The sequence below is a fragment of the Aureivirga marina genome (genome assembly GCF_015767265.1).
In the GTDB taxonomy this organism is placed as follows: Bacteria; Bacteroidota; Bacteroidia; order Flavobacteriales; family Flavobacteriaceae; genus Aureivirga; species Aureivirga marina.
Genome location: NZ_JADPIB010000005.1, coordinates 346,029 through 403,699 on the forward strand (window position 1 = coordinate 346,029; position 57,671 = coordinate 403,699).

Genomic DNA, 57,671 nt, shown 5'->3' on the forward strand with positions numbered 1-57,671 from the left:
AAAAACAGATGTGCATTGGATTAAAAATTGGAAACCTGCAACATTGGTAAATTATGAAAAATACAAATGGTATAACTTTTCCTATTTAACAAAAAAATGAACTGGAGATTCCCATATTTTAACGCAGAAAATAATTATGTCGATTGGCAAGAAATAGAAAATGTATATTCTTGGTTTTCAGACATGAAAAATATTCCTCAAGATCCAATTTGGCACGGAGAAGGAAATGTGATGATTCACACAAAAATGGTAATAAATGCTCTTTTGTCATTACAAGAATTTAAGCAATTAAATATCACTGAAAAACATATTTTATTTACAGCAGCTTTGATGCATGATATTGAAAAACGTTCAACCACCACAACGGAAATTTTGGATGGAAAAGAACGGATTATTTCTCCAAATCATGCAAAAAAAGGAGAATTTACAACTAGAATTATTTTATATAAAAATTTTGATATTCCATTTTCTACCAGAGAAGAAATTGCAAAATTAGTTCGTTATCACGGATTTCCAATTTGGGCAATTGAAAAAGAAAATGTACAAAAATCATTGATTAAAATAAGTCTGGAAGTGAATACAAAATATTTAGAAATCATTGCAAAAGCAGATGTTTTAGGTCGAATTTGTCCCGATAAAGAAGATTTACTTCTAAAAATTGATTTATTTAAAGAATTATGTTTAGAAAATGATTGTTACGGAAAATCAAAAAAATTTAAAACTGATTATTCTAGATATTTTTATTTAAATAAAGAAAATAGTTTTTTAGATTTTGTTCCATTTGAAACTTCAGAATTTGAAGTTATTATTCTTTCTGCTCTTCCAGGTAGTGGAAAAGATTTTTTTATAACTAATAATTTTAAGGAAATTCCAATGCTTTCTTTAGATGAAATTAGACGAAAACATAAAGTTTCTCCAACAGATAAAAAGAAAAATGGTTGGGTAATTCAAGAAGGAAAAGAGCAAGCAAAACAATTTTTAAGAAAGAAAAAAACTTTTGTGTTTAACGCAACGAACTTAACAAAAGAAATGCGTGGAAAATGGATTTCTTTATGTAAAGATTACAATGCTAAAGTTCGAATTATTTATATCGAAGTTCCTTATAAAAAACTTTTAAATCAAAATAAAAATAGAGAATTTCCAATTCCTGAAAATGTTTTAGAAAAATTGATTTCCAAAGTTGAAATTCCAAGTTTTGAAGAAGCAGACACTATAGAATTTCAGATTAATTATTAAAAATAAAGAGTAAGGAAATTAAACCTTACTCTTTTTTATTTTATTCAGCTGGCTGTTGTTGCGTCACACAGTGAATCATTCCTCCATTTGCATAAACATCTCTAAAATCAATTCCAACTACTTCCCTATTTGGATACAAATTTTGCAATTTTTGAATCGCAACAGCATCATTTGGATCATTATAAATTGGAACTAAAACTTTAGTATTTGCGATATAATAGTTACAATAGGAACCTTTATATCCTAAATCTAAATTATAAGTAGTTTTTACATTATTTTGTGTAAGAGGTAATTTTACAAAATTATATGCAATTCCATTTTTATTTTTTGCGGCGTATAATTTATCAATATCTGACTGTAAAACATCAAATTCCAATAAATCATTATTATTCATGGTTACAATAGTTGTCGAATTTCCAAAACGAGCAAAACCATCAATATGTTGATCTGTAATTTCCAAACCTGCTTGACCTTCTAACCAAACAAAATTCGTAGCTCCTAAATATTTTGTAAAAATTTCTTCTGCTTTCTCTAAATTTAAATTCAGATTTCTATTCACATTTAAAATCGAACTTTTACAAGCCATCAATGTTCCATTTCCATCCAATTCAACGCTTCCACCTTCATTAATCATTAAATCTTCAAGATTAATTACAGTTCTATTCTGGTCATTTCCAATTTTTTGTGGAATTTGATTACATTTTGAAAATTCAGCTTTATTTCCCCAACCATTAAATCCCCAATTTTGAATTATTAAATTTCCATTTTTATCGTGAACATAAATTGGTCCATTATCACGAATCCAAAAATCATCCGTTGGATAAACTTTAAAATCAACATTTGTCAAGTTTATTGAATTTACATTTAATAAGTCAATTATTCTATTTTTTTCAATTTCATTGTAAGCAATAATATGAACATTTTCACTAGAAACTAATTCTTTTGTCATTGCAATCCATGCAGGATCTAAAAAATCTCGAAACTCTTCTCCGTATTGAAATTGATGTGGCCATTGTAACCAAGTTCCTTCATGAAGTTCACTTTCTTCAGGAAAAGTATAAAGTATTTCGGTAGTATCATTTTGTTGATTTTGATTTGTAGGTTCTTGATTATCATCATCTTTACTACAAGAACTTATTAATGTTAAAAGAAATAGAAAAACTGTAAAATTCATTTTTTCATACTAAATATTTAAGGTTTTTATAATCTAATTATTGTTTTTTTAAATATTATAAAATAATCATATTAAATAATTAACTGAAAAAATTGTAATTTCTTTTATTTGAAAAAAAAGCTGTTCCAAATTGAAACAGCTTTTTAAAAAGTCTTATTTGATTATCATTTTTTTATTTTTAATTCCTTTATCAGTCAGAACTTTAACTATATAATTTCCTGTTGGAAAATCACTGACATCTATTTGATTTTCTATCGTTTTAAATTCTTTCATTTTTTGCCCTAAAGAATTATAAATTTCAACACTTTTAATCTTATTTTTATTAGAATCAAAATTTAAAGAAATAAAATTATCAGCTGGATTAGGAAGAATTTTTATTTCATCTAAAATGTTTTCTTCAATTCCGATTGATTCATCATTTTTAGTAAAAGTAACAAGTGTGTTATTTGGAATCAAAGATTCAAAAGATAAAATATCTGGATTTTGCGTGATATTATGTACATCTGGATTATCAATATCACCATAAACATTAATAACATTTATAGTCTCATTAACAAGATTAACAGTTCCTAACATAATTGCATCACCAGTAATAGGAACATTAAAATTATTATAAAGTAATTCTGGATATGAAACATTTACATCACCATAATATAATTGAATATTTCCAGAATTTTCATGAATCCAAAGCTGAAAATTGATATAACTATCAGCCAAATCTGGCAATTGAAAACCAGCATTTTTCCATTGCATTTTAAAAATTCTATTTCCAACTGCACCATTTAAAACATAAGAAATTGGTGATTCAGAAACGTTATTAGAGCCTCTATCAACTAAATCAAATAATGATATTCCTATAATAACTTCATCATTATTTCCTTGGTTTTTTAGAAATACCTGCCCCCCTGAACCATAATTGGTCAAATGAACTGATGTATATTCTTCATCGTTAATTGTAATTGGAAATCCTATAGGAATTTCATATTCCAAATTGTCCCAAATTTCTCCATTATTAACTGAAATCGGATTATGAATAAAAGCATAATCATAAAATTCAACACTTTCAAACGTATAATCAACTTGTGCTTGTAATAAATTGAAAGTAAATAATAAACATAATGTAAGAGTAATTTTTTTAATCATATTATTTAATTTTAAGATTTGTATTCAATTTACATAATTTAATACAGATTAAAATGCATTATTTATATTTTTTTAACACATAATCAATTGAATACATTAAAAACAAAAAAGCTGCTTCCTCTTGGAAACAGCTTTAACCTATAAAATAAGGGAAAAAACAAACTGAATTTTTTATTCAAATTTCAAAAGCTCTACACTTTCAATTTGACTTAAATATTTTTCTAAAAACGATACATGAGAAGCTCCGATAATTACTAAAATTTTCTCACCAGAATAAAAAGTACTCATTCGCATTATATTTGCAACAATTTGTAGGTTTCTCATTTCCCAAAGTGCAAATCTTGCTTTGTCTGATTTTGATTTAAAATTCGTTTTCAACCAAAATTTCCATTGAACTTCGTAATCATTTTTTTTGAATTCATCACTATTTAAATATGTATATAGATTATATAAATCACCTTTTTCAACTCCTTCTTTCTCCATTTCAAAAACCTTTTTAAAATGAGGATTCGCCATTAATTCTTTTGCTAAATGTTCATTTTCTTTCAGCTCTTGACTAAAAATTGGAAAGTGTTTATATAATAAAGTTTCATCTTGAAAATTGTCAATTTTCTCTAGTTTTTGCAAATTTTCCAATTTAGCAATTTCCATTCCTAGCGAATAAAATTCATTTTTCTTATTGTACGTTTTTGTGATTTTATCAACTATTTCTTTTGGAAGTTTACTTTTTAAAAGCTGTTTATTTTGTAAATAATTATATTGTAATATCGCTGAAACTAAATCTGCTTTGGCAATTAAATTTTGAATTAATTCTACTCTTTCTAAATCAGATAAATTTTGTTTTTGAGTAAGAGTAAAACATTTTTCAGAAGCTATATTAAAAGAAATATCTAATTTTTCTTGCATCATTTTGGCAAATTTAAGTCGAATATTTCCTCTTGTAAACTCAAATAATGCATCAAAATGAGGATCTTTTCTTGATTTTAAATCATTCAAAAGTTCTCCTGACATCATTTCAAGTGCAATTGCAGAAAAATTATATGTATCTAATTTGTCGATGACATTTTTCAGCATGAATGTTTCAAAGCCATTTATATTACTTAAATGCTGTGTTCCTAAAATTAAAATTTGTGTTTTTTTATTTTCTTGAGCTTGATTTTTAAATGAAATTAAAAATAAAACGCTTAATATAAAATATTTTATTTTCATCTTCTTTTATTAGTATTTTGGTTAATAAACAAATGGAAATCTAAAATTGTATTTCCTTATTTACTCAGAAGATTTGAATAAATAAACCGACAATTTAAAACTTGTATAGCTATTTAAGTAGATTTATATAGAAGACTATTTAAGTTAAAAATTGTAACACTAAAAAAATAAAAAAGAGAAAAAAAATCTTAAAATATTAATTTTCAAAACTTTCAGGAAGATAATATTTTTTAATAATTTCTTGAACTTCTGGTTTTCCTGAAACCTGCCAACCATTATTATGCCCACTTACAAGTTCTGTAAATGAAACTTCCCATTCCCAGAAAAATCCGCCAGCAACCCAATCTTCATCCCAAAATGATTGATAAAAACCTTCATAACCATTATTTTGTGCTTGATGATTTACATTATTTCTACCAATAGGTTCTAATTCCCAAGCTTTCCAAGCAGCAAAATCGATACTTCTATATCCATATTCTGTGAATAAAATTGGTTTATTATAGCTACAAGAAAATGTTTTTAAATTATTTTTAATTGGTTCAAAAGCTTCGACAATTTCTTCCACTTCTGGCGTTTTTTTATTTACAAGAGGAAAATAAGAATTCACACCAATATAATCTAATTCATCCCAGAAAGTAATTCCTTCATATTCATCCCAATTTGCTGCATATGTTAGTTTCAAATTTGGGTAATTTTCACGAAAATAAACAATTAGAGATTTAAAAAATTCTGGTCTTCTTTTGGCGAATTCACGTAATTCATTTCCAATAGAAAGCATTTTAACTTGTGGAAAATCCAAAGAAATTTTAGCCATTTCTTTGTATAATTCAAAATATGTTACCTCAATTTCAAGCCATTCTTCTTCAGTTTCTACATAAAAATCTCCCCAAAAATCGTTTATATTATTAGAAAAATCTGTCAGAGGTTTTAATAAAATATAATCAATATTACTATTTAAAATCACAGGAATTGAAGCTCGAATAGTTTCAACATGATTTTCAATTGGAAATTCATATGGTCGAACAAGTTCTAAATTATAATCAAATTTCACTCTTATCAAAGGAGAAATGGAAATCCATTTTGCACCGGTTTTTTTCCCCATGTAAGTCATATCATTTGTTCCATTATACAAATAGCGAAATTGAAGAATTGAACCTCCATTTATTTTATTTTCAGTAGATTCTACAGAACAAATTTCTTCTTGAAGAATAGATGAATCTTCATCTTTTTTGCATGAAATTAATACAAAAAGAGCAATTAAAAGATAGCTAGCTTTTGACATATTTTGAATTGTTAACATCCATTTTGACGAAAAGAAATGTAATTATTTACAAAAAAATTCCAGAGAATTAAGAACTCTCTGGAATTTGAATATTAAAAAAAATTCACTCTATAATTTCAATTATCTAATTACTAATTTTTCTCTATACTGTCCACCTTTTCTTGTGATAAATTGAACTGTATAAACACCTTTTGCAAGATTAGAAACTTGTAATTTTTGAATATCTTCTTTTGTTTCTTTATGAACTACTTTCCCAGTAACATCAAAAATAACAACCTGATCTACAATTGTATTTGTATTAATTGTTACCTCATCAATAGCAGGGTTTGGATATAATTCAAAATAAGATTTGTAATCGAAATCTGAAACATCTAAATCATCCACAACTTGAACGATAAATTGACAAGAACTTGCATTTCCATAAGCATCAACAACCTCAACAGTAACTGCATGATATCCTAATCCGAAAACAGTTCCAGCAGCTGGAGTTTGAGTTTTCGTAACACCTTCACAGTTGTCTAAAATTTCAACACTTTCCGTTAAATCAATTAAAGTATATGTAACACCATCTTCAGCTAAGATATTTTGTGTCTCAGGACAAACGATATTTGGTGCAACTGTATCTGTAATTTCAACATTAAAACTACAAGTTGAAACATTATCATTAATATCTGTAACAGTTAAAGTTACTTGTGTATTTTCAGAAATAACTGTTCCAGCTATTGGCTCTTGAACAATTGTAAAATCTGAATTACAATTATCTACGATATCAAAATTATGAATTGTAGTATAATCAGGAATTGTGTAGTCACATTCGTTTTCTAAATCAATTACTTGATCTGTCATACAATTTTGAATTATTGGAGCTTCTGTATCTTCAATAATTACTGTTTGAATTGCTGTACTTGAATTCCCATTAGAATCTACAAAAGTCCATTCGATTTCATGTGTTCCAGGAGTATTGAAAGTCAAGCTTTCTTGATCATGAGTTACAGTTACTAATCCACCACATAAATCTGGTGCATAAGGAATTTGAGTAACAGTAAATTCACATTGTGCATTTGTAACAGGAATAACAGGAATCATAGGACCTTCTGTATCTTCAATAATAATTGTTTGGTCAACAGAAGTTGTATTTCCATTTTCATCTTCAAAAGTCCAAGTTATTATATATGTACCAACTTCTGAAATATCTAAATCATCTGTTGTAGTTCCTTCTACTTCACCAGAACAATTATCCATTGCTACAGGAGTTTCAATATTCACTCCACAACTAATATTTTGAGGCTCTAAGTCTGAAATTTGAGGTGCTTCATTATCATCTACAAGATTCACCGTTTGAACTGCTTCCACACTATTTCCACTAGCATCAGTAAAAGTCCATGTAATTTGATATTCTCCATTTCCTGTGAAAGTTAAATCATCTGAAGTTTCTCCTGTAATCACACCAGAACAATTATCAGTTGTAGTTGGTGCATTTTCCATTGTATAAGAACAAGAAGTAGTGATCGGTTCTAAAGTAGGAATAATTGGAGCTTCATTATCAGTAATTGTAATTGTTTGAGTAGATTGTACTACTGCTCCACTTACATCTGTGAAATTCCAAACAACTTCATACGTTCCAACACTTGTAAATTCCGTATCATCTGTTGTTGTTCCAGTAACAGTTCCATCACAACCTTCAGTTGTTGGGTTTGTTGTAAATGTATAAGAACAATTTGCATTAATAGGAGCTAATGTTGGAGCCGTTAAAGGCGTTCCTGTAATTATAATTGTTTGTACAGATTGATATTCGTTTCCATCTCCGATATCAAAATACCAAGTTATTGTATATTCTCCTGGAGAATGGAAATCAGTTGTATCATCTGGTGTAACACCTGTTATTGTTCCAACACATCCATCTTCAACAACTGGAGCTTCTACTGCATCTAAAAAGCAATTTGCTTCTATTGTTTCTAAAGTTGGAGCAGTAAATTCTTCCACAGTAATAATAACTGTTTGAACAGACTCTACAATATTTCCATTTCCATCATCAAATGTCCATGTGATTGTATGAGTTCCTGCTGTATCAAAAGATGTCGCATCAGAAGTTTCTCCTGTAATATCTCCTGCACAAGAACCAACAATTACTGGTGCTTCTTCTACTGTATATGAACAATTTGCATTAATAGTTTCTAAAACTGGAGCAACAAAATCACCTTCACCATTAATTGTAATTTCTTGAATTACTTCTTTTGTATTTCCATTTCCATCATCAAATGTCCAAGTGATAGAATAATCTCCAACTTCTGTAAAAGATAAATCATCTGTTGTTGTTCCTGTAATTTCACCAGCACATTCATCAATAGCAATTGGCATTTCTGTAATTGTTAAAGAACAATTTGCAACAATTGGATCTAAATCTTGTTCTTCTGGAGCTTCAGTATCTTGAATAATAATTAATTGTACAGCTTGAACAGAATTACCAATTCCATCTTCGAATGTCCATGTTACTTCATGAGCTCCAAGATCTGTAAAAGAAGTTTCATCTGTTGTTGTTCCTGTAATATCTCCTGCACATCCATCTACAACTACTGGAAATTCTTCAAACTCATAAGAACATTCCGCTGTAATTGGTGCTAAAGTTGGCGCAGTTAAATCTCCTGTTCCATTTTCAATTGTAACAGTTTGTGTTTGTTGTACACTGTTTCCATTTCCATCATCAAATGTCCAAGTAATAGTGTGTTCTCCAACAATATTATATGTTAAAGGATTTGTTGTTGTTCCTGTAATTTCTCCAGCACAGTTATCTGTCGTTGTTGGCATTTCAGTAAATGTATAAGAACAACTTGCTGTTATTGGTGCTAAAGTTGGAATTACTGGATCTGTTGTATCTTGAATTACAATTGTTTGTGATTGTTCAACAGAATTTCCATTTCCATCATCAAAAATCCAAGTAATATAATATGTTCCAGCTGTGTTGAAAGTAGTATTATCAGTAGTTTCTCCTGTAATTGTTCCAGCACAATTATCTGTTGTAGTTGGATTTGTTACAACTGTATATTCACATTCCGCAGTAATTATTTCTAGAGAAGGAATTGTAGGATTTGTATTATCTTCAATAATAATTTCTTGAACTACAGAAAAAGTTGTTCCAGAAGTTTCTTCAAAATTCCAAGTAATTTGATGTGTTCCTGCACTTGTAAAGTTCGTATTATCTGTAGTTGTCCCTGTTACTGTTTCTCCTCCAACTGTTGTAATTGTTGGTGGAGTAGTATAATTATACGAACATTCAGCTGTAATTGGATCTAAAGAATAATTTGGAATTGCAGTTTCAACATCTGTAATATTTTTATAAACATCCGTATATGGCGTTGTAACACTATTAGCATACGTACTTCCTACAATAATTAAATCATTTAATCCATTTCCATCAATATCTTCAACAACTAATTTACTAGTATTTACTTCGTTTAAAATAGAACTTGATACATAATAAAATTTACCATCAATATTAGCATAAAGCTTCGTAAATGTAATATTTGAACTATTTCCCGTACTTGCATATCCTGTGATGATTAAATCTAAATCACCATCATTATCAAAATCTTTTAAAGCAGAATCACCTCTTGAAGCATTTACAACATGCGCTTGCTCATCTTCTACTAAAGTTCCTGTTCCATTATTTTTTAAAACAATCGTTTTACTTAAATAAGCAGAAGGGACATAACCGAAAACAATTACATCTAAATCATTATCATTATCAATATCTCCTACAGAAATATTTGATCTAAACATTCCTTCCCAAGATTCAGCTTCCGTAAATACTTCTGAACCATTATTTTTATAAAGCTTTGTAACTTTAATTGTCGCTCCATTTAAATCTTGATTAGTCTCTCCAGAAATTACAGCATCCATATCATTATCTCCATCAACATCTAAAAATGCAATTTCACCAAACCCTACATTAGGTAAATTTGTATTTTCGATTAAAGTAAATTCTCCTGAACCGTTATTTCTATATAATCCAGTAAAGTTTGTATTTGCAAATTGATTGTATTTTCCTGTTAAAACAATGTCTAAATCATTATCTCCATCAATATCAACTAACTCTGTACTTCCTTCAAAAACATTTACAAATTCTGGTTGTGTTGCAGCTTCACTAAATGTTCCTGCTCCATCATTTAAGTAAAGTTTTGCGGTTAAAATTCCATTTGAAATTCCTGAAACAACCAAATCTAAATCGTTATCTCCATCAACATCTCCAAAATCTGCTGTTCCTCTTCGAAAAGCAGGAATATTATTTGAAGTATCTTCTGTAAATGTTCCAACTCCATTATTTTTATAAATCTTAGAAACAGTTGTTTCATTTGCTAATCTTCCTGCAACAAATAAATCAATATCTCCATCTCCATCAATATCTCCACTTGTAATTAATCCTTGAGAAACATCCACAATACCAGAAGCCATTTCTTCTAAAATAATTGGTGTAGGTGTTTCTACATCATCCGAAATATTATCTACGTCTAAAGTTGCTAATCCGTTTGTTGCTTCCCAAAAATTATAGTTTCCTGCAATTCCATTATCTCCATTTCTTCCAAATCTTTCTACATGTCCATCATAAACATCCCATTCTTCGTCTGTCAATGGCGTATCTGTTAAGACTATGGTAAGCAATTTAAACTCTTTTTGAGAAGTCTGATAATCAGGAACTCTAGCTCCATGTTCTGCTACAATTGTTGCTCCATTATGCGTTACTCTAGTAGCAGCTGTAAACGTATCTGTTCCATTTGGATTATACTGTAAATTTGTAATTCCTGTAAAAGCATCGAAATCTTCTACATCAGAAGCTGGAATTAATCCCATTAAATAAAGTTCTAAATCAGTAAATGGAACCGAATTTCCACCATTTGCATTCAAACCAAAACTTCCTACAGTATAGCTGTTATTTCCATTTTCAACTAGTGTGCTTTGTTTAAAACCTCCTAATTGTCCTTTTCCACTTCCTCCAGTATATCCCCAGTGACCTGGAACATCTGTTGTAAGAATATAATTTCCCCAATTATGCATCAATTCGTGTAAAGCAGGTCCATTTTGAATACTACTTTTTGAACTTAATTGCATAATTGCTTGTAATTTTCCGTTTGATCCATGATTTCCTGAATTATCATAGATATTAGAGCCAATTCCTTGAATGTCGTTTGAAACTCCAATTAATTTTCCATAGTAATTTAATGTAGAGGGTACATTATCTTCGTTTAAAACGTAAAAAATAAAATCAAAGTCATCTCCAAATTTTTGATATAAATCTTGGGTTAAAGCATATCTTTTGGTGTTATCTCCAAAATCATCATTTGCTTTCCAACTTTGGTATTCTTCTGGGGTCATTTGTAGTGAAGCAACACGATTATTCGGATGCACCACAATAGTATGCGTTTGCGCTACTGCTACGTAGACAAATAGCATAAAAAAAACGAGGGTAATTTTTTTCATAAAAAATTTAGAAATAATTATAATTTTAAGTTAAAATGACAAAATAAATAAATTTTAAATAAAAATATGCACATTACAATTTTATTTTATCAAAATTCAAATATCTTTTATTAAAGTATTTAGAATCCCTCTTCAAAATTCTAGGTGAATTCTGTTAAAAATCCTTAAAATTTTATTTTTATATAAAAAGTTGATTATTAAATTTCATATTATTATGATTATTCCAATTCTTCTTACAGTTATTTAGTCTTAATAAAAATCATACCTTTTTATTTATTTTAAAAATAAAACATCAAAAAAGGCTGAATTCTCTCAAATTCAACCTTTACATTACTAAAACAGCTTGCCATTTCAATAAATCAAACCTCCTTTATATATTTTCCTACCTGAAAATTCTCTTGTTTTATCAATCGAAAATATTGCAATGTTTTCAAAATTAATTTCAATGATTTTTTCACTTTATTTCCTGCTTTTTTAAAATTCTCTTCAGAATCCCAAATAAAAAATAACACATTTTTATCCTGATGCATCGCTTTAAATTCCTGATCTAAAATATATCCTTGATGATTTCTAAACGTAGAAAGAAATTCATTTTTCTTCTGAGGAAATATTTTTCTTTTCGAAGCTTTAATTGTTCTTACAGCAAATTCTATAACATATTTTTCTTGTTGTAAACTTTTAAAATCAAAAAGAGCATCATTTTCTGGATGAATTAAATAGGAACCTAAAACGGAAAAACTTGAAGTATAATTTTGAAAAATTGGTGAAAATTGTAATTGACTTTCTAATTTCTTTTTTTCTTCCAAACTTTTCCAAGTAATTACTTCTACATATACATTTTTCGATTGCTTTTTAGGAAAAGAAAAAAACGATTTAAATAAACTAAAATTCAATGCTTCATACAATTCTTTTCTTTCTTCCATAAAATGTTTTCTCTTCTTTAAAAAACTTGATGAATCTTCTTTTAATTTGATAAATTTTAACTCAATTAGTTGCATCACTTTACCTTTTTATAATCCATTTTCTTTTCAAAAACATAACTAATCAACATCAAAACTAACATCAAAATAGGTCCAAATGTTTCTCCATCATTTTTCATAAAATGCGCTAAAGCTGAGAGTAACAAATTAAATGTAAATCCAGCATACGCCCATTCTTTAAGCAAAGGAAACTTCTTTTGTAAAATCGCAATAATTCCTAAAAACTTCGCAATCGCCAACGGATAAACTAAATAAGCAGGAAAACCTAAACTCTCGAAAGACAATGTAATTTCAGTATAATTCATAAAATACATTGCTACAGCACTTAAAATTCCTAAAGAAAATAATCCAGTAAAAACCCAATAAATAATTTTATTTCTTTTCATGATTTATGATTTTAGTTTACACAAAACTTTTGTTATTTCTACTGTTTTCCCAACCATAAATCCACCTTTTGGTCCAACTCCAAAGTCTGTTCTTTTTATAGAAAAATTTCCTATTATTTCATTTGATTCTGAATTAAAAGTGAAAGGAATTTCTACTTCTTTTTTTCTATTTTTAATCTGTAATATTCCTTTTGCAATAAATTTTCCATTAAATTTTTCAATAGTTTTAGATGTAAAACAAATATTTGGAAAGTTTTCAATATCAAAAAAATCTTCCTTCTTTAAATGCTTATCTCTTCCTTTGTTTTTGGTTTGAATCGTTGCGACTTCAAGACAAATATTAATTCTCGAATTTTCAATGTTTTTTTCATCTAAAAAAACTTCTCCTGTCATTCCAGAAATTGTTCCTTTTACAGAATTAATTCCCATATTAGAAATTTTAAATTCAACTAAAGACTCTTCTGTAACAACATTCTGTGAAAACAGAAAATTAGGAATCGTTAAAAACAATGTTAATAGATATATTAATCTCATAAATGGTTATTTTTTAATTTACATTTGCAAAGATAAACCATGGACTATAGTCAATAGTCAAATGATTTTTCAACTTTTTTTAATCTTTTTTAAAATTTAACATTTATGAAAATTGGACAACTTGCAAAAATCACAGGCGTATCAAGGGATACAGTGAGATTGTATGAGAAAATGGGATTGGTTAAAAATGTTTCTCAACCTTATGAATACAATAATTATAAAGAATATGGAGATGAAAATGTAGAACGAATTAAATTAGTTTTAGACATGAAAAAACATGGATTAAAACTTTCTGAATGTAAAGAAATTCTTGATAATCTGGAAAATCATGAAAACGATACAGAATTTCGTAAAAAATTTCTTACACAAAAAATTGAAGAATTAGATAAAAAAATCAAAGAATTAAATGCTTTAAAAAAGACGTTTGAAACTTTTTTAGAAAACGATGGAGAATGTGATAAACAAGAAGAAATTATGAAAGTAAAAATCACAACAAAAGAAGAAAAATAAAAGGATACAATTTGCATCCTTTCTATATTTTTCAACACATTATTTCGCTCAAAAGTACTTCATCATTATCTAAAAATGCAAAAAGTTTTTTTCGAAAAGCGCCTTTTTTATTTAATAATGTTTTCGCCATTTTATCTATTGAAATGATTGTTAAAATTGTTTGAATATAGGCTTCAATCAAATCGTCAATTCCTAAACCAAGCGAATTAAAATCTTTTTGATCCATCAATAATAAACGTGAAGTATCCGAATCCCATTTATTTTCATCTAATTTTATCGAAAGATTCGTTCCCAAAACTTTCCAACTATCTTCTGGCAAATCTTTTTCCAAAGGAGTTCTCGCTCTTCTCGCATATAAAGCACCTGGGGCAAATCCTTTCGGAGAAGAATAAACCATCATTCTTAAATCTGCAATAAAAATATTTCCTTTCTTATTTGGCATTGTTCCAATATGAAAAAATTTTCCATGTTGGCTTGTCGAACTCCAATTATAATGTCCAATTAAACTTTGTACAATAAATTGATCATAAGAATGCTCTAAATCCATGAAATTTTGCAATTCCTTTTCACTTGTAATCGTATAAACTCCTTGTCCTGCATTGGAATATGGATTTTTAATTACAGCTTTTCCACCAAATTTCTGAATCCAAAGAGGAATTTCTAGTTTATTAACATCTTTAATTGTCTCTGGCACATTTATTTTTAAACCCGATTCTGCAATTTCAGCATTAAAAATTTCGTATGCCTTATTTGCTAAAAGTTTATTTCTTCCACCAGCCAAACAAACCAAAGTAGAATTATAAATAAATGTTTTAGAAGTTGTCGGAATTCGATTCCAAGGTTTTTGTGTTACATAACGAAAAGCTGCTCTAATTGGAATTTTCTCATCATTTTGTTCTAAAATCATCACTTTATTTTCAAAAGTGATATAACTTTCTTCCTTATTAAAATGTGGAATTAAATAAACTTTTTCTCCAGTTAAATCAGCAATTGTCGAAGCATAACCAGTAACTTCCATATAGTTTTTATCATAAATTACCGCCAATGCTCCTTTTGGTAATCTTTTATTTTTTAAAGCTGGAAGAAATGATTTCTTAATCAAAGCTTTATATCCACGATGTTCATTAGATTCATTACTATTTGGCATTGATTTTTGACCAGAAGGACACGAATTTGTTTCTAAAACAACCATTTTTCGATTTCCCATTTCGGTCGTTACATAAAACAAATCTGAACCTCCCCAAAAGAAATGTTTACACTGATATTTTAATAATTCTAGAAGTTTTTCTTTGCTAACTTGCGGATTCAAATGACAAAATCGTTCTGCAATTCTATCATGTTCCATATTGAAAAAATGCCCAATCATTCGATGCAATTGCGCATTTAAAGCTTTTGGATAAAAATGGTTTTCAGCTTCAAAGCTATTTGGTTCTATAATCTCTATTTTCCTAGTCATTTTACACTCTATCTAAAGTGATGAAACAATTAATTGATTTAAAATGCTTTTTTTAACCTTTTGAAGATAAATCCAAATATTTAAATTTCAGTTATTTATTTTATAATTTTTCATGTAGAAACTGTTATTTTTTTGAAGTAAAAAAGTGAATTTCTTTAGTATTTAAGAAAAAGTGGAAATTTCTATAATTAAAATAAGTTTTGGTTATTTATTAATATATAATACAGGAATTAAAAATTAAAAAAACATATTGGATTTTATATTTATAAAAAGCGTCTTTTACTCTTAATTATTATTGTATCTTTGAGAAGAATTCATAACATTTTAAAATTATCATGAAAAAAATAGCATTCCTATTTCTGATTTCTATTGCTTTTTTTAGTTGTACAAACTCAAAAGAATATGCTTCAGAAACTTTAAAAATTCAGCCACTTTCTGAGAATATTTTCACACATATATCTTATTTACAAACAGAAGATTTTGGAAATGTTCCTTGTAATGGAATGATTTATATTGAAAATGACGAAGCAATAATTTTTGATACTCCTACAAATAATAAAGCTTCGGAAGAATTAATTAATTGGGTTGAAAAACAAAATAAAACTGTTAAAGCAATTGTTGTAACACATTTTCACGAAGATTGTTTAGGAGGTTTAGAACAATTTCATCAGAAAAACATTGCTTCTTATGGAAGTGAAAAGACAATTAATTTAGCAAATGAAAAAAATATTAAAATAGTACCAAATCATGTTTTTTCAGAAAAAATCGAACTTGAAATTGGAAAAAATTCTGTGATTACAGAATATTTCGGAGAAGGTCACACAAAAGACAATGTGGTTGGATATATTCCAAATGAAAATGCTTTATTTGGAGGATGTTTGGTTAAAAGAGTTGGTGCTGGAAAAGGTTTTACAGGAGACGCAAATATAAATGCTTGGTCAAATACGGTATTAAAGATTAAAAATAAATATCCAAATTTAGAAATTGTTGTTCCAGGACATGGAAAATCTGGAGGAACAGAACTTTTGGATTTTACAATTGAACTTTTTAAAAATTAATTTATTTTAAAACTTTATAATATGCTTTTTTAGCATTTTCAATTGGAGAACTATTTCCATGAATTTGACTTAAAATAATAGCTCCTTCAATTAAAATCATAATCTCTTTGGAAAGTTCTTCACTTATAATTTTATAGGGAGAATTTTCCAATTCTTTTAAAATCCAATTTTCTAAAAAAGATTTATGAAAAATTACTTCTTCTTTGATAGAATTTTCCTCTGGTTTTAAATTTGTGACAATATTTTGAAACGCACATCCAATATAATTCATTTCTTCCAACCAAGATTTTAAAAAATCAAAAATCTTCGCCAATTTCTGTTTTACATCTTTTTCTTCCTCTCCTACAAACTGTATCATATTTTCCATCCAAAAAAGATGACGATATTGTAAAAAAGCAACCGCAATTTCTTCTTTCGAACGAAAATGTTGATACATGCTTGCTTTTGCAACTTCTGCCTCTTTGATAATTTGATTTATCCCAGTATTTGTATAACCTTGTTTATAAAATAAATCAGAAGCTGTCTTAATAATTCTTTCTTTTACAGATTGCTTTTTACCCATTTTACAAAGATAAAAATTGCGTAAAAAACATACAAGTCTGTTTCAAACTTCATTTTAACATTAAGAATAGAATTTCAATTTTATTTTAGGTTAATTTTTTAGAAATATTTTAGTTAAAAAACAGATAGTTAACTCATTTATTTACAAAATTTTAAATTGACTTCAACTGATTTTTTCCCTATATTATTACTTGAAAAAAACTTGAGGAAAGGCGAAATCTGAAAAGCCTAATTTTAAATAGAGTAAGATTAAAAAAAATACGACAAATGAATTATTCTGGAATTAAAAAATTTGAGATAATCAACCAAAGTACATGTCCAATTTCTAATTTTCGATTGACACATTTCATGCATGAAGATTGTAAAGAAAATACGAATAAAGTTGTGACAAAATCTATTTTTGAAAAAAATGAATCTATTACAACAAATTTCGAATCTATCTATGGAAAAGAAGATTGCTGGTTTGTACAATTTGCTACTCCTGATGGAGATAATAAAATGACAAAAGCTTTAAAATGCAATATGCGAGAAAAAGGTACAGATTACAGAATTATTATTACAAATTCTGAATTAATTATTGAATGGAATGATGATCTAGCGACTTTACATGCAAAGGGAACATATGTTAAACCGATAAGAGAAGTGATGGAGTAAAAAGCCCTAAAAAAGGGCTTTTGTTTTATGTAATCTTTATTTTATTTTCTACTGTAATTTCAGAACCTTCTGCCAACATTACAGAAGAAGGTTCTTGTTGATTTAAAAACGAAAATTCTTCTCCATAAATTTCTTCAAAATCAACATCTAATTTATAATTTAACACATCATACGTTTTCCATCTTGGATGTGTAACTTCATATTCATTGGTAGAAGTTTCATTAATTTTTGCATACCCCCAATAATGTTCTGTAATAAATTCTGTTTCGCTTCCTTCTAACAAATCTTTTCCTTCTTTTTCTGCAACTACAGCAATGGAATTCCAACCATTTTTCTTTCTCCATTGGTATGCAACTTTACGATTTTCTGCATCTTCTTGCCAATTATGACGCATTTCCATGGTTTCATAATTTTCATTATATACTGTATTTGCGACAAAAGTTAAAGCTGGTTTTGGTACAATTTCTTTAATAAAAACAACTCCTCTCTTCCACTCTCCTTCTTCTTTTCTTTTTACATAAAAACGCAAATTTACTTCTTCAAAATCTGTATGAAAAGGAACTTTTATTCCAAGAAGTTTTGTATTTAAAAACATAAAACCAATTAAACTTACGTAACATTTCTCATTCCATAAATCTAATTCCATTCCATGCGGAACATATTTTTCTAAAATTGTAGGATTTACTTCATAATTAAAAATGGCTAGTTTTCGCCATTCTGCAACTAAAAAACTCATATTTTTCTTTTTAAATGAAACAATTTTTACACTTTAATTCTCAAAAATATTAATTATTTTAACAGGAAAATATTTTTATAATGAAATTAGAATTAATCCTAAGTTTTTTAAGCAAGTTAGAAAAAAATAACAATCGTGATTGGTTTCATGAAAATAAAAAAACATATACAGAAGCTAGAGAAGAATATGCACTTTTAATTGATGCTTTGATTTCAAAAATTAGAAAGTTTGACGAATCTATAATGACAATTTCTTCTAAAGATTGTATGTTTCGTTTAAATCGTGATATTCGTTTTTCTAATAATAAAGATCCATATAAATTAAATTTTGGAGCATTTATTTCTGGAAATGGAAGAAAAAGTGAGCAAGCAGGATATTATGTGCATATCGAACCTGGAAAATCTTTTATTGGAGGAGGAATTTATAGACCACAAGCAAAAGAATTAAAAGCAATTCGAACAGAAATTTTTGAATATCCTGAAGAGTTTAAAGCTATTATTCATGATGAAAAGTTTCAAAAAGTTTTTCCTGAAATTTATGGAGAAAAATTAAAAACTGCACCACGTGGATTTCCAAAAGATTTTAAAGATTTAGATTTAATAAAACATAAAAGTTATGCAGTAATTCACAAAGTAGAAGATGATTTTTGGAAACAAGAAAATGTTTTAGAAGAAATCATTTCGGTTTTTAAAATTCAGTACAAATACAATTTATTTCTGAATAATGCTTTGTAATAAAGCATTATTCAGAATTCCCTTTTTCTAAGCAATTTTTTGATAACTACTAAAACAATGTTATTCTCTCACGTCAGCTGGCAATTCACCAGTTAAAGTATTCAAGAATGCAATAATTTCCTCTGTTTGTGTTTCTGTTAAGTCTTTATTTGCTTGAACTTTTGCCATAATTTTTACAGCTTCAGTTAAACTTTTTACACTTCCATCATGGAAATAAGGACCAGTTTTTTCGATATTTCTTAAAGAAGGAACTTTAAAAACATATTTATCTGCTTCTTCTTTTGTTACTTCAAACTTTCCTAAATCCACTTTTTCACTTTTTGTATGCTTCCAATAATCATCAAATAAACCGAATTTTTGATACATATTTCCACCTAATAAAGTTCCAGAGTGACAAGAAATACATCCAGATTCCATATATGTTTGAAGTCCTTTTTTCTCTTTGTCTGTTAAAGCATGATCGTCACCAGCAATATAATCATCAAAGCGAGAAGGCGTCACAAGCTTTCTTTCAAAAGCACCTAAAGCTTTCTTTACGTTATCATATGTAATTGCTTCTTTTGATTCTGGAAATGCTTTTGCAAACATTTCTTTATAACTATCAATTTCTGAAAGACGCTCAATTACTGCTTCTTTACTATGCATTGCCATTTCCACAGGATTTAAAATTGGTCCTCCAGCTTGTGCTTCCACATCTGGTTCTCTTCCATCCCAAAATTGCGCAACATGGAAAGCTGCATTAAAAGTTGTTGGAGAATTTCTTCCTCCTAACTTTCCGTCATTCCCCATAGAAAAAGCTTGATTATCCACACCATAAGTTTTTAAATCATGACATGTATTACAGCTTTGTGTATTATCTTTTGAAAGTTTTTTCTCAAAATATAAAGCTTTTCCTAGAGCTATTTTTTCTGCTGTTAAAGGATTTGCTGTATTTTCAGCTACACCTTTTAAAGCTCCAAATAATTGACGAGCTTGTGCATCCACAGCTTCATATTCATTTACAACTTCTTCTTTTTCTTTCTCTTTTACAACTTCTTTTTTCTTGTCGTTGTTTCCACAACTGAAAAGTGTCGCAGCAACTGCCACACAAAGTAAACTTTTCTTCATTTTAGTTAAATATTAATAATTATCATTAGGTTATTTTGGTTTGATAATAGCTGATACTTTAAACCCTTCTATAATTTTCAATATTTTTTGTTCGGAATGAATATAGTGATTTAACGCTCAGTATGTAAGATTCACACACAATAAGTTATACTGAAAGTTAAATTTTTACACATTCAAGTATTTATAGTCGTTTTTTAAAAAGAAACTTTACATTTTTTGTTACTTTTTTCATTTTTTTACGACTAAAATTTATTTCAAAACTTAAAACTCTAAAAATCAAAACATAAGTAAAATCAGGAAGTTTTAATTCGTTAATTATTTGTTAAAATAACATTAATTTAATTTTAATTTACTGTAAGGAAAGACCATTTCTCTAGACCAAATCATGAATTTTTAAAATAAAACCCTAAAAAATGATTAAAAGATTTGGTTTAATTATCTTTCTTATGATGAGCACCTTCGTCATTGCTCAAGAGACTACAGGAACCTTACAAGGAACCGTCAAGGACGATTTAAACTTGCCTATTGAAGAAGCAACAATTTTAGTAACGGATACAGAGACAAATTTCCGTTATGGTGGAAGTTCTAATCAAAATGGATTTTATATCATTAACAATCTTCCTCCTTCAAAAAAATATAAAATTGAAGTATCTTTTTTAGGTTTTCAAACCATTATAATTACAGATTTCGCTGTTAATTTAGGAGAAATTAGTTATCAAGATTTTGTGCTGAATGAAGATAATGTTTCTCTTGGAGAAGTAGAAGTGAAAGTAAATAAAACGACAAATAAAAAAGGAAATGAAACATTGTTAACCGCAAAAACATTGCAGAAAACTCCTACAATTAGTCGTTCTATACAAGATTTGACAAAAAACTTACCAGAATCCAACTTAAACTCGTTTGCTGGAGCGAGTAACAGATTCAACAATTTAAACATCGATGGAATCGCAAATAACGATGTTGTTGGTTTTCAAGAACCTGCAAGTGGAGCTGCTGGATCTTCTGCAAATGGAACTCCTGGAAGTTTATCTCGATCACAACCGATTGGACTTGGTGCTATTAAAGAACTTTCGGTAAAAGTTGCTCCTTTTGATGTAAGTATTGGAAATTTTACAGGAGCAAATATCAATTTAGTAACAAAAAACGGAACGAATGATTTTCGTTCGGAAGTATATGGATATGGAAATAATCAGCTTTTAGTTGGAAAATATGCTGAAGGAATTAAACAAAAAATTGAAGATTTCTATGATGTGCAAATAGGAGCTTCATTTGGAGGAGCTTTGAAAAAAGACAAACTTTTCTTCTTCGTAAATTTTGAGCAAGCATTATCAAATACGCCTGTCTTAAATGCTCCAGGTTCTTCTTCTTCAAATATTTCTTTGGAAACTGTAGAAGCAATTTCGCAAAAGTTAATCAATGATTATGGTTATGATCCTGGAACGTATACAGATGCAAATATAAAAACTGCTAGTTCAAAATTATTTGCTCGTTTGGATTATAATATTTCAGATGTTCACAAATTAACTGTTCGAAATAATTTTGTAAAAAGTTATGCAGATAATTTAGAATGGAACGCTTCAGTTTTCAATTTTGGGAATCAAGGATATAGACATGAAAGTATTGCAAATAGTTTGGCTTTAGAACTAAAATCGAATTTTTCAAATGGAATTTCTAATGTTTTTAGTTTTGGATATAATAAGGTAAAAGAAGACAGAAATTTTGATGGAAGAATTTTCCCACATATTGATATTTCGGAAAATTCAAACAGTATTTTTGCAGGAACTTATCGTGAAGCTTCTGTTTATGGAACAGATTTAAACACATTCCAAGTTTCTAATAAACTTTCTGTTTTTAAAGACAATCACTCTTTAACTTTTGGTGGATTTGCGCAATATAACACTGTGGATTATGGATTTCTTTCTGCTTGGAATGGAAGATGGCAATATAAATCTGTGGATAATTTCTTAAATGATAGACCATCAAGAATTCGAGGAGTTTATCATATTTCAAATAATACATATGATTTTGTTAGTAATGAACCATCGGCAACTTTAAAAATCTTTGAAGGAGCAGTTTATGCACAAGATTATTATAGAGTTTCGGACAGATTTTCTGTTTTAGCTGGAGCTCGTTTAGATTTCCAATTTTTAACGGAAGATTTACCAATTAGTCAAGAAGTAAAAAACACACCTGAATTTGCGCATTTTACAAACAAAATTTCAAAAGCGCCACAATTTAATCCACGTTTAGGATTTAATTATTTTATCGATCAAAATAGAAATTTTAAACTTCGTGGAGGAACTGGTTTATTCTCAGGTAGAATACCTTATTTATGGTTTGCTTATGCAGAATATATTTCAGGAACAGAGTATTTTAATATTGATATTCGTCCTGATGGAACACAAACTATCGTTGAAAATCTTGGAGATTTAGCTTCTCAACAACCAAATCTTACAGAGATTAATTTAATTGACAATGATTTTAAATTACCAAGAGAATGGAAAAGTAATTTAGCTTTAGAAGTAAGATTACCAAATGAATGGAATCTTTCATTAGAAGGAACTTATTCAAAAGTAATCAATGGAATTTTCTTTCAATCTATTAATAGAAAAGATGAAAAAGCAAACTTTTCAGGAGCTGATGGAAGAGAATATTTTACTTCAAAAGGTGAAGATATTAAGATTAATAAAAACTTTACCAATGTTTTCTTGTTGACAAATACAGACCAAGGATATCGTTATAATGTAACTTTTGGAGTGAATAAAACGTACAGAAATTATAACGGATATATTGGTTATACTTATGGAAAAAGTAAAGATATTTCAAGTACGGTAAGAAATTCAAATGCAGCAAATTTTGAATGGAATCAAGCAATTGATGCAAATAACCCAGATTTATCTTATTCAAACTTTGATTTAAGACACAAAATTGTTTCTTCACATTCTTTCAATTTTAATTTAAATGAAAAGAACAATCTTCTAGTTTCTCTACTTTACACAGGAACTTCTGGAAGTCCATATTCTTTTATTTATGCAGGAGATGTAAATCAAGATGGTTCTTCAAAGAACGATTTACTTTATGTTCCAGCATCAGCGAATGAAATTAATTTAAGAGATATTACGGATGCTTCAGGAAATGTTGTCGTAAGTGCAGAACAACAATGGGAAAACTTAGATAGATATATTTCTGGAAATGATTATTTATCAGAAAGAAGAGGAAAATATGCTGAAAGAAATGGTGCAAAAACACCTTGGAATCACCAATTAGATATGAAATGGGAATACACAACAAAATTAAACAAAGGAAAAGCTTTGAGTTTTTCATTTGATATGTTGAATGTATTGAACTTCATCAATAATGATTGGGGAAGATTAGTTTATGTACCTAATGTAGTGAATTCAAGTTTTAGTTTAATTGATTTTGTTGGAATAGAAAATAACCAACCTGTATATCAATTTAACAATATCACACAAACACCTTGGGTTGTTGATCAAGTAAACTCAAGATGGAAAGCACAAGTTGGAGTGAGATATCAATTTTAAATGAAACTATTCTGATTTTTTCATAATTAAAAAAAGCTGTTTCCTTGATTAGGAACAGCTTTTTTGATTATTTAGTTTGGTAAATTATAAGAATAATTTAGATTAAACTCTCCTTCTGTTATTGAAATTACAGTTCCATTATCATTTGTATTAAAACTAAAAGTTCCTTTCACTCTTTTAAAAGTTCCATTTTCAATAATTTCATCAATCGTTAAAGTCCCTTCATCAATAATCGGTAATTGAATTATTTCTTGCTCATTTTCTGTGACTTTTACCAACATAATCGAATATGCTTCATTCATATCTTCATTTGTAAATTGATAAGTTCCTACTTCTGCTAAGAATAAATTATTTTCATAGTTTGTTGGAAAAGAAATAGAAATCACGTGACCTGTTTCATTGGATCCATGATAAATAGACGTATTATTTGCAGCATTAAAAAATGGTTGATTAATCGAATTCCATGTTTGTTCATTCATTTTTGCATTTAAATAAATATCTCCAACTGTAGACATTTCATTTTCAACAAACAACAGATTAAAATCTCCTTTTATTTCAATTAATTCATTTGTAAATTCATCAATATGTGTCCCTGAAAAATTACCATTTATAATTTTATTCTGTTCATTGAATTCTTTTAATTCAAAATTAAAAATTGCATCCAATTTCTTTTCCTCACCTATAGGTGTTGAAATTATAATTCCTTCAGAATTTACATAAGAACAATTTATATTTCCATAATTTCCTTCTTCAAAAAACTGAAAACTAATTCCATATTTTCCGTCAAGAGAAAAACCTGAAACCTGAATTTTTCCATTTTCTAAACGATAAGCAGAATAGGAATCTAAAATATGTTCTTCTCCATTTATTTCATAATGAATATAATATTCCAAAGCAGGAGAAATATAATCGTCATTGGAAGAAGAATCATCTGAATCACAAGAAAAAATAGTAACAATAGTAAAAAGTAAGAAATAAAAAACTTTTTTCATTTTTTATAGATTTTTAAAATTAAATTCTTTTGCTAATGAATATATAAAATATTCACCTTTTTTAACAATTTTCTTGAAAGACTCAAAAACAACAATTTACACAAAATATTAAAAATCAAATCATTACACTCATAATGATAAAAATCATAGTTTATTTAAAATATTTAACTGTCCTTTGGAAGTCTATAATTAATGGAAAAATGGACAGAAAAGAAGCACATAATTTTTATATTCCAGTAATGGGACTTGCCTACACAATTGATTCTCCAATCAAAGTGGCACATTACGGAATCTCATCAGTAATGTCAATCGTAGATGATATTTTGGTGGAGCAAATGAACGAGCATTACGCAAAGAAATATTCTTTACCTTTTCAAAAATATAGTTCAAAAGATATTTATGCAAGAGCAAATAGAATTAAAGATTATTTGAATAATGTTCAGAAAATTGTAGAAACAAAATTTGAAGATTTTAAACAAGAAATTTCTACAAATACAAAATCATTAAATGATTATATCGAAACACTACCAAAGTTTTCAAATATTAAGAATAAATTAGTGGAATTTGCTGATGAAAACTTAAATAGTGATACAATTAAATCTTGGTTAGATGAACATTTAAGTCATGGTTCAATTGATGTAAATATCATGACAAAAGTAGATAAAGCAAACTTTGACGGAAAAGAGCCTTTACCTTCTGAATTTAATGATGGACATCTTTCTTTAAAAGGTTTTGCGGAAAGTGATCTAAATTCTTCTCTTGTATTGTCTGCTGGAATGAATCCTAGGCTATACAGTTATATTGAGAAATTTGAAGATTTTTATCCAGATGCAAACGGAAATATTAAAAAGAAAATCATTTTAAAAGTAAGTGATTATCGTTCTGCAATGATTCAAGGAAAATTTTTAGCAAAAAAAGGAATTTGGGTTTCTGAATATCGAATTGAATCTGGTTTAAATTGTGGAGGACATGCTTTTGCAACAGAAGGTTTACTTCTTGGACCGATTTTACAAGAATTTAAAGAAGGAAAAGAAGCTTTAGCGAAAGAAACTCAAGATATTGCATTTTCTGCTTTAGAGAAAAAAGGAAAAACAGTTCCTAAAAATTTACCAAATGTAAAAATTACTGCACAAGGTGGTGTTGGAACTGGAGAAGAACATCAATTTTTATTAGAAAATTACGATTTAGATGCAATCGGTTGGGGATCGCCATTTTTATTGGTTCCTGAAGCAACAACTGTTGATGATGATACTATTGCAAAACTTTCAGAAGCAAAAGAAAAAGATTTATATTTAAGTAAAGTTTCTCCGCTTGGAGTTCCTTTTAATAATTTACGAACTTCTTCAAATGAAGTTTTAAAAAGAGAAAAATTAGAAATTAATAAATATGGAAGTTCTTGTCCAAAGAAATTCTTAGTTTCTAATAAAAATTATTCAGATAGACCAATTTGTACAGCTTCTAGAAAATATATTGAGAAAGAAATGGAATCATTAAATGATGAAATTCTTACTCCAGAAGAAAAGCAAAACAGAATTGCAGAAATCAACGTAAAATCTTGTTTATGTATTGGTTTGGCATCTGCGGCTTTAGAAAAGAATAATATTTCAGTAAAAGGAGAAAAACAAGGAATTGTGATTTGTCCTGGTCCAAATATGGCTTATTTTAATGAAACATTTAAGCTAAAAGATATGATTCGTCATATTTACGGATATGAAAATGTAAAAGTAGCAACAAATCGCCCACATGTTTTTGTGAAGGAATTAGGGATTTATTTAGATTATTTAAAAAATGAACTTGAAGAAGTGAAAACAGAGTTTACTAAAAAACAAGAAAAATACTTTAATTCTTTCCAATCTAACCTAGAAAAGGCAGTTTCTTATTATGAAGATTTAAATGCACAAGTGCAATTATTTTCAGAAAATAGTATGAAATCTGCAATGAAAACTTTAGAAGAAATAAAGTTTAGTTTAGAGGAAAAATTATGTGTTAGTTAGTTAATATTTACAAAAAACATCTATTATTTCAAGCTTACAGTTATCTGATATCTGTAAGCTTTTTTATTTTTCACAGACAAATATTTTAAATATTTAGAATAAAATTGTCTAATTCTAAACAGAAAAAGCCTTGAATAAAAGATATTTAATCAAATTTGTCGTTTGATGTGATTTTCATATCTTCGGCAAAACAAAAAATAATAGAAATAAATGAAGAAATTAGCATTGCATTGGCAAATCCTTATCGGGATGCTTGTAGGAGTTCTTTTTGGTGTTTTAATGGGACAATTTGAATGGGGAGCAGAATTTGTGAAAAATTGGATCAAACCTTTTGGAACAATTTTTATCAAACTTTTAAAATTAATTGCTGTTCCATTAATCGTTGCTTCACTTATCAAAGGAATTTCTGATTTAAAAGATATTTCTAAATTTAGAAACATCGGATTTCGAACTATTTCTATTTATATTTTAACTACTGTTGTTGCTATTTCAATCGGACTTTTAGTTGTAAATGTTTTCAAACCTGGAGAAGGAATTTCAGAACAAACAATTGCAAAACTTACCGAAACTTATGCAGGAAATGCGTCAATTAATACAAAAGTTCAAACTGCTGCACAACAACAAGCTGCTGGTCCTTTAGATTTTATTGTAAATATGGTTCCTGACAATGCTTTAAGCGCCATGACTCAAAATGGAAGAATGTTGGAAGTAATTGTATTTACTATTTTCTTCGGAATTTGTATGCTTTTAGTAAAACCAAGTCAAGCAAAACCTCTAAAAGATTTCTTTGACTCTTTAAATGAAGTTATCTTAAAAATGGTTGATATTATTATGCTTGCTTCTCCTGTTGCTGTTTTTGCATTATTAGCAAATGTTGTTGTAACTGCCGGAGATCCTGAAATTCTACAAAAATTATTAATCTATGGTGGAGTTGTTGTTTTAGGATTATTTACAATGATTATTTTCTATTGTATTTTAATTGCTGTAGTAGCAAAAAAATCACCTTTCTGGTTCTTAAAACAAATCTCTCCTGCACAATTATTAGCTTTCTCAACAAGTTCAAGTGCTGCAACTTTACCTGTAACTATGGAAAGAGTAGAAGAACATGTTGGAGTAGATAAAGAAGTTTCTAGTTTCGTTCTTCCTGTAGGAGCAACTGTAAATATGGACGGAACAAGTTTATACCAAGCTGTCGCAGCCGTATTTATTGCACAAGCTTTAAGTTTTCCACTAGAATTTGGAGATCAATTAACAATTGTATTAACAGCACTTTTAGCTTCTATTGGTTCTGCCGCAGTTCCAGGAGCAGGAATGGTAATGTTAGTAATTGTATTAGAATCAATTGGTTTCCCATCAGATAAATTAGCTGTCGGACTTGCATTAATTTTTGCTGTTGATAGGCCTTTGGACATGCTTAGAACAACTGTAAACGTAACTGGTGATGCAACTGTTTCAGTTCTTGTTGCAAAATCTGTTGGAAAACTTCATAAAAATCCACAAGAAAAAAAGTGGGATGAAAATTTAGAAGAAAATGATTTAGTTGATAAATTATAAATCAATTAATTTATATAAAATATAAAACTCGTAATCCAATAGAATTACGAGTTTTTTTATGAAATAATCTATTTGTTTTTTATTGACAAAAAGTAAACTTAAAGTCTGAATTGTTTTTATTTATAAAGATTAAATAATTTGAATTTTAATGCATAAAAAAACTCCAAACATATGTATATGTTTGGAGTTTTTTATAAAATATATCTTGAAACTTTCTTATTGTTGTAATTCAGCTTGTTTCTTTCTTACAGCTTCCGAAAGTCTTTTATATGTTCCATTTTCTAATTTCTCACGAATTGCAGAGAAAGCAGTAATTGTTTCTTCTACATCTTCTAGAGTGTGAGAAGCAGTTGGGATTAATCTTAATAAAATCATTCCTTTAGGAATTACAGGATAAACAACGATAGAACAGAAAATTCCGTAATTTTCTCTTAAATCATTTACCATTGCCATTGCTTCAGGAATATCTCCTTCTAAGAATACTGGAGTAACACACGTATTTGTTTTTCCAATATTAAACCCTTGTGCTTTTAATCCAGATTGTAAAGCATCTACATTTTCCCAAAGTTTTGCTTTTAACTCAGGCATTGTACGAAGCATATCTAATCTTTTTAATGCTCCTTTTACCATTGCCATTGGTAAAGATTTAGCAAACATTTGAGAACGCATGTTGTATTTTAAATACTCAACGATTTCTTTATCTGCCGCAAAGAAAGCTCCAATTCCAGCCATTGATTTTGCAAAAGTTGCAAAGTAAACATCAATTTCATCTTGAATTCCTTGCTCTTCTCCTGCTCCTGCTCCAGTTTTACCTAAAGTTCCGAATCCATGAGCATCATCTACTAATAATCTAAAGTTGAATTTTTCTTTAAGAGCAACAATTTCTTTTAATTTTCCTTGTTCCCCTCTCATTCCGAAAACTCCTTCAGAAATTACTAAGATTCCTCCACCATTTTCGTTTGCAATTTTTGTAGCTCTTTCTAAGTTTTTCTCTAAACTCTCTACATCATTATGCTTATAAGTAAATCTTTTTCCCATATGTAAACGAACACCGTCGATAATACATGCATGAGAATCTACGTCATAAACAATCACATCATTTTTTGATACTAAAGCATCAATTGCAGAAACCATTCCTTGGTAACCAAAGTTTACTAAGTAAGAAGCTTCTTTACTTACAAATTCTGCTAATTCTTGCTCTAATTGTTCATGATAAATAGTGTGTCCAGACATCATTCTAGCTCCCATTGGGTAAGCCATTCCATGTTCAGCAGCTGCTTCTGCATCGGCTTTTACTACTTCTGGGTGATTTGCTAATCCTAAGTAATCGTTGATACTCCAAGTAATTACTTTTTTCCCATTGAATCCCATTCTATTAGAAATATTTCCTTCTAATTTTGGAAAAATATAATATCCTTCTGCTTGTTTTGCCCAATTTCCTAATGGTCCTCTATCATGAAGTATTCTATCAAATAAGTCTTTCATACTCTATGTTTATATTTTCGGAGAGTTTAAGTTTCTCCTTTTATATAAGAATTCTAATTAAATTCTACTTTTATGTTGATTTGTGATTAATCTATGTTATTTCACGATTTGTACTTCTGGATTGGCAATTTTTTCTGTATCGAAAAATCCTTGCTCTTGCATCCAAGCATCGCTATATACTTTACTCATATATCTTGATCCATGATCAGGGAAAATTACAACTACTCTACTATTTTCGTCAAATTCTCCAGCTTCTGCTAACTGAACAACTGCTTGCATTGCTGCTCCACTTGTATATCCAGCAAAAATACCTTCAGTTAAAGCTAATTCTCTTGCTCTATGAGCACTTGCTTCATCTGTTACTTTTTCAAACTTATCAATAACATCAAAATCTGTTGCTGTAGGAATCAAGTTTTTTCCTAAACCTTCAATTCTGTATGGATAAATTTCATTCGCATCAAATTCTCTAGTTTCATGGAATTTTTTCAAGATAGAACCATAAGCATCTACACCGATAATTTTAATATCTGGATTTTGTTCTTTTAAATATCTTGAAGTTCCTGAAATAGTTCCTCCTGTTCCACTTGCAGCAACTAAGTGTGTAATTTTACCTTCTGTTTGTTGCCAAATTTCTGGACCAGTTGTGTTGTAGTGTGCATCAATATTTAAATCGTTAAAATATTGATTAATATATACAGATCCTGCTGTTTCTGCGTGAAGTCTTTTTGCTACTTGATAATAAGATCTTGGATCATCAGCACTTACATTTGCAGGACAAACATAAACTTTTGCTCCCATAGCTTTCAGCATATCAATCTTATCATTAGAAGATTTTGAACTTACTGCCAAAATACACTCATAACCTTTGATGATACTAACCATTGCAAGACTAAATCCTGTATTCCCTGAAGTAGTTTCAATTATTGTACTACCTGGACTTAGAATACCTTTACGTTCTGCTTCCTCAATAATATGTAAAGCAATACGATCTTTAGTAGATTGTCCTGGATTAAATCCTTCAAATTTTGCTAGAAATTCTCCTTTAAAGTCTTTCGTGATCTTATTCAACCTGATCATTGGAGTATTTCCAACAAGCTCAAGTATATTTTGGTGTATACCTATATTTTTTTTCATGAAATTAATTATAATTAATCATCAATCAGCGGCAAATTTATGATTTTTTTTTTAATTACTATTGCTTTTTTCCAATTCTAACAGAAACACATAGTCTCTGGCAATCTCCTTGATAGAATCAAACCTACCAGAAGATCCGCTATGTCCAGTATCCATATTTGTATGAAATAATAATATATTCGTGTCTGTTTTATATTCTCTCAATTTTGCAACCCATTTTGCAGGTTCAAAATATTGTACTTGCGAATCATGAAATCCAGTCGTTACCAAGATGTTAGGATAATTCTGATTTAAAACATTATCATAAGGTGAATAAGATTTCATATAATCATAATATTTCTTCTCATTCGGATTTCCCCATTCATCATATTCTCCTGTTGTTAAAGGAATTGTATCATCTAACATTGTTGTAACGACATCAACAAAAGGAACTTCAGCAATTACTCCATGGAATAATTCAGGATTTGTGTTTAAGATTACTCCCATTAACATTCCTCCTGCAGAGCCTCCCTGAGCATACAAATGTCTTGCCGAAGTATAATTTTTATCAATTAAATATTTTGCACAGGCAACAAAATCAGTAAACGTATTTTTCTTCATTAATAACTTTCCATCTTCATACCAATTTCTACCTAAATATTCGCCTCCTCGAACATGTGCAATTGCAAAAACGAATCCTCTATCCAATAAACTTAATCTTGTTGAACTAAATCCAGCATCAATTGTATGTCCATAAGAACCATAAGCATAAAGCAATAAAGGTGTATTTTCGTTTAAAACAGTATCATTTCTATAAACCAAAGAAATGGCTACTTTTTGTCCGTCTTCGGCAATTGTCCATACTCTTTCGCTTTTATAATTTTCTTTTTTGAAATTCTTATCTAAAACTTCCTGTTCTTTTTTGATTTCTTTTTCACGAGTTTTCATGTTAAAATCAATTACAGAATTCGGAGTTGTCATCGAATTGTATGCATAACGAATCACATCTGTATCAAATTCAGGATTTGAATATACTCCAACAGAATATGCATCTTCATCGAATGGTAAGAAATAATCTTCCGTTCCATCCCAACGTTTGATTCGCACTCTGTTTAAACCTTCAAATCTATCTTCAATAACTAAATAATCTTTAAAAATGGAAATATCTTCAATTAAAACTTTTTCATCATGAGGAATTACATCTACCCAATTTTCCATTGATGTTGCATCTTCAGATGTTTTCATCAATTTAAAATTTGTCGCATTATCTTTATTTGTAAGAATGTAAAATTCTTTGTCATAATGCGCAATGCTATATTCTAAATCATCTGTTCTTTCTTGAATAAGTCTAAATTCACCATTTGGATTATCCGCTTCTAAAATTTTGTATTCTGTAGAAAGCGTACTATAAGAACCAATTACTAAATATTTTTCCGATTTTGTTTTGTACACAAAAGTGCTAAAAGTTTCGTCTTTTTCAAAAAACACCTCAACATCTTCCGAAACATCTGTTCCTAGAACATGTTTAAAAACTTTATCACTTCGTAATGTAACTGGATCTTGTTTTGTGTAAAAAATGGTCTTATTGTCATTCGCCCAAGTCGGGTCTCCTTGTGTTAGTTCAATTTTATCTTCTAAAATTTCACCTGTTTCTAAATCTTTAAATTGAAGTGTATATTCTCTTCTACTTACAGTATCCACACCGTAAGCAGCATATTTATTATTCGGGCTAACTGTCAATCCAGCCACTTTATAATATTCAAATCCTTTTGCCATTTCATTTACATCTAATATCACTTCTTCGTTGGCTTCTAAAGATTCTTTTTTTCGTGTATAAATAGGATATTGATTCCCTTTATTGTATTTCGTTATATAAAAATATTTATTCTTTTTAAAAGGAACTGAACTATCATCTTCTTTAATACGAGCCTTCATTTCTTCAAAAATTTCTTCTTGAATTTCCTTTGTAGGCCCCATTATTTTATCATAATATTCATTTTCCTTTTCTAGATAATTTATTACTTCTCCATTTTCTCTTTCATTTAACCAGTAATAATTATCTATTCTTTTATCTCCATGAATTTCAAGTTCTTTTACTTTTTTTGAAGCAAAAGGTGGTTTTATATCGTTGTGATTCATTCTCATTATATTTCCAAAATACTTGCAAAAGTACTTCATTGTTTTTTCCTATGCCATTTTTAAGAGTAATCTTTACACATTTTTATACATTTTTTTTAAAAACAGTCATTTACTCAAGGAATAAACGCAAAAAAACAATTCTAAATATATAACTTTTTTCACTCTCAACATATCACTTATCCATTTTATTTACAGCTATTTAACATAAGATATAGTGAATTTCTTAATATTTTATAAAATTTAAAGAACCAAAATATTAAAATAAAAAAGCATATTGCTTCTTCACAATATGCTTTTTTGTATGTAAAATAATTATTCAATTACAATTTAATTTTATTTACTGTGTAAACCAAATTTGAAATATCTCCAGCCGATTCATGAATTCTTGAATTCGTAAAATACAATTCATTTCCTTCTACACTAAAAGTATCTGCCCATTTAATTTTATCTCCTTCTACCAAAACAGAAACTTTTTTATCTGCCAAATTCATCTGCATGATTTTATGATTTTCTAAATCTCCGTAATATAAAATTCCATTATGAATTATCATTCCATCTGGAGCAGAAGTTTTTGCTACTAATTCTACAGAATTTGCAATTTCCTCTCGAGTTCCATGTATTATTTTATCAATAGACAAAGCATAAAGATTATATCCCGTCAAAGCATGGTAGTATAATTTCTGATTTTTTAAATCAATAGCAATTCCATCCGAATGTACTTTATTTTTCCATTCTACTCCATCAATTTTTAAAAAAATATTTTCTGCTGTTGTAGATGGTTGTTGCGTTAAAATTCTCTTTGCTTTCCCTGACCCTAAATCTAAAATCACCAATCCCGGATGTCCTGAATCTGTCATAAATGCTAAATTTCTCTTTGGGTCAATTCGAATATCATTAATATAAGAATTAAAGAAAAATGTCTTTTTGGGCAAAACATATTTCTTCACTAATTTGTTTAAATTCAAATCGAAAACAAAAATAACTGGATCTTTAAGAACACCTTGAAAAAGTGGATTTCTTGTATCAATAACATAAAGTTTGTCTTTTGAAGACACTACTGATTGTACTGCAACAAATGTAGAATCTGTTATCTCTTCCCCGATTTTCCATTGATTCCAAGATTCATCTGGATACGGAACAAAATCATTATTTGCTTTTACCTCAGCAACTGAAAACTTAATATCTTTTCTCCACCTTGGGAAATTCACAAACATTCTATTTTTAGAAACCGTAACTCCGGTTAATTGCTCTCCTTTTATCGAAGCAACTTCAACTATTTCTGGTTGTATTTTTTTTTCTACCTGTTTTTTCTTTGTTTCATTTTTACATGAAATAAAAACAATCACTGAAAGCAGCAATACAATCGTTTTTTTCATAATCCAACTCTATTTAAATTATTTGATTCAAATTTACCTAATTTAAATTCAATTATTCTCCATATTTTTTATAATCCGTATATCCTTCTGCACCACCACCATAATAAGTCATTGCACTTTCTGAAGAATCTATTTCTAAAGGAAAATTATTTTTAAAACGCTCTACTAAATCTGGATTTGTAATAAAAAGTCTTCCAAATGAAACCATATCTGCCCAACCTTTTTCAAGTATTTCAGTTGCTGTTTCTTTTGTATAATTCCCACAAACCATTATCGGATTTTTATATATTTTCTTCATTTCTATTCGATAAGAATCTGAAACTTCTCTAAAATTTCCAATATTCTCTGACAAATGTAAATATGCCAACTGAAATGCATTTAATTCTTTCATTAAATACAATGCTGTTTCAGGCATTTCTTCATCATAATTTTCTATTTCAGATACAAAAGGAGATATTCTTATAGCAACTTTATCTGCTCCTATTTCCTCTACTAAAAGTTTAACAATTTCTAAAACAAATCGAATTCTATTTTCTACATTTCCTCCGTAAATATCTGTTCTTTTATTTGCATCTTTTCGCATAAATTGATCAAAAAGATATCCATGTGCTCCATGTATTTCTACACCATCAAATCCTGCTTCCATCGCATTTTTTGCTGCTTGTAAAAAATCTTGTTTTGTCCTATTAATATCTTCTATTGTCATCGCTTTTGGAAAATCTGTTTCAATCAAACCAAATCCACCTTCAGCTAAAGGTCCATAAACTTTATCTGGATTCTTAATTGCTGATGGAGCTAACGGTGTTGTACCTGTAATACTTTTCGCAGATCTTCTTCCAACATGCCATAATTGTGCAAATATTTTTCCATTTTCTTTATGCACAGCTTCTGTAACTTTTTTCCAACCTTCAATTTGTTCTCTCGTATAAATTCCAGGAGTCATTGCATATCCTCTTGCTTCTTTTGAAACTGGAATCCCTTCAGAAATTAATAATCCAGCACTCGCTCTTTGTGCATAATACAATGGTGCTAAGTCTGTAATTATATCTCTTTTTTTAGATCTAGCTCTAGTCATTGGAGCCATTGCAATTCTATTTTTAACTTTAAAACCATTAAATTCAAATGGTTTAAATAATATATCTGATTTCATTTTTTCAATTCTAACTTTATTTAAAATCTTTTTTCATCCAAATTTAAGTCGTTTTTATTCCGATTTTTATACGAACTTAAAAATTCACATTCTTTTATTAATTCATTTCAAATAACACAATTGATCAAAATTCTTTACAAATCTATAAGTCTTAAAACTTCCTTTTTTAATACTTTTGCAGCAAATTAGAGGTAAAATAATTTATTTAAACACATAAAAGAAATAAAAATGTTTGGAGATTTATCTGGAATGATGGATAAGCTGAAACAAGCTCAGCAAAACGTAGAAGACACAAAAAAGAGATTAGATACAGTTTTAATCGATAGTGAAGCTGGAAATGGAAAAGTAAAAGTAACAGTTACTGCGAATAGAAAAGTAAGAGACATTACAATTGATGAGTCTTTAACAGACAAAGAAGAAATTGAAGATTATTTAGTAATGGCATTAAATGATGCTTTAACTAGAGCAAATAATATCAATGAGCAAGAACTTGCTGCTGCTGCAAAAAACGGAATGCCAAACATTCCTGGAATGGACGGAATGTTCTAAAAATACAAAGCCAACTTTTATGAGTTGGCTTTTTTCTTTAAAATATTTTCGGATTGTAATTTTCTGGATTTTTCCCTTTTATATCTCGATAAAAATCTTCTATTTCTTGCATATCTTTTTCAAAATCTCTTGAAAGTTTATAAAACTTCTTGATTCCTCCTTCTTTTTTCTCAAAATCTAAATATCCCATCGCCACAGGAACATCTGCTTTTGTTGCAATATGATAAAATCCTGTTTTCCATTTATCTACTTTTCGCCTAGTTCCTTCTGCTGGAACTAATAAAATTAAATTCTCTCGATTTTCAAATTCAGCTATTGCAAAATCTACCAAATTATTATTCTTTGATCGATCTACACCAATTGCTCCCAACGATTTAAAAAACCATCCAAATAATCCTTTTGTATAAGAATTTTTAATAAAAAATCGAATTTTAATTCGTTCTCTAAAAAAGAAAGACATTGCAAAAACGAAATCCCAATTAGAAGTATGTGGCGCACAAACCACTACATATTTTTTAATTTTATAATGGTCTTCATCGATTTTTACTTTCCAACCACCAATTTTTAATAATAAACTTCCAATTATTCTTTTCATTTTTCTTTAAAATTATTTTTGGGCATTCCCTTCACTTCGATTTCGGTCGGGCTTTCCGCTATATCTTTTGTTCCATTCCTCCACAAAAGGATGCCGCTGCAATCCCTAATGCAATTATAGATTAAATCGAATTATTTAATTAATATTCTAAATTTAAATAAAAAATCATAAACTAATAATCCATAAAATCATCATCGGAAAAACCAATTAAATATAGTTTTTCCTTTGCACGAGTTACAGCTGTATATAACCAACGTAAATAATCAATCGATTGTCCTTCTGGCAAATATGGCTTTTCAATAAATACATTTTTCCATTGTCCTCCTTGCGATTTATGACAAGTCATCGCATAAGAAAATTTCACTTGTAAAGCATTAAAATATTCGTTTTTCTTAATTTCTTGTACTTGACGATATTTTGGTAAATGCGCAAAATCTTCTGCAACTTTTTGGAATAATTGATTTTGTTCTTCATAGCTCAAAGAAGCAGCTTCTGAAGTTAATGTATCTAATAAAATCATCGTTTCAAATGGTTTTTGCATCGGATAATCAATCATTCTTAACTTCACTTTCGCAAATTTATAATCGTATAATTCTTTTGTAGCATAAATTTCTAAAACTTCACATGTATCTCCATTTGCAATAAAACCAACATGTGTAGAATCTTTTAACCAGAAATAATTATTTTTCACAACCATTACAAAATCTCCAACGGAAATCTCATTTTCTTGACCTCTGATTTTCAATCGAATTTGTTGATTGTATTGATTTGCTCGTTTATTTGAACGAACAATAAATGCTGTATCTTCCACACCATTTTCATCATAAGAAGAATGAATTGCATCTTGAATATCATAACCGTCAATCAAGCGAATTACATCTGGAAATTTTTGTTGAAATTGAAATTCTTCATAACCTCCGTCTTCTAAAATCGACCGAATAGAAGTTGCATTTACTAAAATTCCAGAATCAATTCCCTGACGCGTAACTTCGGTTAATTCATGCAAACGAACTTCTTTATCAAATTCATACATCAAAATATTTTCATTCAATGCAGGACTAATTTCTAAATGAACTGGCGGAAGTTGCGCTGTATCTCCAATAAAAATCAATTTACAATTTCGACCTGCATACACATAATTAATCAAATCATCTAAAAGTGAATTTTCACTTCCAGAAATCAAAGAATTGGATGCATCAGCAATCATAGATGCTTCATCAACAATAAACAAAGTATCTGTATGTTTATTGACTTGAAGTGCAAATTTCACACTTCCATTTTTATCTTTTCTTGGATGGTAAATTTTCTTATGAATTGTAAAAGCTTCTCTTCCAGCATAACCAGAAATTACTTTTGCAGCGCGACCTGTTGGTGCCAATAAAACAGCTTTTTTTCGAATCTTCCAAAGGTTATTTACAACGGTACTTATAATTGTTGTTTTACCTGTTCCTGCATACCCTTTTAATAAAAAAACCGAATTTTTACTTTCATCAAAGATAAAAGTAGCCAAACTTCCCAGTAATTTATCTTGGGAATTTGTAGTTTCGTAAGGAAATTTGTCTAATAGTAAATTATAGAATTCTGGTACAGTTTTTGCCATGGGATTTGTTAAAAAAGCAAAGATACAAATTGATTTGTGGTTAAAAATTTTTCTCATTCAAAAAAATTTGTAGATTTGCCATGATTCAAAATTTTTAAAACATATAAGATAATGATTATCCAAATTGTTGGTGCAGTCGTAGTAACTGTTTTATTAGCTATTGTAATAGTTAAGTTCATTCCTAGAAAATTACACTTTATCGTTTCTATTTTACTAATCATCGGAGCTGCTTTTATGGCGTTCAAGATTTATAGTAGTATTATGGAACCTATCAAATTTAATGTTGAGAAAAGGAAAAGATATGCAAAGGTTATTGATCAATTAAAAGTGATTCGTGATGCTGAAAATGCATATAAGAGAGTGAACGGAACGTATACTGCAAATGCAGATGCTTTAGTTCAATTTATCGATACTGCAAAGTTTGCAATCACAGAAAAAAGAGACACTGTAATCGTTGAAAGAAGAGGTGCAATTGATGTTGATGTTGAAAAAACAATCACTGATACAATTGGTTATGATCCAGTAATTAATTCTTTCAAAAACAGAAATTATAAAAATTTATTGGATGTTCCAGGAACAAATGCTAAATTTACTTTAGAGACAGCTGTAGTAGAAAAAGTAGCTGGATTAAAAGCTCCAACTTTTGAAGCAAAAGTAGACAAATCAGTTATTCTTGAAGGATTGAATCCAGCGTTAATTCGCCAAGAAAAAGAAACAATTCAAGGAGATCAAATTAGAGGAGAATTTGTTTCTGTTGGTTCATTAGAAGAAGTTAAAGATAGCGGAAACTGGCCACCATCTTATGATACAAAAGAAAATTCAAATAACGAATAAGAAAACAGATTTTAAAAATCTTGAAAATAGTAGATTATCCATCCAACTCAGCTTGGATGGATTTTCTTTTTGTATATATGATGAAAATCTTGAAGAATATACAGCTTTAATCAATTTTGAATTTGAAAGCAAAGCAGCTACTCCACAAATTCATTTAGAGTATGTGATGAAAACTTTTCGTGAAAATGTTCTTCTTCAAAAAACTTATAAATCTATTCATGTAGCACATTCTAATAATATGGCTACATTTGTTCCGAAAGCTTTTTTTAATGAAAAGTATTTAAAGAACTATTTAAAACATACTGTGAAAGTCTTTGACAATGATTTTATTGTTTATGACGAAATTCCACAATCTGATATTGTTTCTGTTTATATTCCTTTCGTGAATATCAACAATTTCTTATTTGAACAGTTTGGAGCATTTGAATATACACACTCCTCTTCTATCTTGGTTAAAAATCTAATCAACACTTATAAAAACACTAAAAAGCAACATGTTTTTATTAATGTTATTGATCATACTTTTGAAATGGTCATTTTAGATAATGGTGTTTTTAAAATGTATAATTCATTTCAATTTAAAACCAAAGAAGATTTTATTTATTATATCTTATTTACCGCAGAACAATTATCTTTGAATCCAGAAGAATTTGAATTAGTATTTTTAGGTGTAATTGACGAAAAATCTGAATTATATAAAATTTCTTATCAATATATAAGAAATATATCTTTCGTTGAAAACCAAACTCCAAAATTCAAAAACTTACCAAACCATTCTTTTTACACGTTATTAAATTATTAAATAATGCGAATTATTTCAGGAAAATATAAAGGCAAAAGACTTGCTGCGTCTAAGAATTTGCCTGTTCGTCCTACAACGGATATGGCAAAAGAATCTTTATTTAACATTTTAAATAATTATTATTATTTCAATGAAATTTCTGTTTTAGATTTATTTTCTGGAACTGGAAATATCAGCTTTGAATTTGCTTCAAGAGGAACAAAACAAATTACTGCCGTAGATCAATATTTCGGTTGTACAAAATTTATTTCGGATACTTCTAGACAATTAGATTTACCAATCAAAACAATAAAATCTGACGTTTATAAGTTCTTAGAAAAAAACAAATTAAAATACGATGTAATTTTTGCAGATCCACCTTACGATTTTGAAGTAGATGATTTTGCAAAAATTCCAAAACTTATCTTCGAAAATGATTTATTAGAAGAAGGAGGTTTGTTGATTGTTGAGCACTCAAAACACACAGATTTATCTCATTTAGAAAATTATAGTTACTCCAAAAAATACGGAGGAAATTTATTCAGTTTTTTTGAGTTAGAAATTGAAGAATAATTTAAAAAAGTTGTGTTTCTTTGCACAACTTTTTTAAGTAATACTAAAACGCATTTTTAAACTAGCTTTTTGCCTACAATTTAGATGAATACACAAAAGAATCATTCAAAAAATAGTCTTTTTTCTATCCTTTTGGCATTTATTGTCTTTGGAGTTTTGACCTATTTTTTTCCGAAAGAAAACTTCAAACTTCACACAAAAAATACTGCTGAAAATATAGAAGAGAAAAAAGATACCATTGATTATGATGCAATCATGATTCGAAATGAATGTCGAAATGATTCTATTCAATATCTAGAAAAATTAATTGTAGAAATGGCAACTGCTGAAGAAAAAGCAGAAAGAGCTAGAAGAGCAAGAAACAATAAAAACTTCTTCTTTTTAGGTGATTTTTATGAAGCTTTATTGAAATTAGAAGAAAATCCTGATGAAAAAGTAAATATTGCATATTTCGGGGATTCAATGACGGATGGAGATTTAATCGTTCAAGATATTCGTAAAACTCTTCAAAAAATGTTTGGAGGAAAAGGTGTTGGATATGTAAATATTACTTCACTTTCTGCTGCATCCAGAATGTCTGTAATTCATAAATATCAAAAAAAAGATTGGGAGTTTAAGAGTTTTATTTCGAAAAAAACTGAAAAAACTGCACCTTATGGGGTTGGAGGAATTGTAAGTTGGACAAAAAATGATAGTGCAAAAATCGTTTATTCAAAAAGTAAATACCAAGAATTACCAAATCCAACTTTTTATTATGGAAAACAAGAATCAGATTCTTTAAAACCATATTTGACATTTTTTGAGAAAAAGAGAAAATTAAATGGAAATAATATTTTAAATAAAATAAAACTTTCCAAAAATGATAATCTGAAAAAAATTGAAGTTGATTTTCATCACACACAAAATCTTCCACTTTTTGGCTTCACTTTTGAAACTAAAAATGGTGTAAGTGTAGATAATCTTTCTATTCGTGGAAATTCTGGTTTACCTCTTTCTACTTTAGATGCAAATGTGATGAATGCATTCAATTCTGTTCGCCCTTATAATTTAATTGTTCTTCATTATGGAGCAAATGTGATTAGTGATGAAACAACTTCTTATAATTGGTATGCAGCACAAATGAAACGTGTTGTAAATCATTTAAAAGTTTGTTTTCCTGACGCGAGTATTTTGGTAATTTCTAGTGCCGATTATGGTAAAAAAGATGGAACTGAAATTATTACACATCCTGCTGTGGAAAAATTAATTCTTGCGCAGAAAAAATATGCAAAACAAACAGAAAGTAGTTTTTTCAATTTATTTGAAGCAATGGGTGGTGAAGGAAGCATGAAAAATTATGTAGAAAAAGAAGAACCGTGGGCAAATAAAGATTATATTCACTTCAACTACAGAGGTGCGCCTCATGTTGCAAAATATATCTCTGATTATTTGTTAAATGGATATCAAAAATTTAAAAAACATCATGAAAAATAATTTTACTTCTCTACCTAAAAAAAGTATTGTTGTATACTTCTTATTTTTTATCGTTTCTGTTTCTTCTTTTGCTCAAATAGAAATTCCTAGTTTTATTTCTCAAGAAAATAATAAAATTGAAAATGATTCTATTTTAATTCCTTTCTTTAAAAAATTACAACAAAAAGATAGCATTATTCGAATTGTTCATATTGGTGATTCTCATATTCAAGCAAATTTTTTAACAGATGTTGTTCGTAATAATTTCCAAGATTCTTTTGGAAATGCTGGACGTGGATTTTTATTTCCATATAAAGCTGCAAAAACTAACGGACCTTCTGATATTACTTTTACAACTTATAGTGATTTTTTTGCTATTCGAAATATTAAAAATCGATCTAATAAAGCTAAAATTGGTTTAAGCGGAATTGCTTTAGAAACAAAAGAAAAAGATTTTTTTATCAAAGTTTCATTCGATGATGAAAAAGATTTTGCCAATGAAATTCAATGGATTTCTCACACAAATAATATTGCGCTACATAAAGAATTAAAATACCAAAAACCTCTTCCAAAATGGAAATATCATACTGTAAAAAGTGGAAATACACTTTCTGGAATTGGTCGAAAATATGGTGTTTCTGTAAAAAATATTAAAAAATGGAATGGATTAAAATCTAATTTAATTCGTCCAAAACAAAAACTAAAAATTAAAAGTAAATCCTACCAACCCGCAAAAATTTTAGACAAAACTCCTTTTGCTCAAAGTTTGGAAAACGGTGTAAAAAGTACTTCTTTAATTCAAGAATTTTTTATCACAGCAAATCCTGAAAACACAAAAGATAAATTTGCATTAAATGGGATAATTACAAGTAATGGAAAAGCCGGTGTAATCTATCATAATATCGGTGTAAATGGAGCTAGATTTGAAGATTACAACAATCGTTCTGTTCTGTTTTTTGAACAATTAAAACTTTTGAAACCAGATTTAATTATTATTTCTTTAGGAACCAATGAATCTTTTGAAACAACTTATAAATCAGAACGTTTTGAAGAAAATCTTTTAGCTTTTTTAAACAACACAAAAGAATTTACAGGTTGTCAAAATATTTTACTTACAACGCCTCCTTCTGCTTTAATTAGAAGAAAAAAGACGAATCCGAAAATCGCTGAATTTCGAAATATCATTCTAAAAAATGCCAAAGTAAACGAATATGCTTGTTGGGATTTATACAATTTAACTGGAAAAGAACGAGGAATTTTGACTTGGTCAAAAAAAGGTTTAGCAGCTAGAGATAAAATTCATTACAGCGCAAAAGGATACGAAGTTCAAGGTGAATTATTATTCCAAGCTTTATACAAGACATTTTTAAATTATGAATAACATTTTTCTTTCCTTTTTTCAAAATCTAACATTGGAAAATATAGGAAATTGGCTTACTTATAACTCAAAAGAACCTCTAATTTTTAGTAGTGTTTTATTTTTTGTGGTATTTATTTTATTCTTTTTAGTATATCAAGCAATACAAAAGAAAATAAATCTGCGAATTTATTATGTGACTATTTTTAGTTTGTATTTCTACTACAAATCTAGCGGTGTTTATTTTGGTTTATTAATTTTTTCCTCTATTGTCGATTTTTATCTTGGAAAGTTAATTTATGAAACAGAAGAAAAATCTAGAAGAAAGCTTTATTTAATCGCAAGTTTAATTATCAATCTTGGGTTATTAGCTTATTTTAAATACACGAATTTCTTTATTGATAATATCAATCAAATATTGGAAAGTAATTTTGCTTTTCAAGATATTTTCCTTCCAATTGGAATCTCTTTCTTTACTTTCCAAACAATGAGCTATTCTATTGATTTGTATCGAAAAGAAATGAAACCAGCTGAATCATTTTGGGATTTTCTATTTTTTGTTTCGTTTTTCCCACAATTAGTTGCAGGACCAATTGTAAGAGCAGCAGATTTTATTCCACAAATTCGAGGAAAATATTTTGTTTCTAATGAAAATTTTAATCGTGCTTTTGTATTAATTATAGGAGGATTATTTAAAAAAGCTGTCATCGCTGATTATATAAGTATCAACTTTGTAGATCGTGTTTTTGACAATCCAATGTTATATTCTCCTTTTGAAAATTTAATGGCTGTTTATGGCTATACGATTCAAATCTATTGCGATTTTTCTGGATATTCAGATATGGCAATTGGTTTAGCTTTACTTCTTGGTTTTACACTTCCTGAAAACTTTAGAACACCTTATAATTCTTTAAGTATAACAGAATTTTGGCGACGTTGGCATATTTCACTTTCTTCTTGGTTAAGAGATTATTTATACATTTCTATGGGAGGAAACAGAAAAGGAACAATGCGAACATATATGAATTTATTTATGACCATGTTTTTAGGTGGACTTTGGCATGGAGCTGCATGGAAATTTGTTTTTTGGGGAGCTGGACATGGAATTGCTTTAATTTATGAAAAGCTTTGTAAAAATTATTATTTAACGCTTCCTAAAAATCCAATAACAAAACCTATTTTTTGGTTCTTAACATTCCATTTTGTAGCATTTTTATGGATTTATTTCCGAGCAGATTCTTTTCAAACTGCACTAGATATTGTTACAAATATTACACATTTAGCTAAAGATTTTTCAATTCAAAATGCTGTTGAAATTTTAACAGGTTATAAGTATGTTTTCCTTTTAATTGGAATTGGTTATTTCTTACATTTTATGCCAGTTCGTTTTTTAGAAACTTTGGAAAATATGAATAATGCATTACCATGGTATGGAAAATCTGCAATTTTAGGAGGTTTATGTTGGCTTGTTTACATCATTGCTTCTGCGGAAATTCAACCATTTATCTATTTTCAATTTTAAAGTAATATATCCTTACTTTTGTAAAATAAAATTTATACAGTTTTTAGTTTTTGTTTTAAACGAGTACTAAAAACTTTTTTTTTGAAATTAAAAACACCATCATTCTTCAATGAAGCTTTTAAATACTACAACTGAAAAAATCTTAGAAAATTTAGGATTCAAAGATTTAAATGAAATGCAAAAATCAACTTTAGATGTTTCAAAAAAACATTCTAATATTTTGCTATTAGCGCCAACAGGAAGTGGAAAAACGGTAGCATTTATCTTAAGTATGCTTCCAAAAATCACTAATAAAAAAGGAATTCAAGTATTGATAATTGCTCCAACACGAGAATTAGTTTTACAGATAGAAAGTGTTTTAAAAAAAATGAAATTATCTATCAAAATAAATACTTGTTATGGTGGTCATTCTTTTCAACAAGAGAAGAAAAACTTTTCAACTTTACCAACAATTTTAATTGGAACTCCTGGAAGAATTCAAGATCATTTGGAAAGAAAAACGTTCGATTCTACAACTATTGAACATCTTATTTTTGATGAATTTGATAAAACTTTAGAATTTGGATTTTCAAATCAAATTGAAACGATTATGAAATATTTACCGAATGCAAATTCTAAAATTTTAGCTTCTGCAACAAAATCAATTGAAATTCCAGAATACATTCATTTTAATGATTTTAAAACGGTAAATTCTGAGTTTAAACCTGAAGGGAATTTAGCTTTAAAACAAATTTTTGTTGAAAAAGAAGAAAAATTAGATGGATTACTTTCTGTTTTAAATCAATTAAATAAAAACCAAAATGCGATTGTTTTTGTAAATCATCGAGAAGCTTGTGATAGAATTAGCGAACATTTAGAAGCTCATAAAATTGTTTTTGCGACGTTTCATGGAGGACTTGAACAAGAAAAAAGAGAAGCTTCTTTGACAAAATTTAGAAATGGAAGTGCACAAATTTTAATTGCAACTGATATTGCTGCAAGAGGAATTGATATTCCAGAATTAGATTATGTAATTCACTATCAATTAGCTTTACAAGAAAGTACTTTTACACATCGAAATGGAAGAACAGCAAGAATGAAAGCTTCTGGAACAAGTGTTTTAATTCGAACTTTTGGAGATTATCTTCCTCCATATTTAAATGAAGAACCTGAAACTTTTGAAATAAATCCTTCTAAAACAATTGAAAAACCTGAATGGATTACATTTTATATTGGAAAAGGTAAAAAAAATAAGATAAGTAAATTTGATTTAGTTGGTTTCTTTTTACAATTTGATTTTATGGAAAAGTTGGATTTAGGTTTGATCGAAGTAAAAGATTTCAATGCTTTTGTTGCAATTAAACGAGCAAAAAGCAAACAACTTTTTCAAGCTGTTCAAAAAAAGAAAATTAAATCTAAAACGGTAAAAATTCAATTTTCAAAATAAATTTACCAACTTAAATTATAGAACTTATGCCTTTAACAAATAATGATATATTAAAAAAATTAAGAGTCGCACACAAACTTCGAAATGAAGATATTGTAGATATTTGTGCTCTAGTTGATTTTAAAGTTTCTAAAAGTGAATTAGGAGCTTTTTTTAGAAAAGAAGGACATCCTAAATATATGGAATGTGGAGATCAAATTCTAAGGAATTTTTTAAATGGTTTAATTATACATTTACGAGGACCAATGCCTGAACCGACGAAAAAATAATTACTCATTTTTAAATTCTAAATTGTTAAATACATATTTCATCAATAAGTTAAAAACTGATTTTTATCATAAAATGTAAATATTTTAAGCCAAAAAAGTTGTTTTTGTAATTGATAAAACTATATTTCGACATAAATCAAAAACAGAATATAAACTTAAAAAGACATGGATAATACTACTACAACGACAGAATTATCGTTATTTGAAAAAATTGGTGGAATGGATGCAGTTTTAGCTGCTGTGGATATTTTTTATGCAAAAGTATTAGCAGATGAAACAATCAAAGATTTCTTTGACACAACAGATATGGTTGCTCAAAAAAGAAAACAAACAGCATTTTTAGCTTATGCTTTCGGAGCGCCGCTTCAATATACTGGAAAAAATATGCGTGATGCGCATGCACCTTTAGTTGAAAAAGGATTAAATGAATCTCATTTTATTGCTGTTGCAACACATTTAAAAGATACAATGGAAGAATTAAATGTTCCAGCAGAATTAATTGCTGAAGTGATGAAAATCGCTGGAGGAACTAAAAATGATGTTCTAGGATTATAAAATATAAGCAAGCTCCGGATTACTAAGTTCGGAGTTTTTTATTTCTATTTATTTTTTAGTTTTCAATTTACTTCTTTAGTTATTTGAAAAAAAATATATTTCTTGTAACATTGTGAAAACTAAAAAAAATGCCGAATACACAGAAACATCGTGGAGCTAATCCAAAAGATGCAAAACTTTTTGCAGAGAAAAACCTACCCAAATTAAAAAAAGCGCTAATTGATTTAAGTTATTTAGTTGGACGAGATTATAGTCCAAAAGCTTCTTTAAAACTCATTGGAGATCGTTATCGATTTTCAGATAGACAAAGACAAGCACTTTCTCATTCTGCTTGTGGAGAGAATCAATTAAAAGATCGAAACCAAAAACATATTTCACCAGAAAATCTACAAGGAAAAAATCTGGTAATTGATGGTTATAATCAATTAATTACTTTAGAAGCAGCTCTTTCAAAAGCTCCTATTTTTATTGGAATTGATGGTTGTCATCGAGATATTGCTAGCGTTCACAGTACTTATAGAAAAGTTGAAGAAACAAGTAAAGCACTACAACTTTTTGGAGAAGAGTTTCAAAATCTTGGATTAAATAAAATACTTTGGGTTTTTGATAAACCAGTTTCAAATAGTGGAAAATTAAAACAATTTATCGAAGAAATTGCAAAAGAAAATAATTGGAATTGGGAAGTAATTTTAGAATATAATCCTGATAAATATGTTGCAGAAAAAGAAAATTGGATTGCTATTTCTACAGATAGTTGGGTTTTAGAACGATGTAAAAATTGGTTTAATCTAAATGGTTATATTATTAAAAAACATATTGAAAATCCTTGGATTGTGGATTTTAGGGAATAAAAAAGGAAGCTAATTTAGCTTCCTTTAATTTTATAAACATGAACATCCAAATAAATCGATTCCATCATGCCACAAATAATATATACTTTCATCTTTATTTACAATAATTAAAGCTCTTGAAGGCATATCTAATTCGTTATTAATTGGAAATGTATCAGCATAAGCAAAATACAAATTGTCTGTTCCTTTTATTTTAGCAAATGTTTTCATTAAATAATCACTAGATGGACAATCCCAACATTCTTTTTTTACTTTATTTTCAATTAAAGAATCTATTTTTGAATTGTTTTCGTAAACCAAATCTAATTTATGTTTACTACTAAATAATACCTTATCTTCTAAAGTTATATTTGAAGTATCAAATGTATATTCATAAAAATCTAAACATTCACCTTTAAAATATCCTAATTCTTTTAAGTCAAGTTTGTCTGATTTTTTATCTGTATAATAATAAAGTTCAGGTATTTCATTTTTGATAGATTCTAAAGCATTCGGTAAATAATTCGTTACAATTTTTTCATTATTATATCCGTTCTGTGTTTTTAAAGTATCAAATTTTTTTATTAAAATTTCTTCTTCTGAAGATTCTCCATAATAAGGTCTTCCAAAAATTCCTATTTCATCTTTTGAAATTCTAAAAATCGGTGATAATGAATTTTTAATTTCGAGTTTTTTATAATCTCTTTTATTCTTTAGAGATTGTAGAAAATTAATATTAGATTCTGATAATTTATTATTTTGAAGTACTTCATCAATTATGCTAGATTTTATACTATCATTAGGAAATTTCATTTCGAAATATTTCTCACAATCTATTTTTGTTACTTTCTCCTTTTCTTCAGAAATACTTTGTTCTAATTTACTTTGATTTGTTTGATTAGTTGTTTCTAATTTTAAATCTTTAAAACTTATTTTCTCTTCTTTTGAAGGATTTTCTTTACAAGAAAAAATAGAAAAACATGCTAAAATTATTATTAATGTCTTTTTCATATTTATTTTTTTAATTTAAACGAATATAATTCAATTAATCAAAAAAAGGAAGCCAATTCAGCTTCCTTTTTCCATTATATTTTTAAGTTTTATCAATTATTCAAACAAACTTTATCTGAAATAATTCCAAAAACTTTTCCTTTTAATTCTTCTCCTAGAAAAATAGAATTTTTAGAAGTTGATAAAATTGATTCTTCTTCAAATTTAAAGCTTCCTTCTGGAGAGAAAAGAGTTAATTCAGCTTTTGTTCCTTCTTGAATTGTCGGAATTTCTAAACCAAAACGTTTTCTAGGATTTTCTGAAATACATTTTACAATAGTTTCTGCATCTAAAACTTTATTTAAAACTCCATACAAAGATTCCATTCCAATTGTTCCATCCATTGCATTGCTAAACTCTAATTTTTTATGTTCAATATCCAATGGATTATGGTCTGAAGTAATGATATCAATCGTTCCGTCTTTGATTCCTTCCAATAAAGCTTCTGTATCTGCTTTCGTTCTTAAAGGTGGCGTTACTTTAGAATTTGCATCAAAATCAACTAATTTATCGTCTGTAAGCATTAAATGATGTGGTGTCACACTACAAGTTACATCCAAACCTTTTTGTTTAGCTTCATGAATTAATTCTACTGATTTTTTCGTAGAAATCGTAGGAATATGCAATTTACCTCCAGTATATTCTAATAAAAATAAATCTCTTGCAATCTGTAATTCTTCTGCCAAAGCAGGAATTCCTTTCATTCCTAATTTTGTGCTATTTACACCTTCATTTGCATATCCTTCTCCTGCAATCGTTTTATTTTTAGGAAAACTTAGAACCAATCCATCAAAACTTTGTGTATATAATAATGCAATTTTCATCAAATTTTCATTCGTGATTGCTTTCGTATAATCATAAAATGCTATAGCTCCAGCTTGTTGCATATCATATAATTCTGCAATTTCTTTTCCTGCACTAGATTTTGTCAAAGTTCCTAATGGAAATAATTTTGTAGCAAATCCTAAAGCTTTATTTTTTAAATAATTAACTTGTGCCTTATTGTCTGTAACAGGATTTGTATTTGCATTCAAAGCGATCGATGAAAATCCACTTTTTGCTGCTACTTCTAAACCATTTGCAATTGTTTCTCTTTCTTCAAAACCTGGTTCTCCTAAACTTACACTTGTATCAAACCAACCTGTTGAAATATGTAAATTTTCTAAATTGATTTCTTCAAATTCTCCAGTATTTTCAATGGAAGAATCAATTTTTGAAATTATTCCATCAATGATTAAAATATCTTTTACTTGTTGATGAAATGGACTTGTAGCATCAATAATTGTTGCAGATTTAATTAAAACTTTCATGTTTTAAAATATTTTAAAATCAGTATTTCTAAAATAATAAAAAGAAAAGCCGCAATTAATAACCATTTGTAAATCCAATTATCTTTCACATCAGATTTTAAACCAATTACTGCATTTTCAATTGAATCATAGAAAACTGCATTTTTATTGTTATTTATAGTTGTGTTTATGTCTTCGTAAGTCAAATCACTTTCTGCATTATTATAATTAAAAGCAAGTGTATTCAATTTTTCTTCTCCTTTTGAAACTGTATAAAATCCAGCAGTTTCAGGATTTTCATCTAATTGAATTTTTACTTTTGATGCAAAAGTTTGTTGTTGTGGAATAAATTCTGAAGTTTCATTTTTTATTTTCAACAACTCATTTTTTTCAATTTTTGTTTTAATATCTACTTCATTTTCATTTCCAATTGTATAAGCCAATGATGGAACTTTCAAACTTTGCATCGCAATATTATAAAACAATGGAACAATAATCGCCGATTGTGTAAAATTTGAATTTTCGTTTGAAATTGGTGAAGTAAACCAAAATGTATTTCCTTTTTCTGATTTTTTTTCTACTACAAAAGCAGAATTATCTTCATTTGATAAAATTTTTGATAATCCAATTCCATTCAAAGTAAATTGTTTCTTAGAAAAAGGATATTCAAAATTAGAAATTCTTCCATCAAAAACATTTTTAAAAATCGGATGTTCATAATGAATTTTAGTCAGCTTTAATTCTTTTTCTTTTGCTGGATTTAATGTTCCTAAATCTAATCGTTCAGCAATTTTTTTATTGGTTGTAAAACTTTTTTCTGAAGGAATTACGACCAAACTTCCACCCTGCTTTTGAAATTCTTTCAAAGCATCTAACAATGCATTTTGAACTGTATCTAATTCATTTAAAACAATCAAATTTTGATGTAAGATTGTTCCTAAATCAAAAAATGACTTTTCTTTAGCATTAAATGTAAATTCATCTGATGAAAAAAGATCTTTGACGAATTTTTCATCTTTTCCGATAGAAAGTACATTAATTTTTTCTGGTGATTGAATACTGAAATAATAAGTGTTATCAAAAGGAACATCTTCGTATTGAATTTTTACAATTCCTTGGATTTCTTCATCTTTTGGAATTATAAAATCTATTATCTTTTCTTTTTCTTTAGAAAAATCTGTAGCATGTTTTCCTAATAATTTTTCATTGTTATACAAAGCAATTGAAACTGGGTTTTCAACTAATTCTGAAGATTTTGCTTTGATTTTTATTTGAAAATTTAATGCAGATTTTTCTGCTAAATATAAGCTATCAATGGAAATATTTACATTTTGAATTGGTTGTAATTGTACAAAACTTGTAGAAAAAGTTGAATCAATTACTATGTTCTCTGAACGTAAATTCTTCTGAAAATCTGAGATTAAAATTAAGTTTTTTTGTGTGTTTGATTTTTTCTTGAAAATAGAATTTGCTCTTAATAAAGCTGTTTCTAAATTTCCATTTTCAGAAGAATAATCGATTTCTAAAAGTGCATCTTTAGGGTTTTCATACACATTATTATTCGTTATTAATGTATAATTTCCGTCAAATAAATTTTGTTCAGAAAGAACTTTAATTCCTGATTTCAACAATTCACCTTTCGTTCCTTTAGCTTTCATACTTAAGGAATTATCCAAGTAAACAACATTTTGAGTTTCTTTCCCTTGTTCTTTATTCGAAAAAAATGGTTGGGCAAATGCTAAAATGATAGCTGTGAACAACAACATTCTAGTACATAAAACCAACCATTTTTTAAGTTTTGAACTTTTACGAGTCTGAAACTCTAATTGTTTTAATAAGTTAACATTTGTAAATGAAACTTTTACAAATCTCTGTAATTGAAATAAGTGAACTATTACAGGTATAATTAATAAAAATAATGCGTATAAAATTTCTGGATGCTTAAACTCCATTGTCTTTAAAGATTTTTCAAAGATAAAAAAACTATAATGAAATCAAGCTAAAATAATTTTCAAAAATTCCTTTCACATATTTTTGTGCAATTGATTCACAAAATTTTGGAAAATCAATAGCTGCCGAATGATTTGCTTCATCCGAAATTATACGAATAATAGAGAAAGGAATTCCATATTCATAACACACCTGTGCTACTGCTGCTCCTTCCATTTCCACACATTTTGCTTCAGGAAATTCAACTCTTAATTTCTTGATTTTATTTAAATCAGTCACAAACCTATCTCCACTCACAATATCTCCTACAACTACCTTCGGTTTTGAAATACGAAATTCATCCGCTTCTTCTGAAGTGATGTAAGTCGAAAAATTCCCAAGAAAACTTTTTGATGCTTCTAGTAATCGTTCACTATTAGTTGTTTCAAATGCTCCTTTACCTAATAAAGGAATTTCATATTTCGGATATAACGGATATGCATTCATATCATGTTGCATTAAATTTTTTCCTACAACGATATCTCCGATTTTTAATGTTGATGATACAGCTCCAGCAACTCCAGTAAAAATGATTTCATCTACATTATAATCATTTATTAATTGCGTTGTTGTAACTGCAGAAGCTACTTTTCCCCATCGAGAAAAAACTAAAACCACAGGAGTTCCATATAACGTCCCTGTATAATAAATTCTCATTCCTTTTTCTTCCTCTTTGGGATTTTCTAGGTGATTTAGCAATGCTTGTATCTCTTCTTGCATTGCACTGATGATTCCAATTTTCATTTTTTATAGTTGTTATTATTTAGAAGTTAATTTTCCGTCTTTCATTACTAAAACTCTGTCAGCCATTTCTGCAAGCTCCTCATTATGAGTAACTATAACAAAAGTATGACCAAACTCATCCCTTAATTGAAAAAATAATTCATGAAGTTTTTTTGCAGAAGCACTATCCAAGTTTCCACTTGGTTCATCCGCAAAAACCACAGATGGATTATTTATTAAAGCTCTTGCAACAGCAACTCTTTGTTGCTCTCCTCCTGAAAGTGCATTTGGTTTATGGTCCATTCGATGATCAAGACCAAGAAATTCTAGTAATTTTTTTGCATTTTCTTCAGCATCTTTCTTCGTTCTCTTCTGAATATAAGCTGGTATACAGACATTTTCTAATGCTGTAAATTCAGGTAACAATTGATGAAATTGAAAAATAAAACCTATGTGTGTATTTCTAAATCTGGAAATTGATTTGTCTTGTTGCTCTAGAACTCTCTCTTGATTAATAATTAATTCTTCGTTCTTGTTTTTTGCTGGTTTATCAAGAGTTCCTAAAATTTGTAATAGCGTTGTTTTTCCAGAACCTGAAGGCCCTACGATAGCGACAACTTCTTTTTCTTTAATATGCAAATCAATTCCTTTAAGTACCTCTAAGTCTCCGAAGTACTTATAAATGTTTTCAGCTTTTATCATTTTGTTCAATGCCTCCTCATACCAATTTTCATCAGTATAAGAAGTTGGGATTTTATAATGTTCTTTAGTTTTTGTTCAATTCATTTTAGCGCACAATCCTAATTTCAAGTAATTGTCCGATTTTGGAAAAAAACACTAATTTTCAACTTGTATCCTACTTATTATAAACTACTTAACAAGTATAAAAATTGTGTAAAAATTTGCTCCGTATTTTTTTCGCAACGTGAATTTAATCATTTTTATTTAAATTTTAAAGAGAAATTTTTAATAAAAAATGTGTATATTATAGAGAAAGTATTATGTATAAATAACAATTTTATAAGAATTGTACAGGCATAAACCTGTACAATCTGCTTTAATTTTTAATTTTAAGAATATTTACATTTTTAGTTCCTTAAATTGATATGTAAATGTTGCTTTACTAATAATTGTTGTATTATAATTATTCGCTTTATACACAACAATAGAAATATCAATTGTTGAAGATTCTCGAAACTCCACAATCCCTTTTAAATAAATTGTTTCTTGTAAATAAACACTATGTCGTATTTCAATTGAAGTATTTGTCGCTAAAGCAGACGTTTCTTTTTGATATGGCAAAATCATTTTTTTTGCCATTTCTTCCATTTGTAGATATAAAAAATATGGTTGTAACTCTTTCTTTTTGTTTACGTATTTTCTTGTAATTCTGAACTGACTTTTTACTGTTTTATCTTGTGCATTCATGATTTCAAATTTTATGGTTGTAAAGGAATTGGTGGACTGGATACGGCGATTTGAATGGAAATCATATAATAATAATTGCGTTTCATAATAAATCGTTTCATCATCTTCATTGTTTTTGTGCTAAAATGTTTCATAATTATTGGGCTTTAAGTAAAAAAAAAGTGCTTTTCTAAGAAAAGCACTCGGGTTATATATTTGTTATTTTAAATTTATTTTATCTAATGTAAAAAGTGCTCATGAAAAGTAAGAATACGACAAATCATCATTCGTTTTGAATGATTTTTCATTGTGTTAAAATAATATGTCGTTGTTATATTCTTCATGATATTGCGAATGTAGGATATTTTTATTCCTATCTGAAATTAATTTTAAACTTTAACTTTTTATAAAGAATCTGCTATAGAAATTTCTTTTGTTTCTTCAATGTTATCCATCCAATCAAACTTTACAGTTCCATCTTCATAAATTTCCGTAAGTTTTACTTTATGAAGTGTATTTACTAATTCTGGATTCCATGGAGTTTTTACTTTTACATAATTCTCTGTAAATCCATGAATATATCCTTCTTTATTTTCACTTTCAAATAAAACTGTAAGCTCATTTCCTAATTGACTTTCATAAAATGCTCTACGTTTTTTCACAGATAATCCACGAAGCATTTTACTTCTTTTATGACGTACATTTTTAGGAACTATTCCCTCCATTTCAACAGCTTCTGTATTTGGTCTTTCAGAATAAGTAAAGACATGTAAATAAGAAATATTTAATTCTGCCAAGAAATTATACGTTTCTAAGAAAATTTCATCTGTTTCTCCAGGAAAACCAACTATTACATCTACTCCAATACACGCATTTGGCATTACTTCTTTAATCTTTGAAACACGATCTACATATAATTCACGCATATAACGTCGTTTCATTTTTTTTAAAATTGTATTACTTCCTGATTGTAACGGAACGTGAAAATGTGGAACAAAACTATTAGATTTCGATACAAATTCAATTGTTTCATTCTTAAGTAAATTTGGCTCAATAGAAGAAATTCTTAACCTTTCAATTCCTTCTACCTTATCCAAAGCTTGCACTAATTCTAAAAATGTATGCTCATGCTTTTTATTTCCAAATTCACCTTTTCCATAATCTCCAATATTTACACCTGTAAGAACAATTTCTTTAATATCTTTCTTTGAAATTTCAGCTGCATTTTTCAATACATTTTCTAAAGCATCACTTCTCGAAATTCCTCTAGCTAATGGAATTGTACAATAAGTACATTTATAATCACAACCATCCTGAACTTTTAAGAAAGCTCTGGTTCTATCTCCAAATGAATATGATCCAACATAAAAATCTGCTTCTTCAATATCACAAGAATGCACTTCTCCATCTAAGTCATTTTTAGATAAATCATTTATGTAATCTGTAACTTTAAATTTTTCTGTAGCACCTAAAACAAGATCTACACCATCCACAGCTGCCAATTCTTCTGGTTTTAACTGTGCATAACATCCTACAGCAATTAAAAATGCTTTCTCATTTTTCTTTAAAGCAGCCTTCACAATCGTTTTAAATCGCTTATCTGCGTTATCTGTAACAGAACAAGTATTTATCACATAAATATCTGCTACTTCTTCGAAATCTACACGTTCATATCCTACATTTTCAAAGCTTCTCGCAATCGTGGAAGTCTCTGAAAAATTCAATTTACATCCTAATGTGTAAAATGCTACTTTTTTTTGTGCGTTCATTTTGGTACTTTTAGAGCGTGCAAATTTACAAATTTTAGACGAAAAACGATATGAATTTAATTTTTGAAACAGAACGTTTACTGATTCGAAAATTAACCCCAAAAGATTTTGATAATTTTCAAAACTTATTTACTGATAAACAAGTAATTGAATATATTTCAACAACAATTTTTGCTAAAAATGAAATCATCAACGATTTTCAAGAAATCTTAAAAAAAGGTTCTTTAAGAAATGGGAAAATTCAAATAGCTGCCATCGAATTAAAAAAGCAACAGCAATTTATCGGTGCTTGTTATATCTTTAAAAAGAAAAAGAAAAAAATACAAATTGGCTATGCTATTTTTCCTAATTATTGGAATCATGGTTATGGAACGGAATATTTGGAAGGAAAAGTTTTATTTCTAAAAAAACACCATTTTAAAAATATTATTGCAAAAATAGATTCTAAAAATATTGCTTCTATTCGAATGGTAGAAAAACTAAATTTTACTTTAGTTGCTTCTATTTTAAATGAATTAGATAATTTTTTAGAAATAGAATATCAACTTTTAATTTAATTCATGAAAATATCTTTTGATCTCGATGATACATTGATTCCTTATCAAAAAAAGGATTTTGAAATAGAAAATCGAACTTTTTTTCATAAAATATTACAAATAGAACCTTTGAGAAAAGACACAATTTTACTTTTTAAAAACCTGAAAAATAATGGTCATTCTATTGGAATTTATACGACTTCTTTTCGTAAAAATTGGAAAATTAAACTCCAATTTCTCTCTTATGGTTTTAATGTAGATTTTGTTATAAATCAATATAAAAATAATAAATTATTAAGAAAAAACTCTATTTCAGCATCAAAACATCCACCTAGCTTTAAAATTGACTTACATATTGATGACTCTAAAGGTGTAAAATTAGAAGGAGAAAAATATAACTTTAAAACTATCATTATTTCCAAAAATGATTTAAAATGGCAAGAAATTATAAAATCTAAAATTAATTCTTAAGGACGTTCCCTTTCTCCTAACTCCACCTAATCTAAAGGTCGGGCTTTTCACTACAAGTTTAGTTTTTGTAAAAAAGAATTTCTATGTCATCCGTAGGCTTCTTATAGTCGCCTCCGTTTCCTAGAATTCTATTTTTTATAAAACCAAAAGCTTTCCATTTCAATCCCTAACGCAACCGTTTTTCAAACAAAAACAAGAAAATGAAGAAATGCGAGGTAGCTGAGCGTAACCAAAGCCAAACATAAATGAAATTCCATCTATTATATATAAATCAAAAGGTAGCTGAGCGGAGTCGAAGCTAACATTTGTCAAAATCAAACACAATATTATCTAAGAAAATAAAAAACGGTGGCTGAGCGCAGCCGAAGCCAAAACATTTATTTGTAGTAAAAGATATTTTTCTATTCACAACTCCCTGAGCGAAGTCAAATCTCAATTCAAAGCAAAAAAAAATCCTGATTCAAAAAAAGAATCAGGATTCAAAAAAAGGCGATGACATACTCTCCCACCAAAGGCA

At 28.3% G+C, this 57,671-nt stretch carries 50 protein-coding genes (1 of these 50 only partly in view); 22 read left to right on the plus strand and 28 right to left on the minus strand.

Features of this window, described 5'->3' with window-relative positions; genetic code table 11:
- Positions 1 to 100: the 3' portion of an RNA ligase family protein gene (locus I1A51_RS12760; protein ID WP_196894477.1), read on the plus strand. The gene continues 701 nt to the left of window position 1, outside the view; 100 of the gene's 801 nt are visible here — the last part of the coding sequence; its start codon lies beyond the left edge, outside the window; it ends in the stop codon at positions 98 to 100.
- Positions 97 to 1,236 (plus strand): AAA family ATPase, encoded by a 1,140-nt coding sequence (locus I1A51_RS12765; RefSeq protein WP_196894478.1) that lies wholly within the window; start codon positions 97 to 99, stop codon positions 1,234 to 1,236. The genes I1A51_RS12760 and I1A51_RS12765 overlap by 4 nt, the downstream gene beginning before the upstream one ends.
- Before the next feature lie 40 nt (positions 1,237 to 1,276).
- Here I1A51_RS12765 and I1A51_RS12770 read toward each other — a convergent pair whose 3' ends face one another.
- The 8 genes from I1A51_RS12770 to I1A51_RS12805 form a co-directional block, all read right to left on the minus strand.
- Entirely contained in the window at positions 1,277 to 2,410 is a 1,134-nt protein-coding gene (locus tag I1A51_RS12770) for an agmatine deiminase family protein (RefSeq protein ID WP_196894480.1), read from the minus strand.
- 153 nt (positions 2,411 to 2,563) lie between these two features.
- Positions 2,564 to 3,553, minus strand: a complete 990-nt coding sequence (locus I1A51_RS12775; protein ID WP_196894482.1) for a T9SS type A sorting domain-containing protein — start codon at positions 3,551 to 3,553, stop codon at positions 2,564 to 2,566.
- Positions 3,554 to 3,724: 171 nt separating this feature from the next.
- Positions 3,725 to 4,762 (minus strand): DUF5694 domain-containing protein, encoded by a 1,038-nt coding sequence (locus I1A51_RS12780; RefSeq protein WP_196894484.1) that lies wholly within the window; start codon positions 4,760 to 4,762, stop codon positions 3,725 to 3,727.
- Between the two features lie 196 nt (positions 4,763 to 4,958).
- The gene (locus I1A51_RS12785; protein WP_196894486.1) at positions 4,959 to 6,044 is read right to left on the minus strand and encodes a glycoside hydrolase family 113; all 1,086 of its coding nucleotides are present in this window, start codon (positions 6,042 to 6,044) and stop codon (positions 4,959 to 4,961) included.
- A gap of 120 nt (positions 6,045 to 6,164) precedes the next feature.
- Positions 6,165 to 11,489, minus strand: coding sequence for a T9SS type A sorting domain-containing protein (locus I1A51_RS12790; RefSeq protein WP_196894488.1), 5,325 nt, complete (start codon positions 11,487 to 11,489; stop codon positions 6,165 to 6,167).
- A 386-nt stretch (positions 11,490 to 11,875) separates the two neighbouring features.
- Positions 11,876 to 12,514, minus strand: coding sequence for a hypothetical protein (locus tag I1A51_RS12795; protein WP_196894489.1), 639 nt, complete (start codon positions 12,512 to 12,514; stop codon positions 11,876 to 11,878).
- Positions 12,514 to 12,882, minus strand: a complete 369-nt coding sequence (locus tag I1A51_RS12800) for a DoxX family protein (RefSeq protein WP_196894491.1) — start codon at positions 12,880 to 12,882, stop codon at positions 12,514 to 12,516. The genes I1A51_RS12795 and I1A51_RS12800 overlap by 1 nt, the downstream gene beginning before the upstream one ends.
- 3 nt (positions 12,883 to 12,885) lie before the next feature.
- Positions 12,886 to 13,416 carry a YceI family protein gene (locus I1A51_RS12805; RefSeq protein WP_196894493.1) on the minus strand — a complete coding sequence of 177 codons (531 nt, stop codon included), beginning with the start codon at positions 13,414 to 13,416 and terminating at the stop codon, positions 12,886 to 12,888.
- Positions 13,417 to 13,521: 105 nt separating this feature from the next.
- Between I1A51_RS12805 and I1A51_RS12810 the strand changes: the two genes are divergently transcribed.
- Complete coding sequence (locus I1A51_RS12810) at positions 13,522 to 13,926, plus strand: MerR family transcriptional regulator (protein WP_196894495.1); 405 nt, start codon at positions 13,522 to 13,524, stop codon at positions 13,924 to 13,926.
- 31 nt (positions 13,927 to 13,957) lie between these two features.
- Here I1A51_RS12810 and I1A51_RS12815 read toward each other — a convergent pair whose 3' ends face one another.
- Positions 13,958 to 15,382 carry an ATP-grasp domain-containing protein gene (locus I1A51_RS12815; RefSeq protein WP_196894497.1) on the minus strand — a complete coding sequence of 475 codons (1,425 nt, stop codon included), beginning with the start codon at positions 15,380 to 15,382 and terminating at the stop codon, positions 13,958 to 13,960.
- A 335-nt stretch (positions 15,383 to 15,717) separates the two neighbouring features.
- Here I1A51_RS12815 and bla point away from each other — a divergent pair, with 335 nt between their 5' ends.
- Positions 15,718 to 16,440 carry a subclass B1 metallo-beta-lactamase gene (gene bla, locus I1A51_RS12820; protein WP_196894499.1) on the plus strand — a complete coding sequence of 241 codons (723 nt, stop codon included), beginning with the start codon at positions 15,718 to 15,720 and terminating at the stop codon, positions 16,438 to 16,440.
- Between the two features lies 1 nt (position 16,441).
- Here the strand turns inward: bla and I1A51_RS12825 are convergent, their stop codons facing one another.
- Entirely contained in the window at positions 16,442 to 17,002 is a 561-nt protein-coding gene (locus tag I1A51_RS12825) for a TetR/AcrR family transcriptional regulator (RefSeq protein WP_196894501.1), read from the minus strand.
- Between the two features lie 266 nt (positions 17,003 to 17,268).
- Here I1A51_RS12825 and I1A51_RS12830 point away from each other — a divergent pair, with 266 nt between their 5' ends.
- Positions 17,269 to 17,655, plus strand: a complete 387-nt coding sequence (locus I1A51_RS12830) for a hypothetical protein (protein WP_196894502.1) — start codon at positions 17,269 to 17,271, stop codon at positions 17,653 to 17,655.
- A 25-nt stretch (positions 17,656 to 17,680) separates the two neighbouring features.
- On the opposite strand, the gene I1A51_RS12835 is transcribed toward I1A51_RS12830, so the two are convergent.
- Positions 17,681 to 18,391, minus strand: a complete 711-nt coding sequence (locus I1A51_RS12835) for a YqjF family protein (RefSeq protein ID WP_196894504.1) — start codon at positions 18,389 to 18,391, stop codon at positions 17,681 to 17,683.
- 80 nt (positions 18,392 to 18,471) lie between these two features.
- Between I1A51_RS12835 and I1A51_RS12840 the strand changes: the two genes are divergently transcribed.
- Positions 18,472 to 19,125 (plus strand): DUF2461 domain-containing protein, encoded by a 654-nt coding sequence (locus tag I1A51_RS12840; RefSeq protein WP_196894506.1) that lies wholly within the window; start codon positions 18,472 to 18,474, stop codon positions 19,123 to 19,125.
- 60 nt (positions 19,126 to 19,185) lie between these two features.
- Here the strand turns inward: I1A51_RS12840 and I1A51_RS12845 are convergent, their stop codons facing one another.
- A complete protein-coding gene (locus tag I1A51_RS12845) occupies positions 19,186 to 20,232 on the minus strand; it encodes a cytochrome-c peroxidase (protein ID WP_196894508.1) in 1,047 nt (348 codons plus the stop codon).
- 413 nt (positions 20,233 to 20,645) lie between these two features.
- Between I1A51_RS12845 and I1A51_RS12850 the strand changes: the two genes are divergently transcribed.
- Positions 20,646 to 23,774: a TonB-dependent receptor gene (locus I1A51_RS12850; protein ID WP_196894510.1), complete on the plus strand. Its 3,129-nt coding sequence runs from the start codon at positions 20,646 to 20,648 to the stop codon at positions 23,772 to 23,774.
- A 71-nt stretch (positions 23,775 to 23,845) separates the two neighbouring features.
- On the opposite strand, the gene I1A51_RS12855 is transcribed toward I1A51_RS12850, so the two are convergent.
- Positions 23,846 to 24,766 carry a hypothetical protein gene (locus tag I1A51_RS12855; protein WP_196894512.1) on the minus strand — a complete coding sequence of 307 codons (921 nt, stop codon included), beginning with the start codon at positions 24,764 to 24,766 and terminating at the stop codon, positions 23,846 to 23,848.
- A 134-nt stretch (positions 24,767 to 24,900) separates the two neighbouring features.
- Between I1A51_RS12855 and I1A51_RS12860 the strand changes: the two genes are divergently transcribed.
- Positions 24,901 to 26,760 carry a hypothetical protein gene (locus I1A51_RS12860; protein ID WP_231374031.1) on the plus strand — a complete coding sequence of 620 codons (1,860 nt, stop codon included), beginning with the start codon at positions 24,901 to 24,903 and terminating at the stop codon, positions 26,758 to 26,760.
- A 210-nt stretch (positions 26,761 to 26,970) separates the two neighbouring features.
- Entirely contained in the window at positions 26,971 to 28,314 is a 1,344-nt protein-coding gene (locus I1A51_RS12865; RefSeq protein WP_196894514.1) for a dicarboxylate/amino acid:cation symporter, read from the plus strand.
- 216 nt (positions 28,315 to 28,530) lie between these two features.
- On the opposite strand, the gene I1A51_RS12870 is transcribed toward I1A51_RS12865, so the two are convergent.
- The 5 genes from I1A51_RS12870 to I1A51_RS12890 form a co-directional block, all read right to left on the minus strand.
- Entirely contained in the window at positions 28,531 to 29,799 is a 1,269-nt protein-coding gene (locus I1A51_RS12870; RefSeq protein WP_196894516.1) for an aminotransferase class I/II-fold pyridoxal phosphate-dependent enzyme, read from the minus strand.
- A gap of 96 nt (positions 29,800 to 29,895) precedes the next feature.
- Complete coding sequence (locus I1A51_RS12875; RefSeq protein WP_196894518.1) at positions 29,896 to 30,933, minus strand: PLP-dependent cysteine synthase family protein; 1,038 nt, start codon at positions 30,931 to 30,933, stop codon at positions 29,896 to 29,898.
- 51 nt (positions 30,934 to 30,984) lie between these two features.
- The gene (locus I1A51_RS12880) at positions 30,985 to 33,051 is read right to left on the minus strand and encodes a S9 family peptidase (protein ID WP_196894519.1); all 2,067 of its coding nucleotides are present in this window, start codon (positions 33,049 to 33,051) and stop codon (positions 30,985 to 30,987) included.
- 320 nt (positions 33,052 to 33,371) lie between these two features.
- Entirely contained in the window at positions 33,372 to 34,427 is a 1,056-nt protein-coding gene (locus I1A51_RS12885) for an L-dopachrome tautomerase-related protein (protein WP_196894521.1), read from the minus strand.
- A gap of 52 nt (positions 34,428 to 34,479) precedes the next feature.
- Positions 34,480 to 35,577 (minus strand): alkene reductase, encoded by a 1,098-nt coding sequence (locus tag I1A51_RS12890; protein ID WP_196894523.1) that lies wholly within the window; start codon positions 35,575 to 35,577, stop codon positions 34,480 to 34,482.
- A 228-nt stretch (positions 35,578 to 35,805) separates the two neighbouring features.
- On the opposite strand from I1A51_RS12890, the gene I1A51_RS12895 reads away from it, so the two are divergent.
- Positions 35,806 to 36,126, plus strand: coding sequence for a YbaB/EbfC family nucleoid-associated protein (locus I1A51_RS12895; RefSeq protein WP_196894525.1), 321 nt, complete (start codon positions 35,806 to 35,808; stop codon positions 36,124 to 36,126).
- A gap of 37 nt (positions 36,127 to 36,163) precedes the next feature.
- On the opposite strand, the gene I1A51_RS12900 is transcribed toward I1A51_RS12895, so the two are convergent.
- Both I1A51_RS12900 and I1A51_RS12905 read right to left on the minus strand, forming a co-directional pair.
- Positions 36,164 to 36,721 carry a 1-acyl-sn-glycerol-3-phosphate acyltransferase gene (locus tag I1A51_RS12900; protein ID WP_196894527.1) on the minus strand — a complete coding sequence of 186 codons (558 nt, stop codon included), beginning with the start codon at positions 36,719 to 36,721 and terminating at the stop codon, positions 36,164 to 36,166.
- A gap of 172 nt (positions 36,722 to 36,893) precedes the next feature.
- Complete coding sequence (locus I1A51_RS12905; protein WP_196894529.1) at positions 36,894 to 38,321, minus strand: ATP-dependent DNA helicase; 1,428 nt, start codon at positions 38,319 to 38,321, stop codon at positions 36,894 to 36,896.
- 111 nt (positions 38,322 to 38,432) lie between these two features.
- Between I1A51_RS12905 and I1A51_RS12910 the strand changes: the two genes are divergently transcribed.
- The 10 genes from I1A51_RS12910 to I1A51_RS12955 all read left to right on the plus strand — a co-directional run bounded on the left by I1A51_RS12910 (position 38,433) and on the right by I1A51_RS12955 (position 47,941).
- Complete coding sequence (locus tag I1A51_RS12910; protein WP_196894531.1) at positions 38,433 to 39,155, plus strand: hypothetical protein; 723 nt, start codon at positions 38,433 to 38,435, stop codon at positions 39,153 to 39,155.
- A complete protein-coding gene (locus I1A51_RS12915) occupies positions 39,124 to 39,957 on the plus strand; it encodes a DUF3822 family protein (protein WP_196894532.1) in 834 nt (277 codons plus the stop codon). The genes I1A51_RS12910 and I1A51_RS12915 overlap by 32 nt, the downstream gene beginning before the upstream one ends.
- A gap of 3 nt (positions 39,958 to 39,960) precedes the next feature.
- Positions 39,961 to 40,509 carry a 16S rRNA (guanine(966)-N(2))-methyltransferase RsmD gene (rsmD, locus tag I1A51_RS12920; RefSeq protein WP_196894534.1) on the plus strand — a complete coding sequence of 183 codons (549 nt, stop codon included), beginning with the start codon at positions 39,961 to 39,963 and terminating at the stop codon, positions 40,507 to 40,509.
- A gap of 84 nt (positions 40,510 to 40,593) precedes the next feature.
- Positions 40,594 to 41,982 (plus strand): SGNH/GDSL hydrolase family protein, encoded by a 1,389-nt coding sequence (locus tag I1A51_RS12925; protein WP_196894535.1) that lies wholly within the window; start codon positions 40,594 to 40,596, stop codon positions 41,980 to 41,982.
- Positions 41,972 to 43,342 (plus strand): LysM peptidoglycan-binding domain-containing protein, encoded by a 1,371-nt coding sequence (locus tag I1A51_RS12930; RefSeq protein WP_196894536.1) that lies wholly within the window; start codon positions 41,972 to 41,974, stop codon positions 43,340 to 43,342. Before I1A51_RS12925 ends, I1A51_RS12930 begins: the two co-directional genes overlap by 11 nt.
- Complete coding sequence (locus tag I1A51_RS12935; protein ID WP_196894537.1) at positions 43,335 to 44,840, plus strand: MBOAT family O-acyltransferase; 1,506 nt, start codon at positions 43,335 to 43,337, stop codon at positions 44,838 to 44,840. Before I1A51_RS12930 ends, I1A51_RS12935 begins: the two co-directional genes overlap by 8 nt.
- Before the next feature lie 109 nt (positions 44,841 to 44,949).
- The gene (locus I1A51_RS12940) at positions 44,950 to 46,266 is read left to right on the plus strand and encodes a DEAD/DEAH box helicase (RefSeq protein WP_196894538.1); all 1,317 of its coding nucleotides are present in this window, start codon (positions 44,950 to 44,952) and stop codon (positions 46,264 to 46,266) included.
- A gap of 26 nt (positions 46,267 to 46,292) precedes the next feature.
- A complete protein-coding gene (locus I1A51_RS12945) occupies positions 46,293 to 46,535 on the plus strand; it encodes a DUF1456 family protein (protein ID WP_196894539.1) in 243 nt (80 codons plus the stop codon).
- Positions 46,536 to 46,700: 165 nt separating this feature from the next.
- Complete coding sequence (locus tag I1A51_RS12950; RefSeq protein WP_196894540.1) at positions 46,701 to 47,090, plus strand: group I truncated hemoglobin; 390 nt, start codon at positions 46,701 to 46,703, stop codon at positions 47,088 to 47,090.
- 128 nt (positions 47,091 to 47,218) lie between these two features.
- A complete protein-coding gene (locus I1A51_RS12955) occupies positions 47,219 to 47,941 on the plus strand; it encodes a DUF434 domain-containing protein (RefSeq protein ID WP_196894542.1) in 723 nt (240 codons plus the stop codon).
- Positions 47,942 to 47,971: 30 nt separating this feature from the next.
- Here I1A51_RS12955 and I1A51_RS12960 read toward each other — a convergent pair whose 3' ends face one another.
- The 8 genes from I1A51_RS12960 to mtaB all read right to left on the minus strand — a co-directional run bounded on the left by I1A51_RS12960 (position 47,972) and on the right by mtaB (position 56,147).
- Positions 47,972 to 48,931 (minus strand): hypothetical protein, encoded by a 960-nt coding sequence (locus I1A51_RS12960; protein WP_196894543.1) that lies wholly within the window; start codon positions 48,929 to 48,931, stop codon positions 47,972 to 47,974.
- A 92-nt stretch (positions 48,932 to 49,023) separates the two neighbouring features.
- Positions 49,024 to 50,280, minus strand: a complete 1,257-nt coding sequence (locus tag I1A51_RS12965; RefSeq protein WP_196894544.1) for a dihydroorotase — start codon at positions 50,278 to 50,280, stop codon at positions 49,024 to 49,026.
- A complete protein-coding gene (locus I1A51_RS12970; protein ID WP_196894545.1) occupies positions 50,277 to 52,211 on the minus strand; it encodes a vWA domain-containing protein in 1,935 nt (644 codons plus the stop codon). Before I1A51_RS12970 ends, I1A51_RS12965 begins: the two co-directional genes overlap by 4 nt.
- Positions 52,212 to 52,242: 31 nt before the next feature.
- Positions 52,243 to 52,992: a 5'-methylthioadenosine/adenosylhomocysteine nucleosidase gene (locus I1A51_RS12975; protein WP_196894546.1), complete on the minus strand. Its 750-nt coding sequence runs from the start codon at positions 52,990 to 52,992 to the stop codon at positions 52,243 to 52,245.
- A 15-nt stretch (positions 52,993 to 53,007) separates the two neighbouring features.
- A complete protein-coding gene (locus I1A51_RS12980; protein WP_196894547.1) occupies positions 53,008 to 53,673 on the minus strand; it encodes an ABC transporter ATP-binding protein in 666 nt (221 codons plus the stop codon).
- Positions 53,674 to 54,051: 378 nt separating this feature from the next.
- Positions 54,052 to 54,399 (minus strand): hypothetical protein, encoded by a 348-nt coding sequence (locus I1A51_RS12985; protein WP_196894548.1) that lies wholly within the window; start codon positions 54,397 to 54,399, stop codon positions 54,052 to 54,054.
- 11 nt (positions 54,400 to 54,410) lie between these two features.
- Positions 54,411 to 54,533: a hypothetical protein gene (locus I1A51_RS17710; protein ID WP_262895827.1), complete on the minus strand. Its 123-nt coding sequence runs from the start codon at positions 54,531 to 54,533 to the stop codon at positions 54,411 to 54,413.
- Positions 54,534 to 54,782: 249 nt separating this feature from the next.
- Positions 54,783 to 56,147, minus strand: coding sequence for a tRNA (N(6)-L-threonylcarbamoyladenosine(37)-C(2))-methylthiotransferase MtaB (mtaB, locus tag I1A51_RS12990; protein WP_196894550.1), 1,365 nt, complete (start codon positions 56,145 to 56,147; stop codon positions 54,783 to 54,785).
- 50 nt (positions 56,148 to 56,197) lie between these two features.
- Between mtaB and I1A51_RS12995 the strand changes: the two genes are divergently transcribed.
- Both I1A51_RS12995 and I1A51_RS13000 read left to right on the plus strand, forming a co-directional pair.
- Positions 56,198 to 56,704 carry a GNAT family N-acetyltransferase gene (locus I1A51_RS12995; RefSeq protein WP_196894552.1) on the plus strand — a complete coding sequence of 169 codons (507 nt, stop codon included), beginning with the start codon at positions 56,198 to 56,200 and terminating at the stop codon, positions 56,702 to 56,704.
- 3 nt (positions 56,705 to 56,707) lie between these two features.
- Positions 56,708 to 57,154, plus strand: a complete 447-nt coding sequence (locus tag I1A51_RS13000; RefSeq protein ID WP_196894554.1) for a hypothetical protein — start codon at positions 56,708 to 56,710, stop codon at positions 57,152 to 57,154.
- The last annotated feature ends 517 nt before the right edge of the window (positions 57,155 to 57,671 follow it).

Excerpts from the sequence above, each read along its gene's own strand:
- I1A51_RS12765 (WP_196894478.1), top strand. The coding sequence starts at position 97 with ATGAACTGGAGATTCCCATATTTTAACGCAGAAAATAATTATGTCGAT.
- I1A51_RS12770 (WP_196894480.1), bottom strand. The coding sequence starts at position 2,410 with ATGAATTTTACAGTTTTTCTATTTCTTTTAACATTAATAAGTTCTTGT.
- I1A51_RS12775 (WP_196894482.1), bottom strand. The coding sequence starts at position 3,553 with ATGATTAAAAAAATTACTCTTACATTATGTTTATTATTTACTTTCAAT.
- I1A51_RS12780 (WP_196894484.1), bottom strand. The coding sequence starts at position 4,762 with ATGAAAATAAAATATTTTATATTAAGCGTTTTATTTTTAATTTCATTT.
- I1A51_RS12785 (WP_196894486.1), bottom strand. The coding sequence starts at position 6,044 with ATGTCAAAAGCTAGCTATCTTTTAATTGCTCTTTTTGTATTAATTTCA.
- I1A51_RS12790 (WP_196894488.1), bottom strand. The coding sequence starts at position 11,489 with ATGCTATTTGTCTACGTAGCAGTAGCGCAAACGCATACTATTGTGGTG.
- I1A51_RS12795 (WP_196894489.1), bottom strand. The coding sequence starts at position 12,514 with ATGCAACTAATTGAGTTAAAATTTATCAAATTAAAAGAAGATTCATCA.
- I1A51_RS12800 (WP_196894491.1), bottom strand. The coding sequence starts at position 12,882 with ATGAAAAGAAATAAAATTATTTATTGGGTTTTTACTGGATTATTTTCT.
- I1A51_RS12805 (WP_196894493.1), bottom strand. The coding sequence starts at position 13,416 with ATGAGATTAATATATCTATTAACATTGTTTTTAACGATTCCTAATTTT.
- I1A51_RS12810 (WP_196894495.1), top strand. The coding sequence starts at position 13,522 with ATGAAAATTGGACAACTTGCAAAAATCACAGGCGTATCAAGGGATACA.
- I1A51_RS12815 (WP_196894497.1), bottom strand. The coding sequence starts at position 15,382 with ATGACTAGGAAAATAGAGATTATAGAACCAAATAGCTTTGAAGCTGAA.
- bla (WP_196894499.1), top strand. The coding sequence starts at position 15,718 with ATGAAAAAAATAGCATTCCTATTTCTGATTTCTATTGCTTTTTTTAGT.
- I1A51_RS12825 (WP_196894501.1), bottom strand. The coding sequence starts at position 17,002 with ATGGGTAAAAAGCAATCTGTAAAAGAAAGAATTATTAAGACAGCTTCT.
- I1A51_RS12830 (WP_196894502.1), top strand. The coding sequence starts at position 17,269 with ATGAATTATTCTGGAATTAAAAAATTTGAGATAATCAACCAAAGTACA.
- I1A51_RS12835 (WP_196894504.1), bottom strand. The coding sequence starts at position 18,391 with ATGAGTTTTTTAGTTGCAGAATGGCGAAAACTAGCCATTTTTAATTAT.
- I1A51_RS12840 (WP_196894506.1), top strand. The coding sequence starts at position 18,472 with ATGAAATTAGAATTAATCCTAAGTTTTTTAAGCAAGTTAGAAAAAAAT.
- I1A51_RS12845 (WP_196894508.1), bottom strand. The coding sequence starts at position 20,232 with ATGAAGAAAAGTTTACTTTGTGTGGCAGTTGCTGCGACACTTTTCAGT.
- I1A51_RS12850 (WP_196894510.1), top strand. The coding sequence starts at position 20,646 with ATGATTAAAAGATTTGGTTTAATTATCTTTCTTATGATGAGCACCTTC.
- I1A51_RS12855 (WP_196894512.1), bottom strand. The coding sequence starts at position 24,766 with ATGAAAAAAGTTTTTTATTTCTTACTTTTTACTATTGTTACTATTTTT.
- I1A51_RS12860 (WP_231374031.1), top strand. The coding sequence starts at position 24,901 with ATGATAAAAATCATAGTTTATTTAAAATATTTAACTGTCCTTTGGAAG.
- I1A51_RS12865 (WP_196894514.1), top strand. The coding sequence starts at position 26,971 with ATGAAGAAATTAGCATTGCATTGGCAAATCCTTATCGGGATGCTTGTA.
- I1A51_RS12870 (WP_196894516.1), bottom strand. The coding sequence starts at position 29,799 with ATGAAAGACTTATTTGATAGAATACTTCATGATAGAGGACCATTAGGA.
- I1A51_RS12875 (WP_196894518.1), bottom strand. The coding sequence starts at position 30,933 with ATGAAAAAAAATATAGGTATACACCAAAATATACTTGAGCTTGTTGGA.
- I1A51_RS12880 (WP_196894519.1), bottom strand. The coding sequence starts at position 33,051 with ATGAATCACAACGATATAAAACCACCTTTTGCTTCAAAAAAAGTAAAA.
- I1A51_RS12885 (WP_196894521.1), bottom strand. The coding sequence starts at position 34,427 with ATGAAAAAAACGATTGTATTGCTGCTTTCAGTGATTGTTTTTATTTCA.
- I1A51_RS12890 (WP_196894523.1), bottom strand. The coding sequence starts at position 35,577 with ATGAAATCAGATATATTATTTAAACCATTTGAATTTAATGGTTTTAAA.
- I1A51_RS12895 (WP_196894525.1), top strand. The coding sequence starts at position 35,806 with ATGTTTGGAGATTTATCTGGAATGATGGATAAGCTGAAACAAGCTCAG.
- I1A51_RS12900 (WP_196894527.1), bottom strand. The coding sequence starts at position 36,721 with ATGAAAAGAATAATTGGAAGTTTATTATTAAAAATTGGTGGTTGGAAA.
- I1A51_RS12905 (WP_196894529.1), bottom strand. The coding sequence starts at position 38,321 with ATGGCAAAAACTGTACCAGAATTCTATAATTTACTATTAGACAAATTT.
- I1A51_RS12910 (WP_196894531.1), top strand. The coding sequence starts at position 38,433 with ATGATTATCCAAATTGTTGGTGCAGTCGTAGTAACTGTTTTATTAGCT.
- I1A51_RS12915 (WP_196894532.1), top strand. The coding sequence starts at position 39,124 with ATGATACAAAAGAAAATTCAAATAACGAATAAGAAAACAGATTTTAAA.
- rsmD (WP_196894534.1), top strand. The coding sequence starts at position 39,961 with ATGCGAATTATTTCAGGAAAATATAAAGGCAAAAGACTTGCTGCGTCT.
- I1A51_RS12925 (WP_196894535.1), top strand. The coding sequence starts at position 40,594 with ATGAATACACAAAAGAATCATTCAAAAAATAGTCTTTTTTCTATCCTT.
- I1A51_RS12930 (WP_196894536.1), top strand. The coding sequence starts at position 41,972 with ATGAAAAATAATTTTACTTCTCTACCTAAAAAAAGTATTGTTGTATAC.
- I1A51_RS12935 (WP_196894537.1), top strand. The coding sequence starts at position 43,335 with ATGAATAACATTTTTCTTTCCTTTTTTCAAAATCTAACATTGGAAAAT.
- I1A51_RS12940 (WP_196894538.1), top strand. The coding sequence starts at position 44,950 with ATGAAGCTTTTAAATACTACAACTGAAAAAATCTTAGAAAATTTAGGA.
- I1A51_RS12945 (WP_196894539.1), top strand. The coding sequence starts at position 46,293 with ATGCCTTTAACAAATAATGATATATTAAAAAAATTAAGAGTCGCACAC.
- I1A51_RS12950 (WP_196894540.1), top strand. The coding sequence starts at position 46,701 with ATGGATAATACTACTACAACGACAGAATTATCGTTATTTGAAAAAATT.
- I1A51_RS12955 (WP_196894542.1), top strand. The coding sequence starts at position 47,219 with ATGCCGAATACACAGAAACATCGTGGAGCTAATCCAAAAGATGCAAAA.
- I1A51_RS12960 (WP_196894543.1), bottom strand. The coding sequence starts at position 48,931 with ATGAAAAAGACATTAATAATAATTTTAGCATGTTTTTCTATTTTTTCT.
- I1A51_RS12965 (WP_196894544.1), bottom strand. The coding sequence starts at position 50,280 with ATGAAAGTTTTAATTAAATCTGCAACAATTATTGATGCTACAAGTCCA.
- I1A51_RS12970 (WP_196894545.1), bottom strand. The coding sequence starts at position 52,211 with ATGGAGTTTAAGCATCCAGAAATTTTATACGCATTATTTTTATTAATT.
- I1A51_RS12975 (WP_196894546.1), bottom strand. The coding sequence starts at position 52,992 with ATGAAAATTGGAATCATCAGTGCAATGCAAGAAGAGATACAAGCATTG.
- I1A51_RS12980 (WP_196894547.1), bottom strand. The coding sequence starts at position 53,673 with ATGATAAAAGCTGAAAACATTTATAAGTACTTCGGAGACTTAGAGGTA.
- I1A51_RS12985 (WP_196894548.1), bottom strand. The coding sequence starts at position 54,399 with ATGAATGCACAAGATAAAACAGTAAAAAGTCAGTTCAGAATTACAAGA.
- I1A51_RS17710 (WP_262895827.1), bottom strand. The coding sequence starts at position 54,533 with ATGAAACATTTTAGCACAAAAACAATGAAGATGATGAAACGATTTATT.
- mtaB (WP_196894550.1), bottom strand. The coding sequence starts at position 56,147 with ATGAACGCACAAAAAAAAGTAGCATTTTACACATTAGGATGTAAATTG.
- I1A51_RS12995 (WP_196894552.1), top strand. The coding sequence starts at position 56,198 with ATGAATTTAATTTTTGAAACAGAACGTTTACTGATTCGAAAATTAACC.
- I1A51_RS13000 (WP_196894554.1), top strand. The coding sequence starts at position 56,708 with ATGAAAATATCTTTTGATCTCGATGATACATTGATTCCTTATCAAAAA.